Origin of the sequence: Variovorax paradoxus, from assembly GCF_024734665.1 — a bacterium.
In the GTDB taxonomy this organism is placed as follows: Bacteria; Pseudomonadota; Gammaproteobacteria; order Burkholderiales; family Burkholderiaceae_C; genus Variovorax.
On record NZ_CP102931.1, the window covers coordinates 6,328,729 to 6,386,399 of the forward strand.

At 66.5% G+C, this 57,671-nt stretch carries 44 protein-coding genes (2 of these 44 only partly in view); 32 read left to right on the top strand and 12 right to left on the bottom strand.

Going from position 1 to position 57,671, the window contains the following annotated elements; all coding sequences use genetic code 11:
• Positions 1-460: the 5' portion of a GNAT family N-acetyltransferase gene (locus tag NWF24_RS29650; RefSeq protein ID WP_258351649.1), read on the bottom strand. Its footprint begins 419 nt before the window's first position; 460 of the gene's 879 nt are visible here — the first part of the coding sequence; it begins with the start codon at positions 458-460; its stop codon lies beyond the left edge, outside the window.
• A gap of 223 nt (positions 461-683) precedes the next feature.
• On the opposite strand from NWF24_RS29650, the gene NWF24_RS29655 reads away from it, so the two are divergent.
• The 9 genes from NWF24_RS29655 (at position 684) to NWF24_RS29695 (ending at position 12,213) form a co-directional block, all read left to right on the top strand.
• Entirely contained in the window at positions 684-2,165 is a 1,482-nt protein-coding gene (locus tag NWF24_RS29655; RefSeq protein WP_258351650.1) for an aldehyde dehydrogenase family protein, read from the top strand.
• Between the two features lie 216 nt (positions 2,166-2,381).
• Positions 2,382-3,047, top strand: coding sequence for a haloacid dehalogenase type II (locus NWF24_RS29660; protein WP_097200503.1), 666 nt, complete (start codon positions 2,382-2,384; stop codon positions 3,045-3,047).
• A 28-nt stretch (positions 3,048-3,075) separates the two neighbouring features.
• A complete protein-coding gene (locus tag NWF24_RS29665; protein ID WP_258351651.1) occupies positions 3,076-4,368 on the top strand; it encodes an NAD(P)/FAD-dependent oxidoreductase in 1,293 nt (430 codons plus the stop codon).
• A 69-nt stretch (positions 4,369-4,437) separates the two neighbouring features.
• Complete coding sequence (locus tag NWF24_RS29670) at positions 4,438-6,060, top strand: ABC transporter substrate-binding protein (protein WP_258351652.1); 1,623 nt, start codon at positions 4,438-4,440, stop codon at positions 6,058-6,060.
• Positions 6,061-6,070: 10 nt separating this feature from the next.
• The gene (locus NWF24_RS29675; protein ID WP_097200506.1) at positions 6,071-7,027 is read left to right on the top strand and encodes an ABC transporter permease; all 957 of its coding nucleotides are present in this window, start codon (positions 6,071-6,073) and stop codon (positions 7,025-7,027) included.
• Between the two features lie 16 nt (positions 7,028-7,043).
• Entirely contained in the window at positions 7,044-7,961 is a 918-nt protein-coding gene (locus NWF24_RS29680; RefSeq protein WP_258351653.1) for an ABC transporter permease, read from the top strand.
• On the top strand, positions 7,961-9,607 hold the full coding sequence (locus NWF24_RS29685) for an ABC transporter ATP-binding protein (RefSeq protein ID WP_258351654.1): 1,647 nt from the start codon (positions 7,961-7,963) through the stop codon (positions 9,605-9,607). The genes NWF24_RS29680 and NWF24_RS29685 overlap by 1 nt, the downstream gene beginning before the upstream one ends.
• Positions 9,608-9,618: 11 nt before the next feature.
• Complete coding sequence (locus NWF24_RS29690) at positions 9,619-10,707, top strand: tartrate dehydrogenase (protein ID WP_258355380.1); 1,089 nt, start codon at positions 9,619-9,621, stop codon at positions 10,705-10,707.
• A gap of 21 nt (positions 10,708-10,728) precedes the next feature.
• Entirely contained in the window at positions 10,729-12,213 is a 1,485-nt protein-coding gene (locus NWF24_RS29695) for an NAD-dependent succinate-semialdehyde dehydrogenase (protein WP_258351655.1), read from the top strand.
• Positions 12,214-12,220: 7 nt separating this feature from the next.
• Here the strand turns inward: NWF24_RS29695 and NWF24_RS29700 are convergent, their stop codons facing one another.
• From NWF24_RS29700 to NWF24_RS29710, 3 genes are all read right to left on the bottom strand, one after another.
• Positions 12,221-14,473 carry a LamG-like jellyroll fold domain-containing protein gene (locus NWF24_RS29700; RefSeq protein ID WP_258351656.1) on the bottom strand — a complete coding sequence of 751 codons (2,253 nt, stop codon included), beginning with the start codon at positions 14,471-14,473 and terminating at the stop codon, positions 12,221-12,223.
• 176 nt (positions 14,474-14,649) lie between these two features.
• Complete coding sequence (locus NWF24_RS29705) at positions 14,650-15,909, bottom strand: NAD(P)/FAD-dependent oxidoreductase (protein ID WP_258351657.1); 1,260 nt, start codon at positions 15,907-15,909, stop codon at positions 14,650-14,652.
• A gap of 73 nt (positions 15,910-15,982) precedes the next feature.
• On the bottom strand, positions 15,983-17,125 hold the full coding sequence (locus NWF24_RS29710) for a saccharopine dehydrogenase family protein (protein WP_258351658.1): 1,143 nt from the start codon (positions 17,123-17,125) through the stop codon (positions 15,983-15,985).
• A gap of 419 nt (positions 17,126-17,544) precedes the next feature.
• On the opposite strand from NWF24_RS29710, the gene NWF24_RS29715 reads away from it, so the two are divergent.
• The 7 genes from NWF24_RS29715 to NWF24_RS29745 all read left to right on the top strand — a co-directional run bounded on the left by NWF24_RS29715 (position 17,545) and on the right by NWF24_RS29745 (position 24,932).
• Complete coding sequence (locus tag NWF24_RS29715; RefSeq protein WP_258351659.1) at positions 17,545-18,348, top strand: transporter substrate-binding domain-containing protein; 804 nt, start codon at positions 17,545-17,547, stop codon at positions 18,346-18,348.
• Positions 18,349-18,358: 10 nt separating this feature from the next.
• Positions 18,359-19,162 (top strand): amino acid ABC transporter permease, encoded by an 804-nt coding sequence (locus NWF24_RS29720; protein ID WP_258351660.1) that lies wholly within the window; start codon positions 18,359-18,361, stop codon positions 19,160-19,162.
• A 1-nt stretch (position 19,163) separates the two neighbouring features.
• A complete protein-coding gene (locus NWF24_RS29725; RefSeq protein WP_309148847.1) occupies positions 19,164-19,976 on the top strand; it encodes an amino acid ABC transporter ATP-binding protein in 813 nt (270 codons plus the stop codon).
• An 88-nt stretch (positions 19,977-20,064) separates the two neighbouring features.
• Positions 20,065-20,517, top strand: coding sequence for an Lrp/AsnC family transcriptional regulator (locus NWF24_RS29730; RefSeq protein ID WP_093053860.1), 453 nt, complete (start codon positions 20,065-20,067; stop codon positions 20,515-20,517).
• A gap of 16 nt (positions 20,518-20,533) precedes the next feature.
• Positions 20,534-21,226: an aspartate/glutamate racemase family protein gene (locus NWF24_RS29735; RefSeq protein ID WP_258351661.1), complete on the top strand. Its 693-nt coding sequence runs from the start codon at positions 20,534-20,536 to the stop codon at positions 21,224-21,226.
• Between the two features lie 364 nt (positions 21,227-21,590).
• Positions 21,591-23,345 (top strand): branched-chain amino acid transaminase, encoded by a 1,755-nt coding sequence (locus NWF24_RS29740; RefSeq protein WP_258351662.1) that lies wholly within the window; start codon positions 21,591-21,593, stop codon positions 23,343-23,345.
• Between the two features lie 21 nt (positions 23,346-23,366).
• A complete protein-coding gene (locus NWF24_RS29745) occupies positions 23,367-24,932 on the top strand; it encodes an acetolactate synthase large subunit (RefSeq protein ID WP_258355382.1) in 1,566 nt (521 codons plus the stop codon).
• Positions 24,933-24,940: 8 nt separating this feature from the next.
• On the opposite strand, the gene NWF24_RS29750 is transcribed toward NWF24_RS29745, so the two are convergent.
• From NWF24_RS29750 to NWF24_RS29760, 3 genes are read right to left on the bottom strand one after another with little or no spacing between them, the layout of a single operon-like run.
• Positions 24,941-26,407, bottom strand: a complete 1,467-nt coding sequence (locus tag NWF24_RS29750; protein ID WP_258351663.1) for an aminotransferase-like domain-containing protein — start codon at positions 26,405-26,407, stop codon at positions 24,941-24,943.
• A gap of 7 nt (positions 26,408-26,414) precedes the next feature.
• Positions 26,415-27,869, bottom strand: coding sequence for a dihydropyrimidinase (gene hydA, locus NWF24_RS29755; RefSeq protein ID WP_258351664.1), 1,455 nt, complete (start codon positions 27,867-27,869; stop codon positions 26,415-26,417).
• Between the two features lie 2 nt (positions 27,870-27,871).
• Positions 27,872-29,371 (bottom strand): NCS1 family nucleobase:cation symporter-1, encoded by a 1,500-nt coding sequence (locus NWF24_RS29760; RefSeq protein WP_258351665.1) that lies wholly within the window; start codon positions 29,369-29,371, stop codon positions 27,872-27,874.
• Between the two features lie 227 nt (positions 29,372-29,598).
• On the opposite strand from NWF24_RS29760, the gene NWF24_RS29765 reads away from it, so the two are divergent.
• Positions 29,599-30,369: a FadR/GntR family transcriptional regulator gene (locus NWF24_RS29765; protein ID WP_258351666.1), complete on the top strand. Its 771-nt coding sequence runs from the start codon at positions 29,599-29,601 to the stop codon at positions 30,367-30,369.
• A 75-nt stretch (positions 30,370-30,444) separates the two neighbouring features.
• Here the strand turns inward: NWF24_RS29765 and ssb are convergent, their stop codons facing one another.
• Positions 30,445-31,002, bottom strand: a complete 558-nt coding sequence (ssb, locus tag NWF24_RS29770) for a single-stranded DNA-binding protein (RefSeq protein ID WP_093076866.1) — start codon at positions 31,000-31,002, stop codon at positions 30,445-30,447.
• 108 nt (positions 31,003-31,110) lie between these two features.
• Between ssb and NWF24_RS29775 the strand changes: the two genes are divergently transcribed.
• Positions 31,111-32,481 (top strand): chloride channel protein, encoded by a 1,371-nt coding sequence (locus NWF24_RS29775; RefSeq protein WP_258351667.1) that lies wholly within the window; start codon positions 31,111-31,113, stop codon positions 32,479-32,481.
• 18 nt (positions 32,482-32,499) lie between these two features.
• Entirely contained in the window at positions 32,500-35,616 is a 3,117-nt protein-coding gene (uvrA, locus tag NWF24_RS29780; protein ID WP_258351668.1) for an excinuclease ABC subunit UvrA, read from the top strand.
• A gap of 19 nt (positions 35,617-35,635) precedes the next feature.
• On the opposite strand, the gene NWF24_RS29785 is transcribed toward uvrA, so the two are convergent.
• The 3 genes from NWF24_RS29785 to NWF24_RS29795 are packed head-to-tail and all read right to left on the bottom strand — an operon-like array spanning position 35,636 to position 39,641.
• On the bottom strand, positions 35,636-36,391 hold the full coding sequence (locus NWF24_RS29785; protein ID WP_093053825.1) for a GntR family transcriptional regulator: 756 nt from the start codon (positions 36,389-36,391) through the stop codon (positions 35,636-35,638).
• The gene (locus NWF24_RS29790; RefSeq protein WP_258351669.1) at positions 36,388-38,157 is read right to left on the bottom strand and encodes a glycerol-3-phosphate dehydrogenase/oxidase; all 1,770 of its coding nucleotides are present in this window, start codon (positions 38,155-38,157) and stop codon (positions 36,388-36,390) included. Before NWF24_RS29790 ends, NWF24_RS29785 begins: the two co-directional genes overlap by 4 nt.
• Positions 38,154-39,641 (bottom strand): FGGY family carbohydrate kinase, encoded by a 1,488-nt coding sequence (locus NWF24_RS29795; protein WP_258351670.1) that lies wholly within the window; start codon positions 39,639-39,641, stop codon positions 38,154-38,156. Before NWF24_RS29795 ends, NWF24_RS29790 begins: the two co-directional genes overlap by 4 nt.
• Before the next feature lie 181 nt (positions 39,642-39,822).
• On the opposite strand from NWF24_RS29795, the gene NWF24_RS29800 reads away from it, so the two are divergent.
• The 13 genes from NWF24_RS29800 to NWF24_RS29860 all read left to right on the top strand — a co-directional run bounded on the left by NWF24_RS29800 (position 39,823) and on the right by NWF24_RS29860 (position 57,398).
• Complete coding sequence (locus NWF24_RS29800) at positions 39,823-40,869, top strand: substrate-binding domain-containing protein (protein ID WP_093076861.1); 1,047 nt, start codon at positions 39,823-39,825, stop codon at positions 40,867-40,869.
• Between the two features lie 14 nt (positions 40,870-40,883).
• Positions 40,884-42,398: a sugar ABC transporter ATP-binding protein gene (locus NWF24_RS29805; protein WP_258351671.1), complete on the top strand. Its 1,515-nt coding sequence runs from the start codon at positions 40,884-40,886 to the stop codon at positions 42,396-42,398.
• Positions 42,395-43,429, top strand: coding sequence for an ABC transporter permease (locus NWF24_RS29810; protein WP_258351672.1), 1,035 nt, complete (start codon positions 42,395-42,397; stop codon positions 43,427-43,429). Before NWF24_RS29805 ends, NWF24_RS29810 begins: the two co-directional genes overlap by 4 nt.
• Positions 43,430-43,443: 14 nt before the next feature.
• Positions 43,444-44,424, top strand: coding sequence for an aldo/keto reductase (locus NWF24_RS29815; RefSeq protein ID WP_258355383.1), 981 nt, complete (start codon positions 43,444-43,446; stop codon positions 44,422-44,424).
• A gap of 46 nt (positions 44,425-44,470) precedes the next feature.
• Positions 44,471-45,322 carry a class I fructose-bisphosphate aldolase gene (locus NWF24_RS29820; RefSeq protein WP_258351673.1) on the top strand — a complete coding sequence of 284 codons (852 nt, stop codon included), beginning with the start codon at positions 44,471-44,473 and terminating at the stop codon, positions 45,320-45,322.
• A gap of 191 nt (positions 45,323-45,513) precedes the next feature.
• A complete protein-coding gene (locus tag NWF24_RS29825; protein WP_258351674.1) occupies positions 45,514-50,226 on the top strand; it encodes an Ig-like domain-containing protein in 4,713 nt (1,570 codons plus the stop codon).
• A gap of 239 nt (positions 50,227-50,465) precedes the next feature.
• Positions 50,466-51,848, top strand: a complete 1,383-nt coding sequence (locus NWF24_RS29830; RefSeq protein ID WP_258351675.1) for a serine hydrolase domain-containing protein — start codon at positions 50,466-50,468, stop codon at positions 51,846-51,848.
• Between the two features lie 446 nt (positions 51,849-52,294).
• Positions 52,295-52,534, top strand: coding sequence for a F0F1 ATP synthase subunit C (atpE, locus tag NWF24_RS29835; protein ID WP_012745530.1), 240 nt, complete (start codon positions 52,295-52,297; stop codon positions 52,532-52,534).
• 155 nt (positions 52,535-52,689) lie between these two features.
• Positions 52,690-53,895, top strand: coding sequence for an ABC transporter substrate-binding protein (locus NWF24_RS29840; protein ID WP_258351676.1), 1,206 nt, complete (start codon positions 52,690-52,692; stop codon positions 53,893-53,895).
• A 128-nt stretch (positions 53,896-54,023) separates the two neighbouring features.
• Positions 54,024-54,944: a branched-chain amino acid ABC transporter permease gene (locus NWF24_RS29845; protein WP_258351677.1), complete on the top strand. Its 921-nt coding sequence runs from the start codon at positions 54,024-54,026 to the stop codon at positions 54,942-54,944.
• Positions 54,941-55,918, top strand: a complete 978-nt coding sequence (locus NWF24_RS29850; protein WP_258351678.1) for a branched-chain amino acid ABC transporter permease — start codon at positions 54,941-54,943, stop codon at positions 55,916-55,918. The genes NWF24_RS29845 and NWF24_RS29850 overlap by 4 nt, the downstream gene beginning before the upstream one ends.
• Entirely contained in the window at positions 55,915-56,670 is a 756-nt protein-coding gene (locus tag NWF24_RS29855; RefSeq protein WP_258351679.1) for an ABC transporter ATP-binding protein, read from the top strand. The genes NWF24_RS29850 and NWF24_RS29855 overlap by 4 nt, the downstream gene beginning before the upstream one ends.
• Complete coding sequence (locus NWF24_RS29860) at positions 56,667-57,398, top strand: ABC transporter ATP-binding protein (RefSeq protein ID WP_258351680.1); 732 nt, start codon at positions 56,667-56,669, stop codon at positions 57,396-57,398. Before NWF24_RS29855 ends, NWF24_RS29860 begins: the two co-directional genes overlap by 4 nt.
• A 55-nt stretch (positions 57,399-57,453) precedes the next feature.
• On the opposite strand, the gene NWF24_RS29865 is transcribed toward NWF24_RS29860, so the two are convergent.
• A protein-coding gene (locus tag NWF24_RS29865; RefSeq protein WP_258351681.1) for a methyltransferase domain-containing protein crosses the window boundary here: on the bottom strand, positions 57,454-57,671 show its 3' portion. Its footprint extends 394 nt past the window's final position; 218 of the gene's 612 nt are visible here — the last part of the coding sequence; its start codon lies beyond the right edge, outside the window — the gene reads right to left on this strand; it ends in the stop codon at positions 57,454-57,456.

Genomic DNA, 57,671 nt, shown 5'->3' on the forward strand with positions numbered 1-57,671 from the left:
GCCGCAGTCGCCAGCCCGGCTGCAAGGCCACCAACGGCGCCGACTGCGCAATGCCCTGGTGCTGCCGCAACTCACCAGTGCGCACAAAGCCCAGCCGCTCGTAGAGGCCGCGACCTTCGGCGGTGGCGTGCAGCAGCACCGTGTGGTCTTCCAGGCCTTCGAGCAATGCGCTCATCAGGCGGTGCCCGATGCGCCGCCCCTGGCAGGCCGGCGTCACGACCACGAGGCCGAGGGTGGCGTGGCGTTCGCCCCAGCGCCAGCGCAGGGCGGAGGCGACGATTTCGCCGTCACGCTCGGCCACGATGCCCTCGGCGTGCGCGAACACCTGCTCCCAGTCTGCCAGCCGGTGCGGCCAGCGCAACAGGTCCGTCAGCGCCTGCGCGAACGGCAGGTCGGCAGGCGTCATCGGTCTCAGCACCACGCCGTCTCCGGTGGGTGCATTCGGGGTCTGATCGGGCATTGGAAAAGTCTCGGTAGCGAAGAGGATGTTCCTTCCATCTTGGACGACATCGGCGCACGGTGCCAGACCGAAATCGACGTTCATTGCAACTTGCAAGCTTCGGCTGTCGCGTGGCCGGGTTTTGCAATTCGCTGCGGTGCGGTGCCTGCGTACGCATACAAATGCTGTGCCAATCTGCCTAGGATCGATCGCCGCTCTTGCGGTGTTCTCGCAACCTACGCCCATGCAAGCCTTCGACCCGCGACAGATCCACGTGCCTTCGGGCCATTTCATCGGTGGGCGCCTCGTGCCCGACACCGGCCGCATCGTGGTGCACAGGCCCTCCGATGCGCAGGCGCATGCCGAGCTCCCGCTGGCCGACGCCGACACGGTGGATGCCGCCGTGCGCGACGCATGGAATGCCTGGCGCCACAGCGATTGGGCACGCCGTGCGCCGCGCGAACGCGCTCGCGTGATGCGCCGCTGGGCCGAGTTGATCGAGGCCGATGCGGCGAATCTCGGCCCGCTGGAAGCCGTGTGCTCCACGCGGCCGGTGCGCGACGCCATCGCGTGGGACGTTCCATTCACGGCCGAGGGCCTGCGCTTTTTCGCCGAGTACGCGGACAAGCTCGGCGGCGAGGTCGCGGCAACGCGCCACGACCACCTCGGCATGGTGGTGGCCGAGCCCTATGGCGTCATCGGCGCGATCACGCCGTGGAATTTTCCGCTGGTGATGGTGTCGTGGAAGGTGGGCGCGGCGCTCGCCGCCGGCAATGCGGTGGTGCTCAAGCCATCGGAGCTCACGCCATGGTCGGCGCTGCGGCTGGCTGAGCTGGCCATCGAGGCCGGCGTGCCGCCCGGGCTCTTCAACGTCGTGCAGGGCGACGGCCGCACGACTGGAGACGCGCTCTCGCGGCACCCGCTGATCTCGAAGATGACCTTCACCGGCTCCACCCGCACCGGCGCCGCCATCATGGCCGCCTGCGCCATGACCGGCCCCAAGCCGGTGACGCTGGAGCTCGGCGGCAAGAGCCCGCAACTGGTGTTCGACGATGCGCCCGACATCGACCGCCTGGCCGGCATGATCGCCGGCGCCATCACCGGTAACGCGGGGCAGGTGTGCGTGGCCGGGTCGCGGCTGATCGTACAGCGCGGCGTCGCCGAGGCGCTGGTGGAGCGCATCGCGGCGCGCTTCGCGGCGATGCGCCCGGGCGCGACCTGGGACGACACGGCCACGCTGCCGCCCATCATCTCGACGCCGCAGGCCGGCCGCATCCTGGAGATCGTCGATCGCGCGCGCGACGCCGGCGCCACCGTGCGCTACGGCGGCGGCCTGTTCGACGGCGGGCCAGGTGGCGCCTACTTCCAGCCAACGCTGATCGAGGGCGTGGACGGCGCCAACCCGGCAGTGCGCGAAGAGATCTTCGGCCCGGTGCTCACGGTGCAGACCTTTGCCGACGAAGAAGAAGGCCTGGCGCTTGCCGCGCACGAGCATTACGGCCTCGCGTCCGGCGTGCACACCGCTGACATCGGCCGCGCGTTGCGGGCGATGCGCGGCATCAGCGCCGGCACGGTCTGGATCAACCGCTACGGGCGCAGCGCCGACTTCGTGATCCCCACCGGGGGTTATCACCAATCGGGCATCGGCAAGGACCTGGGGCGCCAGGCGGTCGAGGCCAACCTGCGCTTCAAAAGCGTGCTCATCGACTTCGCTGCGACGCACTGAGGTGCGCCGCCGCACGCATGGAGGGCAGACCGCATGGCATGCCGCCGCGCCCCCTTCAAACCGCAGCTTTGTCGCGGCGGGCAACGTTTTTCCCTACAACTCCAGAGCGGCTGCGTGCTGCAATCAATTCGTAATGAGCTTGTCGCAATTGCCATCCAAAGCAAGCGACCCGACCCGGCCGGCGACCGGTTTGAATGAACCCAAGGATTCGAGACCATGACCTTCAAGCCCAAATACGTGACCTTCGATTGCTACGGAACGCTGACGCGTTTCCGCATGAAAGAGATGTCGCGTGATCTCTTCGCCGATCGCATTCCGGCCGAGCACATGGAGCAGTTCATCGCCGACTTCGCGGCCTACCGCTTCGATGAAGTGCTGGGCGCCTGGCAGCCCTACGAGGTGGTGCTGAAAAACGCAGTGCGCCGCCTGTGCCGCAAATGGAAGATCCAGTACTTCGACCTGGACGCGCAGAAGATCTATGACGCGGTGCCCACCTGGGGCCCGCACGCCGACGTGGCGGCCGGCCTGGCCAAGGTCGCGAAGGAAATCCCGCTGGTGATTCTGTCGAACGCATCGGACGACCAGATCCAGAAGAACGTCGCGATGCTCGGCGCGCCCTTCCATCGCGTGTACACCGCGCAGCAGGCCCAAGCCTACAAGCCGCGCCTGACGGCCTTCGAATACATGCTCGATTCGCTCGGCTGCAACCCGGAAGACGTGCTGCACGTGTCGTCCAGCCTGCGCTACGACCTGATGTCGGCGGACGACCTGGGCATCGTCAACAAGGTGTTCGTGAATCGTGGCCATGGGCCGGGCAACCCGGCGTATCGCTACACCGAGATCCAGGACATCGGCGGCCTGCCCGGCGTTGTCGGTCTCTGATCTTTTCTTCAAGCACCGCTCTCACGCCATGAAGCTCGACTCCTACTGGACCGATTCGGCGCCAGCCTTCGTCCCCGAGGCACATGCGTTGCCGGCGCAGGTCGATGTCGCGATCGTCGGTGGCGGCTTCACCGGCCTGTCGGCGGCACTGGCGCTGGCCCGGCGCGGCGCCAGCGTCGCAGTGCTCGAAGCCGGCACGCGGGTGGCGGCCGAAGCCTCGGGGCGCAACGGCGGGCACGTCAACAACGGGCTGGCCGTTGACTACGCCGATGTAGCGGCCAAGGTCGGCGTCGAGCGCGCGCGCGGCTGGTATCACGCGTATGACGCGGCGGTCGACACGGTAGCGCGACTGGTGCGCGAGGAAGCCATCGACTGCGACTTCATGCGCCACGGCAAGCTCAAGCTCGCCACGCGGGCGAACCAGATGGCCGCGCTCGAACACAGCGCCCGGCGCCTGGTCGACGACGGCGTGGACTGCGACGTCGAACTGCTCGACGCGGCACGCGTGCGCGCCGAGGTGCAGAGCGAGCGCTTTCACGGTGGCCTGCTCTACAAGCGCAGCGGCCAGATGCACATGGGCCGCTTCGCGCACGGACTGGCGATGGCCGCGCAGCGCAACGGCGCACAGATCCACACCGGCACCGAGGTCAGCCGCATCGAGCGCATCGGCCAGGGCCATGCGCACCGGCTGCACACCGGGCGCGGCATGGTCACGGCGCAGCAGGTGCTGCTGGCCACGGGCGCGACGCGCCATGGCGGCTACGGCAGCTTCGGCTGGCTGCGCCGGCGCATCGTGCCGATCGGCAGCTTCATCGTCGTCACCGAGCCGCTGGGCGCCGAGCGCGCGCAGGCATTGCTCGCGGCCCGCCGCACGTACACGACCATCGCGAACATCCACCACTACTTCAGGCTCACGGCCGACCACCGGCTGGTGTTCGGCGGGCGCGCGCGCTTCGCAGTCTCCAGCCCGCAGTCGGATGCGGCGAGTGGCGACATCCTGCGCGCGGGGCTGGCCGAAACCTTTCCGCAGCTCGGCGTGGTGCGGCTCGACTATTGCTGGGGCGGACTGGTCGACATGACGCAAGACCGCCTGCCGCACGCCGGCGAACGCGACGGCCTCTACTACGCCATGGGCTATAGCGGCCACGGCACGCAGATGTCAGTGCACATGGGCGAACGCATGGCCGCCGTGATGGGCGGCAATGCGGGCGCCAACCCCTGGCAGGGCCGCGAGTGGCCCGCCATTCCCGGCCACTTCGGCCCACCGTGGTTCCTGCCGGCGGTGGGCTTCTATTACCGGCTCAAGGACAGGCTGGCCTGAAGGCTTGCAGTCATCTCTTTCGTTCGTTTCCGATTTCTTCCACCCCACGGCCCCTCAGGAGCACCCACCATGAGCGACAGCAGCAACAAGAGCTTCGAAAACCTCGTCGGCCCAGACGAAAGCCTTCGCGTGATGGCATCGCTGCGACGCGGCGCCTCGCGGCGCGACATCCTGACGATGCTGATGGCCGGCGGCATGCAGGCCACGCTGGCCGGCAGCCTGGCGGGCATGGCGGTGTCGGCCCACGCGCAGACGCCGCGGCGCGGCGGGCGCATCCGGGTGGCGGGGGCCACCGCCGCCGCGACCGACACGCTCGATCCGGCCAAGCAGTCGAACCAGACCGACTACTCGCGCTGCAACATGATCTACAACAGCCTGACCTCGCTGGACGGCAGCCTCACGCCGCAGCCTGCGCTGGCCGAGTCGTTCACCACGAAGGACGCCAAGACCTGGGTGTTCACGCTGCGCAAGGGCGTGGTGTTCCACGACGGCAAGGCGCTCTCGCCCGCCGACGTTGTCTTCTCGGTGATGCGCCACAAGGACCCGGCCATCGCCTCCAAGGCCAAGGTGCTCGCCGACCAGATCGAGAGCGTCAAGGCCACGGGCGCGAACGAGGTAACGATAGTGCTGAGCGCGCCCAACGCCGACCTGCCGGTGATCCTGGGCACCTTCCACTTCCACATCGTCAAGGACGGCACCACCGACTTCAACGCCGGCATCGGCACCGGCCCCTACAAGCTCAAGGAGTTCAAGCCTGGCATCCGCTCGCTGGTGGTGCGCAACGAGGCCTACTGGAAACCCGGCAAGCCCTACCTCGACGAGATCGAGTTTGTCGGCATCGGCGACGAGAGCGCGCGCGTCAACGCGCTGCTGTCGGGCGGCATGGACCTGGTGGGCTCGGTCAACCCGCGCTCGGTGGAACGCGTGAAGGGCACGGCCGGCTTCGGCATCTTCGTCACGCAGTCGGGCCAGTATTCCGACCTGGTGATGCGCAAGGACGTGGGCCCCGGCGCCAACCCGGACTTCGTGCTCGGCATGAAGCACCTGTTCGACCGCGAGCAGATGAAGAAGACCATCGCGCTCGACTACGCAGTGGTCGCCAACGACCAGCCGATCGACCCGACCAACCGCTTCTACTTCGGCGGCCTGCCGCAGCGCCCCTTCGACCTGGACAAGGCGAAGTTCCACCTGCAGAAGGCCGGCGTCACGGGCAAGGTGCCGGTGGTGGCGTCTCCCGCGGCGCTCTACTCGGTAGAGATTGCCCTGATGCTGCAGCAGACCGCGCAGCGCGCCGGCCTGGAGCTCGACATCAAGCGCATGCCGGCCGACGGCTACTGGTCGAACCACTGGCTCAACAGCCAGGTGGGCTTCGGCAACGTCAACCCGCGCCCGAGCGCCGATGTGCTGCTCACGCAGTTCTTCCAGTCGGGTGCGGCCTGGAACGAGTCGCGCTGGAAGAGCGAGAAGTTCGACCAGCTGCTGCTGGCCTCGCGCGCCGAGACCGACCTGGCCAAGCGCAAGCAGATGTACGCCGACATGCAGACCATGATCCACCAGGACGCCGGCATCGGCATTCCGCTTTTCCTGGCGAGCATCGACGGCCACACCTCCAAGCTCAAGGGGCTGTCGCCGATTCCGCTCGGCGGCCTCATGGGCTACAACTTCGCCGAGAACGTATGGCTCGAAGCATGAGCCCGCTGACATGAACCGACAGATCCTCAAGCTGCTCGGCCAGCGCATTGCGCTGGCGCTGCTGTCGCTGCTGGCGGTGTCGGTGATCGTGTTCTCGATCACCGCGGTGCTGCCCGGCGACGCGGCCCAGGAGCAGCTCGGCCAGGACGCCACGCCGGAAGCATTGGCCGCGCTGCGCGCGCAGATGGGCCTGGACGTGCCCGCGCCCAAGCGCTATGCGCAGTGGCTGCTGGGCATCGCGAAGGGCGATCTCGGCCGCTCGGCCACCACGCAGATGCCGGTGTCGGAGCTGGTCGCCAGCCGCCTGCCCAACTCGCTGCTGCTGGCCGCTGTCACGGCGCTGTTCTCGGTGCCGATCGCGCTTGCGCTGGGCATCGCCTCGGCGGTGTGGCGCGGCTCCTGGTTCGATCGAGTGGCCTCGACCTCGGCTGTGGCGGTGGTGTCGGTGCCGGAGTTCCTGGTCGCGACGCTGGCGGTGCTGGTGTTCGCGGTCAAGCTGCGCTGGCTGCCGGCACTTTCCTTCGTCAGCGACATCGATTCGCTGGGCCAGATGCTGCAGGCCTTCGCGATGCCGGTGCTGGTGCTGTGCTGCGTGATCGTCGCGCAGATGATGCGCATGACGCGCGCCGCGGTCATCGACCAGCTCGAGGCGCCCTACATCGAGATGGTGCGCCTGAAGGGCGCCTCGCCGATGCGCATGGTGCTGGCGCATGCGCTGCCCAACGCGGTGGGGCCGATCGCCAATGCGGTGGCGCTCAGCCTGTCGTACCTGCTCGGCGGCGTGATCATCGTCGAGACCATCTTCAATTACCCGGGCATCGCCAAGCTGATGGTCGACGGTGTCTCGCAGCGAGACATGCCGCTGGTGCAGACCTGCGCCATGATCTTCTGCTGCGCCTACCTGATCCTGGTGACTGCCGCCGACATCTGCGGCATCGTCGCCAACCCGCGGCTGCGGCACCGCTGAAGAAGAGGCAGCAAGCATGGAACCGTCCACTTCCCCCTCCTCTTCTCCGGCCGTGAATGCCGCGGCCTCCGCTGCTGCCGTGCCGCCGCCCGAGCGGAAACGCAGCCGTCTGCACTGGCTTGCAGGCTTCGGCGTCTCCGGCCTGCTCGGCCTCGCGGTGCTGCTCTTCTGGATGCTCGCTGCGGTGTTCGGCCCCTGGCTGCTCTCGTACAGCACGGCATCCACGGGCACCTCGAACGTCTTCATGCCGATCGGCGCAGCGCATTGGCTCGGCACCGACTACCTCGGCCGCGACATGCTGGCGCGCGTGATCGAAGGAGCGCGCTACACGGTCGGCGTCGCGCTGCTCGCCACGCTCGTGGCCAGCGGCACCGGCACCGTGCTGGCGCTGCTGGCAGCCGCCAGCGGCCGCTGGATCGACGCAACGCTCAGCCGCTGCCTCGACACCCTGACGGCCATTCCGAGCAAGATGTTCGCGCTCATCATGGTGGCGGGTTTCGGCTCCTCGGTGCCGATGCTGGTGGTTACCGCGGCCATCATCTACGTGCCCGGCGCCTACCGCATCGCGCGCTCGCTGGCCGTGAACATCAACGCGCTCGACTACGTGACGGTGGCGCGCACGCGCGGCGAAGGCACGCTCTACATCATGCTGCGCGAGATCCTGCCCAACATCGTCGGCCCGATGCTGGCGGACCTGGGCCTGCGCTTCGTCTACACCGTGCTGCTGCTGGCGAGTCTGAGCTTCCTCGGCCTGGGCATCCAGCCGCCGGCCGCCGACTGGGGGTCGCTGGTGCGCGAGAACATCGGCGCGCTGGCCATGGGCGGTGCCTCGGTGATCGTGCCGGCGCTGGCCATCGCGAGCCTGACCATCGCGGTCAACCTCGTCATCGACAACCTGCCCGGCGGCGCCGCGCGAGAAAAAGGAACACGCTGATGGGAGCACCACTCACAGTCCGGGGCCTGAGCATCTGCGCCGGCGCGAGCACGCTGGTCGACAACCTGAGCTTCTCCGTGCAGCCCGGCGAAGTGCTGGCGCTGATCGGCGAGTCGGGCTCCGGCAAGACCACCACCGCGCTGGCGCTGATGGGCTATGCACGCCACGGCTGCCACATCTCGGCGGGCAGGGTGCAGATCGGTGGCACCGACGTGCTCGCGCTCGATGCCCGCGCACAGCGCGCGCTGCGCGGGCGCACCGTCGCCTACATCGCGCAGAGCGCCGCGGCCTCCTTCAACCCTTCGCGCACGATCATGGACCAGGTGGTCGAGCCGACCGCGATCCACGGCCTGTGCAAGCGGGCCGAGGCAGAGGCGAAGGCGGTTCAGCTGTTCCGCGAGCTCGCGCTGCCCGATCCGGAAAGCATCGGCGCGCGCTATCCGCACCAGGTGTCGGGCGGCCAGTTGCAGCGGCTGATGGCGGCGATGGCGCTGATCGGCGACCCCGACCTCGTGATCCTCGACGAGCCGACCACCGCGCTCGACGTGACCACGCAGATCGAAGTGCTGCGTGCCTTCCGCCGCGTGGTGCGCGAGCGCCGCGCCACCGCGGTGTACGTGAGCCACGACCTGGCGGTGGTGGCGCAGATGGCCGACCACATCCTGGTGCTGCGCAACGGACGCATGCGCGAGATGAACGCGACGGGGCAGATCCTCGCCGCGCCGGCCGACGAATACACGAAGAGCCTGCTGGCCGCCGCGCGGCCGGTGCCGCGTGCTTCAGCCGGGGCCACCGACGACGGCCGGGAGTTGCTGCTCGAGGTGCGCCAGCTCTCGGCCGGCTACGGCCCGGTGGATACGCAGGGACGCCCGGCCAAGCCGATCCTGCAGGACATCGACCTGAAGCTCTACCGCGGCCAGGCGATCGGCGTGATCGGCGAATCGGGCTCGGGCAAGACCACGCTGGCGCGCGCGGTGGCTGGCTTGCTGAAGCCCAGCCACGGCAGCGTGCTGTTCCACGGCCGCGAACTGAAGCCGACGCTGCAGCAGCGCGAGCGCGACGAGCTGCGCCGCATCCAGATCGTGTTCCAGATGGCCGACACGGCGCTGAACCCGTCGCAGACCATCGAGCGCATCCTGGCGCGGCCGCTGGAGTTCTACAAAGGCCTGCGCGGCGAACCGCTGCGCAAGCGCATTCGTGAATTGCTGGACCTGGTGAAGCTGCCCCAGACCGTGGCCGGGCGCCTGCCGGGCGGCCTGTCGGGCGGGCAGAAGCAGCGCGTGAACCTGGCGCGCGCGCTCGCGGCCGACCCCGACCTGATCCTGTGCGACGAGGTGACCTCCGCGCTCGACACCGTGGTCGGCGCGGCGGTGCTCGACCTGATGGCGGAGTTGCGGCGCGAACTGGGCGTGTCTTACCTCTTCATCAGCCACGACCTGCACACGGTGCGTGCGGTGTGTGACGAAATCGTCGTGATGCAGCACGGCCGCAAGCTCGCGCAGGTGGCGCGCGCCGACTACGACCGCGGCCCGCATCACCCCTACTACGAGCTGCTGGCACGCTCGGTCCCCGAGTTGCGCCAGGGCTGGCTCGACGACATGGACCGCGCGAATCACGTGGACCGCGCCACGGCGCTCACATCATGAGAAAGACCGAAATGACACCGACCTTCCGCATCGCGCTGATTGCCGGCGACGGCATCGGCAAGGAAGTGATGCCCGAGGGCCTGCGCGTGGTGCAGGCCGCCGCGGAGCGCTTCGGCTTCGAGCTCGACTGTCGCACCATCGACTGGGCCAGCGCCGACTACTACGCAGCGCACGGCCAGATGATGCCGGACGATTGGAAAGAGCAGCTCAAGGGCGTCGACGCACTGTTCTTCGGCGCCGTCGGCTGGCCCGCGACGGTGCCCGACCACGTGTCGCTCTGGGGATCGCTGCTGAAGTTCCGCCGCGAGTTCGACCAGTACATCAACCTGCGCCCGGTGCGCCTGTTCGAGGGCGTGCCCTGCCCGCTGGCCGGCCGCAAGCCCGGCGACATCGACTACCTCGTGGTGCGCGAGAACACCGAAGGCGAATACACCTCGCTCGGCGGCGTGATGTACGAGGGCACCGAGCGCGAGATCGTGATCCAGGAATCGGTCTTCTCGCGCCACGGCGCCGACCGCGTGCTGCGGTACGCCTACGAGACCGCGCGTGCGCGCAAGCGCAAGCACCTCACCGTGGCCACCAAGAGCAACGGCATCGCGATCAGCATGCCCTGGTGGGACGGACGCGCCGATGCGGTGGGCCTCGACTACCCCGACGTGACGGTCGACAAGCAGCACATCGACATCCTGTCGGCGCGCTTCGTGCTGCAGCCCACGCGCTTCGACGTGGTGGTGGCGAGCAACCTGTTCGGCGACATCCTCTCCGACCTCGGGCCCGCGACCACCGGCACCATCGGCCTTGCGCCGTCGGCCAACCTGAACCCCGAGCGCAAGTTTCCGTCGCTGTTCGAGCCGGTGCACGGCTCGGCGCCCGACATCTACGGCCAGAACATCGCCAACCCGATCGCGATGATCTGGTCTGGCGCGCTGATGCTCGACTTCCTCACGCAGGGGCAAGGCGCGGGCCGCGCGGCGCACGACGCGATCCTGGGCGCCATCGAGGCGGTGCTGCGCGAGGGTCCGCGCACGCGCGATCTCGGTGGTACGGCGAGCACCACCGAAGTGGGCATCGCGATTGCCGAGCTCGTTGCGGCCGCCTGAAACAAGAAAGACTTTTCGACCATGACGACACTCGAACTCGAACACAAAGACCTGATGCCCGGCCGGCATCTCATCGGCGCCGAATGGCGCGAGGCCGGCGACGCCCGCCGCCTCGACGTGACCAACCCCGCAACCGACGCCGTCTTCGCGAGCGTGCCCGACGGCACGGCCGCCGACGCACGCGCGGCCGTCGATGCCGCGCATGCGGCCTTCCCCGCATGGCGCGCAGTGCCTGCGAAGCAGCGCGCGCAGATCCTCAAGCGCTGGAACGACCTGATGCTGGCGCATCAGCAGGACCTGGGCCGCCTCGTCTCGCGCGAGCAAGGAAAGCCGCTGGCCGAGGGAGTTGGAGAGATCGCCTACGCGGCCAGCTACGTCGAGTGGTTTGCCGAAGAGGCCACGCGCGCCAATGGCGAAGTGATTCCCGCGCCGGTAACTGGCCGCCGCATGCTCGCGTTGAGAGAGCCGATCGGCGTGGTCGCAGCGATCACGCCCTGGAATTTTCCGGCAGCCATGATCGCGCGCAAGATCGCACCAGCCCTCGCAGCGGGCTGCACGGTGGTGTGCAAGCCGGCCGAAGACACGCCGCTGACCTCGCTGGCCCTCGTGAAGCTGGCGCAGGAAGCGGGCGTGCCTGCCGGCGTGCTCAACATCGTGACCGCATCGCGCGAACGCACACCCGAGGTGGTGGACGTGTGGCTGACCGACGCGCGCGTGCGCAAGATCAGCTTCACCGGCTCCACGCCCGTGGGCAAGCACCTGGCGCGGGCTTCGGCCGACACGCTGAAGAAGCTCTCTTTCGAGCTCGGCGGCAATGCGCCTTTCATCGTGTTCGACGACGCCGACATCGACGCCGCGGTGGAAGGCCTGATGGCCTCCAAGTTCCGCAATGGCGGCCAGACCTGCGTGTGCCCGAACCGCGTGTTCGTGCAGGCCCGGGTGCACGACGCCTTCGTCGACAAGCTGGCCGCGCGGGTCGGTGCGCTGCGCGTGGGGCCCGCCACCGAGTCAGACTCGCAGATCGGTCCGATGATCAACGCGCGCGCGGTCGACAAGATCGAGCGCCACGTGCGCGACGCCGTCTCCAGGGGCGCGCGCATCGTCGTCGGCGGCGAGCGGCTGCGCAATGCACGCTGCGATGGGCCCAACTACTACGCGCCCACCGTGCTGGTGAATGCCGACTCGACGATGGAATGCAGCTGCGAGGAAACCTTCGGCCCCGTGGTGCCCGTCATGCGCTTCGAGACCGAGGCCGAAGTGATCGCCGCAGCCAACGACACACCCTTCGGGCTCGCGGCGTACTTCTATTCGACCGACGTGCGCCGCATCTCGCGCGTGGCCGATGCGCTGGAGTCGGGCATCGTCGGTATCAACGAAGGCGCGCTGGCCGCCGAGGCCGCGCCCTTCGGCGGCGTGAAGGAATCAGGCTACGGCCGCGAAGGCTCGGTGCATGGCCTGGAGGACTACATGCACATCAAGTACGTCTGCCAGGGCGGGCTGGGCTAGAAACTTCCTACTGGGCCAGCGCCGCCACTTCCGCGCTGCCCAGTGCGCCGCCGTAGATGCGGAAGTCGTCCACGCGCCCCTGCAGATACGGATCGCTGGAGAACTGCGAGCGCCCCAGCCAGTTCTGCGTTGTCGAGCCGAGGTCGAAGGGCCCCAGGCTCATCTGCGCGTTGGAGCCGGCCTCGACGCCGTCCACGTACAAGGTGCCGAGCGCGCCGGACACGGTCACCGCAACGTGCACCCACTTGCCGGTCGGCAGCGCCGCCGATCCGTCGATCACCTGCTCGTTGTAGCCGTGGACGGTGGAGATCGCGAAACGCGGCGTGCCGCTGTTGCTGCGGGCGGTCAGCATCATGTAGCGGCGCTCGCCGGAGCCGAAGTCGAAGACCCGCGACCACGTCGCGAGGCTGTCGATGTACAGCCATGCGGTGATGCTGAAGTCGGCAAGGTCTTTCGACACCACGCCCGCAGGCAGGGCGACATAGCTGCCGGCCTTGCCGTCGAGCACAACTGCATTGCCTTCGCGTCCGGCAACCCAGGCCGCACCGCCTTGCAATGCGCTGGCGCCGAACCGGCCGGTCGCGTCGGCAGCTGTGGTGCCGCTCGCTTCATCGAACTTGAGCTGCATCAGCAGCTCGGCCTTGATCGCTGCCCTCTCTTCATTGGAGGCAGCGCTCTCACCCGACGCAGTCACCGCAACGATCACGTAGTACCAGACTTCTCCGGCAACGACGCTGCTGTCCGTGAACGTGAGCGTGTCAGTGATGTCCGGGGCGATGGTGCTGTACGGCCCGCCCGCGGTGCTCGCGCGCTTGACCGAATAGCTCTGCGCGTCGGGGCAGCCCCACCATGACAGCACCACCTGCGTGCCGCGCACCCGGGCCGTGAGCCCGCTCGGCTTTCCCTGTGCCGCGAGCGGATCGCGCGTGAAGGTCAGCGTGCCGAAGCCCAACTGGTCGCCGTTGCCACCGTCCCCCTCAGGGTACATCTGCGCGACCTGCAGGGCGGTGTAGGGCGTCGCGATGCCCAGGCGATTCGCGTAGTGGTTGTGCACGCTCTCCCAGACAGGTCGGCGGCTCCCCTGGCTTCCCGTCGACAGCACGGATTGCGTGCCCTGCCTGTTGATGTTGGTGACGTACGGCACCGTGTAGAAAGCGCCCGCACCATCGCGAAGATTGGACTTCGCCACGTACTCGGCACCGGCCAGGAAGCGGTTGTTCTCGTAGCCGTAGATGTCGTCGCCCTGGTTCCAGGCCATCTCGCAGAATGCGCCCGCAAGCCCGATGCCGAGCGTGCTGTGCCCCTGGTCGCGCCCGCTTTCCTGCCATTGGCCAAGGTAGCCGGGATGTACGTAATAGACCGCTTGCAGGCCCGCGCCGTTGCCCTGGCCTGTCTTGTAGTAGCTCATTGCCTCGTCGTAGATGTCCTGCCGGTCGCACAGCACGCCGATGGCCAGCATCGCGGCCAGGGTGCACTGGTCCCAGTTGGCCCAGTAGTTGGTGATGCCAGTGACGTTGGTGCCGTTATGGTCGGTGAGGAAGCTGTGGTTGAGCGGGTAGAAGATGTCCAGCATCATCTTCTGGAAGCGCGCGAAATCGGAGGCGGCCCAGCCCTCGTAGGTGCGCATGATCTCGGCCGCGTTGGCGAACTGGTAGCCGTAGATACCAGCGGCCAGGAAGCGGTCCGCATTGCCGGTGAGCGTGGTCATCGTGGATGACCATTCGTTCAGGAAGACCACGGCCAGATCGGCATAGCGCGTGTCCTGCGAGACCTTCCAGCGCAGCGCCAGTTGATAGGCGCGCGCGATGTCGATGTACATCTGCGCGAAGTTCTGGCCGTCGCCGCCGCGGATCACGGTGGCCAGCGGGCGCGGCTTCGCACCGAGCTGCGCGCGGCCGTTGCCCGTCAATGCGTTCCAGCCGTCGAGCCAGGGTTGCGCCTTGTCCTTGACCTTCTGGCGCATGCGTTCGAAGTCGGCTTCGGTGTGCAGCAGGCCGGGGTGCACGAACTTGCGCGCCTCCACGGATGGGGTCGTCGATTCAGGGACAACGACATCGGCAACGGCTGCTGCATCGGCCGACCCTGCCGCGACCGTTCCCTGCTGTGCGGCGCCAGAGGTGCCAGCGCCCGACGCGACCGAGAAGCTGCCTCCTCCACCGCCGCAAGCCGTTGTTCCCAGTGCCAGGGCGCTTGCCGTGCCCAGAAAAAACGTACGGCGGTCCAGAGAAAAGCCGCTCTTGTCGTCCAACGGATGTGCCATCTGCCAAATTTTTGTAAAAATTTAATTCAGCAACATGCATGCCAATCGTTTGCGCCGCACAACCGCGTGCCATTGGTAACACGGACGAATGCATTGGGCGCGGATTGCTTTGGCGAATCGCGCAATCCCATGACATTGATGTCACAGGCGGCTTGTGACAGCGCCAGAAATGTCGGCTATCGAAGAAAGCGACCGGGCGCGAACGGCAGCGGATCGATGTCGCAAGGCTCACCGTGCATCAGCGATGCCAGCAGGCGGGCTGTTCCCGGACCGGTGTTGAAGCCGATGTGCTGATGGCCGAACGCAAGCCACAGGCCGGGATGCCGCGGGCATTCACCGACGATCGGCCGGCTGTCCGGCAATGTGGGCCGGCTTCCCATCCAGGCCTCCGGTTCGAGACGGCTTTCCAGCGGAAACGCTTCGCGTGCCGCGCGTTCCGCAAGGTTGAGTTGAACGAAGTTCTTGGGCGCATCGCGCTGCGCGAGCTGCACGCCGGTGGAAAGGCGCAGGCCCTGCTCCATGGGCGACAGCACATAGGCGCCGCCGGTGTCGTACACGGGCCGTCCGAGCGAGGCGTTGCCCACCGCGCTGTAGTGCATGTGATAGCCGCGCTCGAACGCCATCGGCACAGAAATGCCGAGCGACTTCTTCGCGAACTCCCGGGTCCACGGCCCCAACGCGAGCACGACCTTCGACGCCTCATGCATCGCGCCGCCCTCCTCGCGGAGCTGCCAGGCATCGCCTGCGCCGGAGCGGCCGAGTCCGCTGATCGACGCCTGTTTGATCTGCCCTCCGCGTGAGACGAAAAGCCTGGCGTACGCCTCCACGACGCGGCCCGGGCTGTCCACCGAATCGGTGTCCTGGATCCACAGCGCGCGCGGAAAAAGAGGCTTCAGATGAGGCTCGATGTCCGAGAGCTCCTTCGCATCCAGCACGCGCGTGGCAACGCCGAAGCGATCGAAGGTCTCGCGCGAAAGACGGCTGCCGGCAAAGCCTTCTTCGCTGCGGTAGAGAAACAGCCACCCGTTGGTGCGCAGGCGATGCGCCGCCTCGGCCTCGACGAGCAGGCGCCGGTGTTCCGACGTCGAGAGCCGGATCAGCGCATCCAGCGCGGTGGTGGTTTCCTGGAACACGCTGGCGCGCGCACTGGCAAGAAAGCGCACGGCCCACGAAAGATTCTTCGCAAGGAACGCGGGGTCGTAGCGAAAGCTCGCCGCGGTGTTCTTCAAAAGCTTCGGCAGTACCGACCACAACCCGGGATGATTGAACGGCATCAGCGAGCTGCGTGCGATTACTCCAGCGTTGCCATACGAGGTCTCTCGGCCCGGGGCAGTGCGGTCGAAGAGCGTGACCTCATGCCCTCTGCGTTGAAGCTCCAGGGCGCACGACACGCCGACGATGCCGGCGCCCAGAATGGCAACAGTGTTCTTGTTCATTCCCTCGATTTTCGTCGGCGGCGAGGGCCAGGCCAGGTACGCGACATCCTCGGCCTGCAGATGGACGGATCGATCAGGCGTGCGCGGGTTCGCCCTTGGGCCTTGGCGCGGGAGCGAACGACGCCACGCCCAGGCCCTGGTAGTAGTGGCCGACCTTGGTCGCAAGGAACTGCCCGAGCGGCGCCTGCTCCTGCCCGACGAAACCGTGCGCGGGAAGCTGGCCCTGCCGCAGCAGTTCGAACACGCCGACGACGCCGGCGGCCGTGGTCAGTTCGATGGCGGTACGGTCCTTGCCACGCAGCGGCGCTCCGAACACGCGCCCGACGCGCGTCTCCTGCTCGAAGCGGCCATTGCGCATGCCCGAGGCCGATGCAAACAGGATCACCACGTCTTCGCGGCTGTGCGGCACTGCATGCTCGAGCACCTGGCGCAGCAGGTCGCGCCGCTCGATCAGGCGCAGGTCGTGCAGCAGGAAGTTCATCGCGTCGCGATGGCCGGGATAGCGGATGGTCTTGTAGTCGAGGTTGCGGACCTTGCCCTCGAGCGTCTCGCACAGCGTGCCCAGGCCGCCGGAGGTGTTGAAGGCCTCGAAGGCTTCGGCATCGAGCGTGAAGGTCTCGTGCCCTTCCATCGGCTGCACCGACACCAGCTGGCCGTTCACGATGGCGTCGCACGGATTGCAGTACTCGTTGATGACGCCGTCGATGCTCCAGGTGAAGTTGTAGCGCAGGCTGTTGGTGGCATTGCGCGTGAGTGCGCCCACCCGCAGGCGCAGGTCGTAGAGCTCGTCGAAGCGACTGGCGAGGTAGCCGCCGAGCATGCCGATCACGCCGGGCGCCAGGCCGCTCTGGGGCATGAGGACCGAGGTCGCCGTCTTCGAGATCTCGCGGATGGCCTTGGTCGCCGCCACGTCCTCGGTGAGGTCGAAGTAATGCACGCCGCATGCAGCGGCTTCGGTGGCCACGCGCTGCGCGAGGAAGAACGGCAGGCAGTTGATCACCACCGAGTGCGCGCGCAGCGCCGTGCGCAGGTCTTCGGTGCTTTCCACATCGAGCGCAATGCGCTGCACCAGCGGGTCGTTTTCGTCGCCGCGGCCCGGCCTCACGTCGGCCAGCGTCACGGGCAGGCGGTGGTATTCCGCAATCATGTCGGCCACGGTGCTGCCGACCTTGCCGGCACCCAGAACCAGAACTTTCTCGATCTTCACTTTGGTCATTTCATTTCTCCTGCGGGGCACCGTTGCCCTGTAAAAGAACTGTAAAAGTGAGTCCTGGCAGTTGATAGAGAGCAGATCGGCGAAAGGGCTGCGCGCTTCGTCGATACGACGACGCCGTTCGTCAGCTTGGACTGTCGGCACGGGAGCAATGACTTCCAGGCCTGAAGTCGCCGCGCGCAACGAAGCGCCTCATGCCCGGCCGGAACCGTCGAAACGACGCGGCAGACTGCATATCGCCGAAGACTCTGACGGTATGACGAGAGAAATCCGTCGTCCTGACGATGTGCCGCGTTGCTTGTGACAGTCCGCACTTCTAGACTCGGACTCGGGCTGGGAAGCGATACTTTCCTTTTCTTTTTATGGCGAGCTTCTTGCTTGGAGTGAACGTGCTTACCAAACGAATCCTTTTCCGTGCCCTCGTGGCTGTGACAACCGTCTGCGCGCTGGGCTCGGCCTTCGCGCAGGAATCAGCAGAAAGCTCGCTGGCCCGCGTGCAGCGCACCAAGGTATTGCGCGTCGGTGCGGTCGCAGGCGCCATTCCGTATTTCGCCAAGGACATCACCACCGGCAAGTGGGAAGGCTTCGGCCCCGACTTCGCGGAGAGCCTGGGGCAGAAGCTCGGCGCCAAGGTCGAGTACGTCGAGACCACCTGGGGCAACGCGGTGCTCGACCTGCAGTCCAACAAGATCGACGCCATGTTCGGCATGGCCCCCACGCCGGCCCGCAAGGAAGTGGTGGGCTTCTCCGACACGCTCTTCGACAACACCTACACAGTGGTGTGCAAGAAGGGCATTCCGCAGAAGACCTGGGAGCAGCTGAACTCGCCCGACATGAAGATCGTGGTGGACGTCGGCTCCAGCCACGACCAGCTGGCAACGCGCGTGCTGCCCAAGGCCGATGTCTCGCGCCTGGAAAACTCCGGCGCCGCCACGATGTCGCTGCAGGCCGGCCGCTCCGATTGCCAGGTGCTGGTGATCCTGCTGGCCCAGCCGCTGCTCGCCAAGCGCGGCTCCATCGGCACCATGTACATCCCGCAGCCGGTCTACACCGCGCCGGTGAGCATCGGCCTGCGCAAGGAAACCGACACCGGCATGCAGAAGGCCGTCAACGCCTGGCTGACCGATGTCCGCGCGAAGGGCGAAGTCCGCAGCATCATCCTGAAGAACATGGAGAAACTCGCGGGCGTGCCCGCCAGTGCCTTCCCGCCCGAAATCAAGTTCTGAGGACGCCCCGATGGACAGCGTGGAATCTTCGAGCGAGCCGAAGAGCCGCTCCCAGCTCGGCACGGCCCTGCTGATCGTCCTGGCCCTCGCGGGCGCCTGGGCCGCCCTGAAGCACTTCTCGGGCGGTGCCCTGGGAGGCGCAGCAGGCGGCTACGACTGGGACTTCGGCGTGCTCTGGAAATACCGCAGCCTGCTGGTGTCGGGCCTGCTCTACACCCTGCTCTTCACGGTGATCTGCGTAGTGCTGGGGCTGTTCGTCGGCCTGGTGACGGGCCTGGGCCGGCTGTCGAGCAACCCGCTCATCACCGCGCCGCTGCGCGCCTACATCGAAGTCTTCCGCTGCACACCGGTGCTGGTGCAGCTCGTGTGGTTCTACTACGCGCTGCCGGTGCTGACCGGGCTCGAGATGTCGGCGGTCGTGGCCGCCACGCTGTGCCTGTCGCTCTACGGCGGCGCCTTCTATTCGGAGATCGTGCGCGGCGGGATCATCTCGATCGACACCGGCCAGACCGAAGCCGCCAAGGCGCTGGGCATGACGCGGCTGCAGATGCTGCGGCGCGTGATCCTGCCGCAGGCGTTCAAGAAGATGGTGCCGCCGCTGATGAACCAGTCGATCATGCAGCTGAAGAACACCTCGCTGCTGTCGGTGCTGGCCGTTCCCGACCTGCTCTACCAGGGCCAGGTCATCGCGCACGACACCTACCGGCCGCTGGAGCTCTACACATTCATCGCAATCGCCTACTTCGCGGTTCTGCTGCCCATCACGATCTGGGCCAAGCGCATGGAATTCGGCTCCGGCCCGAAAGAGGTTTGACATGGCCAGTCCCCTGATCGAAATCACCAACCTGAAGAAGGCCTTCGGGCAGAACGTCGTGCTGAAGGACATCTCGCTGCAGATCGAACGCGGCCAGGTGGTCGCGATGATCGGGCCCTCGGGCTCGGGCAAGTCGACGCTGCTGCGGTGCATCAACCTGCTGTCGATCCCGAATGCCGGGCGCATCACGGTCGGCGAGCAGACCATCGAGTTCGACGGCGCGCGCACCACGCTGCCCAGCGAGCGCAGCCTCGCGCGCTTCCGGGCCTCGACCGGCATGGTGTTCCAGCACTTCAACCTCTTCCCTCACATGACCGCGCTGCGCAACGTGATGGAAGGACCGGTCACCGTGCTGAAGACGCCCAAGGCCCAGGCCGAGGCCGAGGCGCGCGCGCTGCTGACGAAGGTCGGCCTGCTCGACCGGGCCGACTACTACCCGGACAAGCTGTCGGGCGGACAGAAGCAGCGCGTTGCGATCGCGCGCGCGCTGGCCATGAAGCCCACGGTGATGCTGTTCGACGAAGCGACTTCCGCGCTCGACCCGGAACTGGTCGGCGAAGTGCTCAACGTCATCAAGGGTCTGGCCCGCGAGGGCATGACGATGATCCTCGTGACGCACGAGATCAGCTTTGCGCGCGAAGTGGCCGACCAGGTGATCTTCATGCGCGATGGCGTCGTCGCCGAATGCGGCCCGCCGGGCGTGGTGATCGACAACCCGCAGCAGGAATCGACGCGTGCCTTCCTCGGGCGCTTCAAGGCTTCGTCGGAAGCCGCCAGCAGCAGTAGCAACAACGTCGTCGCGACCGTAGCGTGAGCAGGCGATGGTCCCCGCCATCGAGATCTCAGCGTACGACGGCCGCGACGCGGCGGCACAATCCACTCATTTCCGCTGCAGGGCCGCCATGGACCTACGACTCGACGACCTGGACCGTCACCTGTTGACGCTGCTGCAAGCCAACGCCCGCGAGCCGGCCGCCAACCTCGCGCGCAAGCTCAAGGTTGCCAGGACCACCGTGGTCGCACGCATCGCTCGGCTGGAGCGCGATGGCATCGTCTCGGGGTACGGGGTGCGCCTCGGCCAGCGGCTCGAACAAGCTGCGGTGCGGGCCTTCTGCGGCCTCAGCGTCAATGCGAAAAGCGCCCCCGTGATCATCAAGGCGCTCGGGCGTTTGCCCGAAGTGGAAGAGGTGTGGGCCGTGAGCGGCCAGTTCGACTACATGGTCCTGCTCCGGTGCAGCAGCCCCGAACAGCTGGACACCCTTCTCGACCAGATGGGACAGATCGACGGCGTCAACCAGACGCAGACCTCGATCGTGCTGAGCCGCAAGATCGATCGCCGCAGCACGGTGGAGTGACGGCAGGCCCCCCACGATGACAACGATCCGCGACGCCGGTGCCTTCCTTGGCGTGCTGATGCTCGACACGCGCTTTCCGCGGCCACCGGGCGACATCGGCAACCCTGAAACCTTCAGCCGCCATGGCATTCCGGTGCGGTTCCATGTGGTCACGGGAGCTTCGCCCGAGCGCATCGTGAAGCAGGCCGACCCAGCGCTGCTGCAGCCCTTCGTCGATGCCGCGCGGGCGATGGTCGACGAGGGCGCGGGGATGATCACGACCAGCTGCGGCTTTCTGGCCGCCTACCAGGACACGCTGGCCGACGCCGTGCCCGTTCCCGTCGTCACGTCGAGCCTGCTGCAATGCAGGGACTTCGCGCGGCCGGGCATCCTGACCTTCGATGCGGCTTCATTGAGCCCCGCCATCCTGGCCATGGCCGGCGTGCCGCAAGCAACGCCCGTGCAGGGCGTGGAGCCGGGGTGCGAGTTTCACCGGCGCATCCTCAACAACGAAACGCAGCTCGACCTCGTCGAGGCCGGCCGGAATGTGGTCGACGCCGCATGCCGCCTTGTAGGCCTTGCGCCATCGGTCGAGGACATCGTGCTCGAGTGCACCAACATGCCGCCCTACCGCGAGGCGATTGCGCGCGCGACAGGGCGGTGCGTGCACGACATCGAAACCCTGCTGGCCGCGCGTTGGGCGGGGCGCGGGAAGCCCCACAGCAAGTAAAGGCGCGCCGCAAGCCGGCCGCCTCTTCCACCCCTGAATTCCTGACTGCGGGCACGCCATCGGCGGCAGCCCGGGCACCGCCGACGGCCGAATTGCGCCACCAATACAGCCCCCACTTTGGTGCCAATACAGTTATTTATAACGATTTGAACCGTAAATGGAATGCCTTCGACAAGGCACCGTACGATCCGCTCGGCTTCAATTGTTTTTATTCTTCAATTTCCTTTTCGAGCAAATACGGACAGTTAATCCTTTTTATTTAATTCGACAAATCATCAATCCCGACAGGGACTTTTTTGGCCCAACTGATGCCGAAGGCTTTTTATCGCCTCGGATTTCCTTTTCTTCATCTCCTGGAGATTTTATGGACAGCAATTCCGGTCGATCGGTATTTCCAGCACCACACCCCAGCATCGCATGGATGGACGGTGAATTTGTCAATTGGGAGCAATGCACTTTGCATGTTCGCACCCAGGCTGGATTTTTTGGTGCGAACATATTTGAAGGGCTTCGTGCTTATTGGGACGAGGCCACTCAAAAATCGTACATCTTCCGCCTGGACGATCATCTGAAACGGCTCGAGCAGTCGATGAAGATCATGCGAATGAAGTCGCGCTACGATACGCCAACGCTCCGGCAGGCGACAGTCGAGCTGCTGAGCCGCTGCGAATTCCAGGCGCATGCGCAAATCAACCTTTCGACGTATTTCAGATATTCCGGCCCTGGCGAGCCATTGGTTGCTACCGAAGACACGGGCGCACACATTACCGCAATTCCGCTGCCGCGCTCCCCGAAGATAGAAAAAGGAGTTGCCGCTGCAATTTCCACCTGGCGCCGAATTTCGGACGACTGCATACCGCCACGCGCCAAGGTAGCGGCCAATTACCAAAACAGCCGTCTTGCACAAAACGAAGCGCGCGATAACGGTTTTGATATCGCGATCATCCTGAACAACAGGGGCAAGGTGTCCGAAGGCCCGGCGGCATGCCTTTTCATCATCAGGGACGGCGTGCTGATCACGCCCCCGACATTCGCCGATATCCTGGAAAGCCTGACCCGCGATACGCTGATCGTGCTGGCCAGGGAAAAATTGGGGTTGCAGGTCGTGGAGCGCGAAATCGACCGCACCGAATTGCTGATTTCCGATGAAGTGCTGATGTGCGGCACCCTGTTCGAAATACTTCCCGTGACTTCCGTCGATCGCCTGCCCATCGGCGACGGCGAGGTGGGGCCAATCACCCGCCAGCTGCAGGCGCACTACCTGACGACGGTGACGGGCGGATACCCGGAATATTCGTCCTGGTGCACCGAGGTGGCCGCGCCGCCCGCGGTGCTTCCGCCCAAGGTCACGCTGACTCATCAGGAGGCCATCGAGTGGGTGGACAGCGCCGACAACGCCTACCCGTGGGCCAAGGCGAGCCTGGAAGACTTCAGCGGCTACCTGCGGGAGCCGAGCAAGTTCCCATGCAACTTCGCGCGTACGGCGTTCCGCACGAACACGCTGCATTTCGTCTTCGCGGGCTCCGACACCGATCCGCTCGAACTCGCTCGCGTGCGCCAGGGGCTGCGCGAATACCTGAAGACGGTCTCGGTGATGACCGGGATCGAGGAGTCCATGAACGTGCTGGTGATCCTGTTCAAGCCCGAAGCGCAGGAACAGGCGCTCGATCACTACCACCAGACTGCGTGGCACGTGATGCAGGACTGGGTCGACAACGATCCCGAACCGTGGCCACCCGAGATTCCCACCGACCCCGAGCAGCCGTTCTGGAGCCTGTGCTTCGCGGGCGTTCCGCTCTTCATCAACGTCAGTGCGCCGGCGCACCGGCACCGCAAGAGCCGCAATCTCGGTCGATCGCTGGCCATGGTCACGCAGCCGCGGGCGGGCTTCGACCTGCTCGCCGGCCCCACGCCGGAGGGCGACAAGGTGAGGCAGCGAATCCGCCGGCAGGTGGAGCTGTACGACGGGCAGCCGGCGCCGGACGTCGTCGGCACCTACCACCGGGGCGACCTCGAGTGGAAGCAGTACGTCTTCACGGACACCAACGACGAGAAGCTGACCCGCTGCCCGCTGCACATCGATGCCGCAGCGCCCACGCTGCAACGCCGCACGGGCTGAAGAAGAAAGATGGAGAACGAATTGAACGGCTCCGATGTCATTTGCGAAACCTTGATCGCCTCCGGCGTCGAGGTCTGTTTTGCCAACCCAGGAACATCCGAACTTCACCTGGTGGCCGGCATGGAGCGCCGGGCGGACCTGCGCTGCGTGCTGGGCCTGTTCGAAGGCGTGGTCACGGGCGCGGCCGACGGCTATGGGCGCATGACCGACAAGCCCGCCGCGACCCTGCTGCACCTGGGCCCGGGCCTGGGCAACGGGCTGGCGAACCTTCACAACGCCAGGCGCGCCAGGACCCCCATCGTCAACATCGTCGGCGACCATGCGACGCACCACCTGCCCTTCAATGCTCCACTGACCTCCGACATCGAGAGCCTCGCCAAGCCGATGTCGAACTGGTACGGACGCATCGGCTCCGTGCATGACATTGCCTCGACCGTTTCCGATGCGTGCCGGGCAGCCTGGTCGCTGCCCGGTGTCGCCACGCTGGTCGTGCCCGCGGAAGTCACCTGGGGCGATGCCGACCCGGTGCAGCCGCCGAGTCTCACAAGATTCGCAGACTCACCGCCGCCCCCTGATCGCGAGAAGGAGCAGCGGGCCGTGGCCCTGCTGCGCAGCGACCGGAAGACGGCGTTGTTTCTCGGTGGCCGCGCACTGCGGCAGGAAACCCTTGCGCTCGCTTCCGAGATCGCGCGCAAGACCGGCGCCAGCCTGCTGGCCCCCTTTGCGAATGCGCGCATGGCACGCGGGGCAGGAAGGCCCGCCGTGCCGCGCGTGGCCTACGCGACGGACCTGGCCGTGACCCAACTGGGGCAGTTCGATGCAGTCGTCATGATCGGCGCCGAGCGGCCGGTGGCATTCTTTGCGCATCCGGGCATGCCGAGCCGCCTGCTTCGCGAAGATTGCGAAGTGATCGAGCTGTGCGAACCGGGGGGCGATGTTGCGGCGGCAATCGAAGGCCTTGCGGAACACTTCTCTTCGGTCCGGCTGGTCCTGGACGAGCCGCCGCCCGCAAGGCGCCGCGACCAGCCACATCTTCCACCAGGCCCACTCACAAACGAAGCGCTCGCGGAGCTGATTGCCCGGCTGCTGCCGGACAACGCCATCGTCTGCGACGAGGCCCTGTCTTCCGTGACGCAGCTTTTTGCCAAGTCGTACGACGCGGCACCGCACGACTGGCTGCAGATTACCGGTGGCTCGATCGGCATCGGGATTCCGCTGGCAACGGGCGCTGCCATTGCCTGCCCCGACAGAAAAGTCATCACGCTTCAAGCCGACGGCAGCGGCATGTACACGCTGCAGGGGCTCTGGACGCAGGCGCACGAGAACCTCGATGCGATCACGATCGTTCTGGCCAACAGGAAGTACGCGCTGCTGATCGACGAGATGCGGCGCATGGGCGTGAAGCCCCCCGAACACCAGACGCGCGGCAGCTTCGACCTCACCGATCCCATTCTCGATTGGGTCTCGCTGGCAAAGGGCATGGGCGTGGAAGCCGCGCGGGCTTCCACGGCGGAAGAGTTCATCAAGGTCTTCGTCGGCGCGCTGAAGCGCAGGGGGCCTTTTCTGATCGAAGCGGTCCTCTCATGAGAACGCGCTCATAGCGCGGACAGGAACTGCCAGAACCTGTCCGTGTCGCAATAGGCCACGTTGAAGCGGAACCAGGCGCTGGCGGTGTCCGATGCGCTGAAGTACATGCCCGGGGCGAGCCAGATGCCCTGCCTGAGTGCGCGTGCCGTCACTTCCCTGGCCTCGGCAGGATCGATCGGCAGGCGCCCCCAGAGAAAGAGGCCTCCGCGCGGGCGATGGAACAGCTCCACGCCGGCAGCGCAGAGCTTTCGCTCGATCTGCGTGTGCACATCCGCCAGGCGATGGCGCAGCCGTTCGAGATGCTGGCGGTAGGCGCTGTCGACAAGAATCTGGTGAACGGCCTTTTCCGTGACCGCGGAAGAAGTGAGACCCGTGACCATCTTCAGGCGCACCAGCGCTTCCAGGGTGGCCGCATCGGCCGCGATGAAACCCACGCGCAGCAGCGGCGAAATGGTCTTTGAAAATCCGCCGATGTGGATGACCGGCCCGAGGCCCGCCATGGCGGCCAGCATCGGTGCATCTGGCGGAGCGAGCCCGCGGCTCACGTCGTTCTCGACGATGAGCATCTGCGTGCGCTGCGCAATCTGGAGCACCTTGTAGGCCATCGGCAAGGTGATCGACGTGCCCGTGGGGTTGTGCAGCGCGGAGCTCACGAAGAGGGCCTTGGGCTTGTGCTTCTGCACCAGGGCCTCCAGCACGTCGGTGTCCAGGCCCGCCGGCGTGCGCGGCACGAACAGCAGCTGCACGCGCGCCAGCTTCAGCCGTTCGAGCAGGTTGCAATAGCAAGGGTCTTCGACCACGACGACGTCATCCGGCTTGAGGAGAAAGCGGATGACGAGGTCGATGGCCTGCGTGGCGCCCTGCGTGATCAGCACCGAGTTGATGTCGGCAGGCACCCCGAAGCGCGCCAGCTCGAAGGCCACGCGCGACCGAAGGCTTGCGTCGCCGAATGGCTGGCCGTACCCGCCGACCTGGCTCTTCATGGTGCGGCTCAGCGATCGCAGGGCCCGGCCGAATTCGATGCCGTCGAGCCAGCCCGATGGAAGCCACCCGCAGCCGGCCTTGATGGACGCCGTCTGGTCGGAGAACACCTCCGACAGGAGCCATGCATCGTTGGGGCCGGACGGCGGCACGCGCGGCTGCGGTGCGGGCTCCATCGTGACCGGACTCGCCACGATGAATCCGGCGCCGGGGCGCGACGCGATCATGCCGAGCGACACCAGCCGCTGGTACGCCTGCGCAATGGTGAAGGTGCTGAGCTGCAGATGCATTGCCATCTGCCGCACGGACGGCAGCTTCTCGCCGGACAGAATCCTGCGCTGCCCGATCGCCTCGGCAATGCCGTCCACAAGCTGGCTGACCAGGGAGCTTGCGCGGCCTTTGCGGCGATCGATGGAGAGCTTCAACCCATGGTCGCTCAGCTCCACTGCGTCCCCACCGGCCATGGCTTGCGCGCAGCGCCGGGGTTCGAGCACAGCCTGCTCAAGGCTTCGCCGCCATTGGAGCGAACTGCTGCTTTGCACGTTTGTCGAGCGCCTGGAAATTGGCACCAAATGCAGGGCGCGGCAGATAGCGGCCCGCGCCCCGCTCTGCGCGCAGGTCGCCGTTGGCATACACCACGCGCCCCTGGCTGACCGTGTGCGTCGGAATGCCGCGCACGGTGCGTCCTTCGAAGATGTTGAAGTCGCCCCTGGAGTGCTGCGTTGCCGCCGAAAGGGTCTTGGAGGCCTGCGGGTCCCACAGCACGAGGTCGGCATCGGCCCCCTGGGCGATCAGGCCCTTGCGGGGATACAGGTTGAAGAGCCTGGCCGCATTGGTCGATGTGACGGCGACGAATTCGCTGGGCGTCAGCCGACCGGAGTTGACGCCGGCGTCCCAGATCACGGCCATGCGTTCCTCGATGCCGCCGCAGCCGTTCGGTATCTTGGCGAAGTCGTCCTTGCCGGCGGCCTTCTGGGCCGCGCAGAAGGTGCAGTGATCGGTCGCGGTGGTCTGCAGGCTGCCCGACTGGAGGCCGCGCCAGAGAAACTCCTGGTGCGCCTTCGAGCGGAATGGCGGGCTCATCACGTGCGCCGCGGCACTGGCGAAGTCGGTCGCGCGATAGACGCTCTCGTCGACCACCAGGTGTCCCGCAAGGACTTCGCCGTAGACCCGTTGCCCGGCCGCGCGGGCGCGCGCAATTGCATCGGCGGCCTCCATGCAGGACACGTGCACGACGTAGAGGGGAACGCCCAGCACGTCCGCGATAGCAATGGCCCGCTGGGCCGCCTCGGCCTCGACCGCGGGCGGGCGCGACAGCGGGTGGCCCTCGGGCCCGGTGACGCCCCTGGCGGCCAGCTCCTGCTGGAGAAAGTAGACCAGTTCGCCGTTCTCGGCGTGCACCGTGGGCATGGCGCCGAGTTCGAGTGCGCGGCGAAAGCTTTTCACCAGGATCTCGTCGTCGCACATGATGGCGTTCTTGTAGGCCATGAAGTGCTTGAAGCTGCTCACGCCTTCTTCATTCACCAGGGTGCCCATGTCGCGGTGCACGCTCTCGTCCCACCAGGTGATGGCGACGTGGAAGCCGTAGTCCGCGGCGGACTTGCGCGCCCATTCCCTCCAGGTGCCATAGGCTTCCATCAGGGACTGCTGCGCGTTGGGGATCACGAAGTCGAGGATGGTCGTGGTCCCGCCGGCCAGGCCCGCGGCCGTGCCGGTGAAGAAATCGTCCATCGTGACCGTGCCCATGAACGGCAGCTGCATGTGCGTGTGAGGGTCGATGCCGCCGGGCAGCACGTACTGCCCGGAAGCGTCCAGCTGCACCGCGCCGGCCGGCGCCTGACGTGCGGCATCGGCGCCGATGGCGGCAATCTGCCCGTCGACGCACAGCACGTCGGCCGTGAACTCCCGGTCGGCATTGACGACGATCCCGCCTCGGATCAAGAGCGCGTTCGTCATGCTCAAGCCTCCGAAGGCCTGGTCTGTTGCGGCACCGTCGTCTGCTTCTGCAGCCGCATCGACGCAACGTACACGACGGTCGAGATGGCGATGCCCGCAAACCATGCGTAGGTGTAGATCGTCTTGAAGACTTCGGGCACGTCCGGAAAGACACTCGGCAGCGCCGCATTGAGGAACCCGGGGAGGTTGGGCAGGACACCGGCGATGAACGCTGCGATTGCGGCAGGGTTCCACCCGTTCTTGTACCGGTACTCGCCATGGTCGCTGTACAGGTCGTTCACCTGCAGCTGCGTGCGGCGGACGATGTAGTAGTCGGCAATCAGGATGCCGGCGATCGGCCCGAGCAGCGCGGAGTAGCCGATCAGCCACGTGAAGATGTAGCCCTGCGTGGATTCGAGCAGCTTCCACGGCATCATCGCGACGGCGATACCGGCCGTGATGTAGCCCCCGGTGCGGTATGAAATGGCCCGCGGATTCAACGCCGAGAAATCGTAGGCCGGACCCACCAGGTTGGCCGCCAGGTTGACGCTGACGGTGTCGACCAGCAGCACGATCAGCGCGATGAGCACGGCCGCGCCCGTCATGCGGCTGGCCAGGTCGACCGGGTCCCAGATCGCCTTGCCGTAGATCACGACCGTGGCGGAGGTGACGACCACCGCAAGCGCCGCGAGCAGCCCCATGGGAACGGGCAGCCCGACCGCCTGCCCGACGATCTGGTCGCGCTGCGATTTCGCGAAGCGCGTGAAGTCGGGAATGTTCAGCGCAAGGGTGGCCCAGAAGCCCACCATGGCCGTCAGCGACGGCCAGAAGACCGCTGCGAACTGACCCGCCTTCTTGCCGCCTTCGACGAACTGCGAGGGCTGCTGCAGGATCGGGCCCAGGCCTCCGGCGCGGTTGAGCGCCCACGCCAGCAGCACGAAGCAGATGAGGATCTTCAGCGGCGCCGTGTACGTCTCGAGCTTGCGGATCGATTCGATGCCGTGAATGACGAAATAGAACTGCAGAGCCCAGAAGACGAGGAAGCTCGCCAGCTGGAAGAAGTTGATGCCCAGCCAGGCGATCTTCTCGCCTTCGAGCGGATGGCCGATCAGCACGCCGACCAGCGTGTAGATCATCATCCCGCCGAACCAGGTCTGGATGCCGTACCAGCCGCATGCCACGAGCGCGCGCAGCAGCGCCGGTATGCGGGCGCCCCGGGTGCCGAACGAGGCACGCGCGAGCACCGCGTAGGGAATGCCGTACTTCACGCCCGCATGCCCGATCAGCAGCATCGGGATCAGCACGATGAAGTTGCCCAGGAAGACCGTGCCGACGGCCTCGGACCAGGACATGCCGGACTCGATCAAACCGGCGGCAAGGGTGTAGGCGGGAATGCACATCACCATGCCCACCCAGAGCGCGGCGAAGTGATACCAGCGCCATGTGCGCTGCTCGGGCCGCGTGGGCGCCAGGTCGTCGTTCCAGAGTCTCGAGTGGGCTTGCAAAGGTTCGCTTGATTTCATGATTTTTCCTTTGAGAGAGTCACGTGGGGCTGGGAATTGAGCTTCTTCGATATGTCTACTATTTATCCGTATAAAACATATAAATAGGAGCATTACATAGCAAGTTCGATGCCCAAACAAGCCTGATCACCGGTCTATTGCGCGTGTTTTTGGTTCAATTGCATTCAATTGCATCGATTTATCATGGGCAATCGGCTCCGCTCGGGAGCTTTCCCAAGGAACAGGGCATGCCCATTGGTCAACGCGCAAGAAAACGCCCCAAGCTCTCAGACCTCGTCGTCGAAGACGTGAAGCGCTGGATCGTTACGGAGCGCAAGCAGCCGGGCGACCGGCTACCGAACGAGAAAGAGCTCGTCGAGCTTTTCGGCGTCTCGAAAAGCACGATGCGGGAGGGACTGAAGGCACTGGAAGTGCGCGGCCTGATCAAGACGCGCACGGGCCCGGCCGGCGGTGCCTATCTCCAGCAGGTCTCGCTCGATCACGCGTCAGAGCCGCTGAGAAACTTCCTGCACTTCCACCATCTGGACGGGCATCACATCTACCAGCTGCGCAAGATCCTGGAGCCCGAACTGGCGGTCAGCGTCGTCGGCCGGCTCGACGCGAAGCAACTGGATCTGATCGAGCAGACCATCCGCCTGTGCGAGCAGGAGCCTCGCAACGATATCGAGTTGCGTGCACAACGCGTCGCCGAGCTGGAGTTTCACAACCTGCTGGCGGACAAGTGTCCCAACGCCCTGCTCGCCTTCATGTGCCGTTTTCTCAACGACCTGCTGCGCGACCTCATGGTCTACAAGAATGCGTGGGAGCACCGCCACTTCGGCGAAGCCAACCTGGGCTTTCACAGCAAGCTGCTGCAGGCCTTCCGCGATGAGAACGCCGACGCCGTGCATCGCCTGATGACCGAGCACATGGTCGATGCCGAGACGCACATGCACGAGATGGAAGTGCATGTCGGCGTGCAGCAGTTGCTGATGCCCGCGGGTCGGCGCCACGCGTGACGGGCCTGCCCAAAGAGAAAGAGCCGCCCCCTTTCGGGAAGCGGCTCTTTGCTCGTGAACCTGCGAAGGTCCGGATCAGAACGGAATGTCGTCGTCCATGTCGTCGAAGCCCGACGACGACTTGGCCGGTGCCTGGCGCGGAGCCGGCGCCGCAGCGCGCGGAGCGGCTGCCGGCGCACGCGGGGCGTAACCGCCGCCGCCACCACCACCGCCATTGCCGCCTTGCGAATAACCACCGCCGCCACCCTGCGAGTAGCCGCCGTCGTCCTCGGGGCCGCCCGATGGGCCGCCCTGGCCTTGACGGCTGCCGAGCATCTGCATCTGGTCGGCGCGGATTTCGGTGGTGTACTTTTCGATGCCGTCCTTGTCGGTCCACTTGCGCGTGCGCAGGCTTCCTTCGACATACACCTGCGAGCCCTTGCGCAGGTACTGGCCGGCGATTTCGGCCAGGCGGCCGTTGAAGACGATGCGGTGCCACTCGGTGGCTTCGCGCATTTCGCCGCTTTGCTTGTCTTTCCAGCGATCGGTGGTGGCCACTGTGACGTTCGCGACCTGGTCGCCGCTCGGGAAGGTACGCATTTCGGGGTCGCGCCCCAGATTGCCGACGACGATGACTTTATTGACCGATGCCATATGCACTGCCCCTGATAAGTAGATGAAGGAGGAGGTTGAGAAGAACCCTCGATTGTGCCCCAAGGCGACCGGCCGCACTCCCGCCAGGTGCCAGAATGGGCCTCTCCGATGAACCGCGAACCAGACTTTTTCGAGCATCTGCGCGCCGAGCTGTCGAACGGCCGCGTCTGGCTCGACCGGGCGATCGTGCTGGGCTACGCCATCGCGGCCGGGCTGTTCGTGGTGGGCTTCACGCTGGCCAGCGACTGGGTCTTTGGCGAGTTCCACCGCTTCTACCGCGCCTGGCCCTGGGCAGTGCTGCTGACGACGCCGCTTCTCACGGCCGGCATCGTCTGGTTCACATTGCGCTTCTTCCCCGGCGCGGGCGGTTCGGGCATTCCTCAGATCAAGGCGGCCCTGAATCCGGCCCTGCCCGAGGAGCGGCGCTTCGTTTTTGCCTCGCTGCGGCTCACGGTCGCCAAGATCGGGCTGGGCGCGGCAGGCTTCGCGGCCGGCCTTTCGATCGGGCGCGAGGGGCCTTCGGTCCAGGTGGCGGCGGGGGTGATGCAGCATGCGCGCCGCTGGCTCTCGCCCAACACCACCATCGATGGCCGGGCGCTGCTGGTTGCCGGCGGTGCAGCGGGCATCGCGGCAGCCTTCAATGCGCCGCTGGCGGGCGTGGTCTTCGCCATCGAAGAGCTGTCGGGCCGGCTCGAGGCGCGCTCCAGCGGCCTGATCATCACGGCCATCGTGCTGGCGGGCCTGGTGGCTGTGTCGGCCTTCGGCAACACGAGCTACTTCGGCGTGATCCGCGTACCCCGGCTGGGCTGGGACATGCTCGGGCCCGGCCTGCTGGTCACCCTGCTGAGCGGCGCGGCCGGCGGGCTGTTCGCGCGACTGCTTATTGCCTCGCTCACGGGCGCGGCCGGGCGCTTCAGCCGCTGGCGGGCGCGCTTTCCGGTGCGGTTCGCGGCCTGCGGCGGGCTGGCCGTGGCCGCCATCGGACTGGCGACGGGCGGCGTCACCTTCGGCGCGGGCTCCGAGGCGGTCAAGCAGATGCTGCAGGGCCATGACGAGCTCACGCCGCTCTACACCGTGCTCAAGTTCATCGCCACCTGGCTCACGGCCTGGTGCGGCGTGCCGGGCGGCATCTTCGCGCCGTCGCTGTCGATCGGCGCGGGCATCGGCGACGCGGTGGCGCGGCTGGCCAGCAGCGACCAGGGGCCGGCGCTCATCGCCATGGGCATGGCCGGCTTCCTGGCGGCGGTGACGCAGGCGCCGCTCACCGCCTTCATCATCGTGATGGAGATGGTCGACGGCCACTCGATGGTGTTGAGCCTGATGGCCGCGGCCATGCTGGCCAGCCTGGTCTCGCGGATGATCAGCCGCCCGCTGTACGACACGCTGGCCGAGCACATGGTCGGCCGGGCAATAAGCAGTACGGGCAGCACCGAGCCGGTGCATCCGCCCAAGCCTCCAGAGCCCGGCCACTCGCCATGAAATGCGCGGCGGTCTATCATGTCCGGTTGCCCTCGGACGATCGCCCCCTTGAATTCAATATCCACTGAAGACACCGCAGCCGACGCCGAAAGCGCACGCGATGCGGAACGCGAACGCGCCACCTACCTCGGCGCGGTGCTCGCGCAGCAGCGCATCAGCATCCGCGGTGCGCGCACCCACAACCTGAAGAACGTCGATCTCGACATCCCGCGCAACAAGCTGGTGGTGATCACCGGCCTGTCGGGCTCGGGCAAGTCGAGCCTGGCCTTCGACACGCTGTATGCCGAAGGGCAGCGGCGCTACGTCGAGAGCCTGTCGGCCTATGCGCGGCAGTTCCTGCAGCTCATGGACAAGCCCGACGTCGACGTGATCGAGGGCCTGTCGCCCGCCATCAGCATCGAGCAGAAGGCCACAAGCCACAACCCGCGCTCCACCGTGGGCACGGTGACCGAGATCCACGACTACCTGCGCCTGCTGTACGCCCGCGCCGGCACGCCCTACTGCCCCGACCACCACCTGCCGCTGCAGGCGCAGACGGTCTCGCAGATGGTCGATGCCACGCTTGCGCTGCCGGGCGAACCGCGCCTGATGATCCTGGCGCCCGTGGCACGCGAGAAGAAAGGCGAGTTCCTCGAACTCTTCGCCGAGATGCAGGCGGCCGGCTATGTGCGCTTTCGCGTGGACGGGCAAACGTACGAATACAACGACCTGCCCAAGCTCAAGAAGACCGAGAAGCACGACATCGACGTGGTCATCGACCGCCTGCGCGCGCGCGCCGACATGCAGCAGCGGCTGGCCGAGAGCTTCGAGGCCGCGCTGCGCCTGGCCGAAGGCCGCGCCATCGCGCTGGAGCTGGGCGCTGAAGGCGCAGCCGACAAGGAGCACCTGTTCAACGCCAAGTTCGCCTGCCCGATCTGCCACTACTCGCTGTCGGAGCTGGAGCCGCGCCTCTTCTCGTTCAACTCGCCCGTGGGCGCCTGCCCCAGCTGCGACGGCCTCGGCCACCGCGAGGTGTTCGACCCGGCGCGCGTGGTGGCCTTTCCTTCGCTGTCGCTCGCCAGCGGCGCCATCAAGGGCTGGGACCGCCGCAACGGCTACTACTTCAGCATGATCGAGAGCGTCGCGAAGCACTACAAGTTCGACGTCGACGCGCCCTTCGAGTCATTGCCGGCCTCGGTGCAGCAGGTGCTGCTGCACGGTTCGGCCGCCGAGGAGATCAAGTTCAACTACACCATGGAATCGGGCAACTTCGCGGGCAAGAAGCTCACGAAGAAGCATCCCTTCGAGGGGATCATCCCGAACATGGCGCGGCGCTACCGCGAGACCGATTCGGTGATGGTGCGCGAAGACCTCGCGCGCTTTCGCAACCTGCAGCCCTGCCCCGACTGCGGTGGCTCGCGGCTGCGGCCCGAGGCGCGCAACGTGTTCCTGGTCGACGAATCGAACCGGCCCGCCGACGGCAGCGAACCACCGCGCATGGCGATCTTCGAGCTCAGCCGCCTCACGCTGCGCGATTCGCTCGCGTGGTTCCATACGCTCAAGCTGCGCGGCGCCAAGGCCGACATCGCCGACAAGGTGGTGCGCGAGATCGGCCTGCGCCTGAAATTCCTGAACGACGTGGGCCTGAACTACCTGAGCCTGGACCGCAGCGCCGAGACGCTCTCGGGCGGCGAGGCGCAGCGCATTCGCCTCGCGTCGCAGATCGGCTCGGGCCTCACGGGCGTGATGTACGTGCTCGACGAGCCCAGCATCGGCCTGCACCAGCGCGACAACGACCGGCTCATCGGCACGCTGAAGCATCTGCGCGACATCGGCAACAGCGTGATCGTGGTCGAGCACGACGAAGACATGATCCACGCCGCCGACCACGTGATCGACATGGGCCCCGGCGCCGGCGTGCACGGCGGGCGTGTGATGGCGCAGGGCACGTATGCCGAGGTTTCGTCCAACCCCGACTCGCTCACCGGCCAGTACCTGTCGGGCACGCGCAAGATCGAAGTGCCGAAGCACCGCACCGCGTGGCTGCCCGTCGTGAACAAGCCCGCGTTCAACGAAGGCAAGAAGGCCTCGCGCTTTCCGCCGAGCCCCGCGGCCGAACGCCGCGCCGCACGCGAGGCCGCCCACCTGGCCACGCAGACCGATCTGCAGGAAATTCGCGTCGTCGGCGCCACCGGCAACAACCTGAAGAACGTGAGCGTGGCCTTCCCTGTCGGCCTGCTGACCTGCGTGACGGGCGTCTCGGGCTCGGGCAAGTCGACGCTGGTGAACGACACGCTCTACACGGCAGTGGCGCGCACGCTGTACCGCGCGCACGAAGAACCGGCTGCGCACGAATCGGTCGAGGGCATCGAGTATTTCGACAAGGTCATCAACGTCGACCAGAGCCCCATCGGTCGCACGCCGCGCAGCAACCCGGCCACCTACACGGGACTGTTCACGCCCATCCGCGAGCTGATGGCCGAGACCAACACCGCGCGCGAGCGCGGCTACGGCCCGGGCCGCTTCAGCTTCAACGTGGCGGGCGGGCGCTGCGAGGCCTGCCAGGGCGACGGCGTGGTGAAGGTCGAGATGCACTTCCTGCCCGACGTGTACGTGCCCTGCGAGGTCTGCCACGGCCAGCGCTACAACCGCGAGACGCTCGAAGTGCTCTACAAGGGCAAGAACATCGCGCAGATCCTCGAGATGACGGTCGAGACCGCGCACGAATTCCTGAAGGCCGTGCCCACCATCGAACGCAAGCTGCGCACCCTGCTCGACGTGGGCCTGAGCTACATCAAGCTGGGCCAGTCGGCCACAACGCTGTCGGGCGGCGAGGCGCAGCGCGTGAAGCTCGCGCTGGAGCTCAGCAAGCGCGACACCGGCCGCACGCTGTACATCCTCGACGAACCGACCACCGGCCTGCATTTCGCCGACATCGAGCTGCTGCTGAAGGTGCTGCACCAATTGCGCGACGCGGGCAACACCATCGTCGTGATCGAGCACAACCTCGACGTCATCAAGACGGCCGACTGGCTCATCGACATGGGTCCTGAAGGCGGTGCCGGCGGCGGCATGGTGGTGGGCGAAGGCACGCCGGAAAGCATCGCGGCGAACGAGGCGAGCCACACGGGGCGCTACCTGAAGCGGCTGCTGTAGCCGCTTCTCGTCATCAACCTCAGGTCGTCGTCTGCACGTGCAGGCGGCTGGTCTTGCAACGGTGGAGCGCGCGGTAGTGCTCCAGCGGCCGGCCGTTGGCGCCGTAGGCGATCGATTCGATTCGCAGCAGCGGCTCGGGCTGCGGCAGGTTGAGCAGCTGGCAGGTCTCGGCGTCTGGCAGCACCGCATCGATCCAGCGTTCGGCGCGCACCAGGCGCAGGCCGTACTGGCGGCGCAGCACGTCGTAGAGCGAGCGGTCGTCCAGGCGCGTGCGGTGCAGGCCCGGCGCAAGGTCTGCGGGCACCACCGTTTCGACCAGCAGGCGCAGCTCGCCATCGACACTGCGCAGGCGCTTCAGCGCGACAACTTGCGTGTCGTCACTCAAGCCGAGCGACGCAGCTTCCTGCTCGGTGGGCGCGCGCAGCTCCTGCGTGAGGATCTGCGTGCGCACCGAGCGGCCTTTGCGCTCCATCTCGTCGGAGAAGCCGAGCACGGTCGAGACGAAGTCCTCGTCGCGTTCGCGTGCTGACACGAAGGCGCCGCGACCCTTGATTTTGTAGATAAGGTTGTTGCGCACCAGGTCGGCCAGCGCCTCGCGCACCACGATGCGCGAGATGCCGAACTGCTCGCCGAGCTCGGCTTCGGACGGCAGCTTGGCGCCGATGGGCAGCGCGCCCTGCAGGATCTGCAGGCGAAGCGCATCGCGGAACTGGGCCCACAGGGGCGACTCGGAGTCGCGGTCGAGCACGGTCGAAGTTTCGGTCGAAGAGTTCACGTTGAGGGCTGGCCCAAGGCCTGAGGAGTCATCAATGATGCATCGAAAGACGGCGGCGCATCGGCCACCACCGGCGAAAGCCGCACGCCGTGGCGCTCGCGCAGGGCGGCGGAGCACGCTTGCAGTTCGTGATGCGCCTGCGCTGCGTCCCAGCCGAGCGCCTCGGCTGCGATGCCAGCCATCTCGGCCAGCGCGGCATCGGTGACGAGCCCGCGAATCGCCAGCAGCGTGCGGCGGATCACGAGGTCGTCGAGATGGACCACGCCGGTTTCGAGGCAGAGGTACGAAAGCTCGGCAACCGAGTAGTCGGGCGCGTGCTGCAGCGGCACGTCGCCCGAGACACCGAGGCGCTGCGCCAGCGGCAGCGCCTTCGATCCGTAGCGGCGCAGCAGCACCTGTGCGCGCGTGCGGCCCAGGCCGGAGGTGGCAACCATGCGATCGACGAAGCGCTCCGTCGCCTGTGCATCGGCAGGCAGCTCCGCACCGCCGCCGATGGGCAGCAGTTCGGTCGATGCGGTGCGCGGGCGGCCCAGCTGCTGCAGCACTTCGTTGGTGGCTTCTTCCGCGAGCGCACGGAAGGTCGTCCACTTGCCGCCGACGAGGCCGACGATGGGAATGTCGCGCGTCGCGTTCGGTGGGTCGAGCACCACCGAGTGGTCGCGCGAGATCTGGCCGGGCTTGTCGGCATCGGAGCGTGCGAGCGGCCGTACGCCGACATACGTGTACACCACGTCGCCGCGGCCGAAGGACAGGTTCGGGAACACCTCGGCCAGCACGTCGAGCAGGTAGTCGACCTCTTCGGGCTCCGTGCCGATCTGGTCGGGGTCGTCCACCGGAATGTCGGTGGAGCCCACCAGCACGCGGTCGAGAAAGGGATAGACGATGCACACGCGCCCGTCCACCGCCTCGAAATAAGCCATGCGGCCTTCGAGCGCATCGCGCAGCGCGGGATGGTCGAGCACGAGGTGCGAGCCCTTGGTGCCCATCACGCGCGAGCCTGCGCCGCCGAGCACAGCGGTGCTCCGGTCGAGCCACGCACCGCTGGCATTCACCACGGTGTCGGCCGTCACGCGCACCAGCGCGCCGGTGATCTCGTCGCGCAGCGTGAGGATGTTGCCCGCGCAACCCATCACGCGGCAGTAGTTGGCGGCGGCCGAGCGCGGCTGGTCGCGGCAGGCGTCGCCGATGAGTTCGAGGATCAGCCATTCGGGGTGGCTGATCCATGCATCGAAGAAGGTGGCAGTCCAGCGCACCGCAGCGCGGAACAGGCTTCGGTCGTTCTGCGGCACGCGGCTGATGCGGTGATTGGGCATCACGCGCTGGCGACGGCCCAGCAGGTCGTACAGGCGCAGGCCCGCCGCCACGGCCAGCAGGCCGCGCGTGCGCTGCGGCGGTGTGCGGCCGAAGAACTTGAGCGCGCTGCTCATCAGCCCGCCGAAGAAGCTCGACAACGGCACCACCGTCTTCAGCGGCTGCACCAGGTGCGGCGCATTGCGCAGCAGCAGGTTGCGCTCGCGCGTGGCTTCGGCCACCAGCGAGAAGCTGCCGTTCTCCAGGTAGCGCAGGCCGCCGTGGATCATGCGCGAGGGCGCGCTGCTGGCGCCCGCGCTGAAGTCTCCCTTGTCGACGATGAGGCAGTCGACGCGCTGCAGGCACAGGTCGCGGAACACGCCCACGCCGTTGATGCCGGCACCGACGATGACTGTCGAGAAGTGGCGGTCAGCCAAAGAAGCCGGACGCACGAAGGGCAGTTGCCAGGCGCTCATTTCGCAGCTCCCGACAGATGGGAAAACACAGGAGACATGGTGTCGATCAGTTCGTTGAAGCCGGCGTTGAAATCGGCATGAGCGCGCGCCTCGATGGCATCGGGTTCGACCGTGTCACAGGGCGCGAGCAATGCGCTGCCCTGCGCGGTGTGGTCGATGCCTTGCGACATGGCGGCGTAGATGGCGGCACCACGCGCGCCGGTTTCGTCGTCGGCGCAGCGTTCGACCGGATGAGCCAGGAAGCCGGCGAGCAAACGCACGAGGCGCGTGTCGCTCGCACCGCCGCCGAGCACGGTCGATGCGGACACGGGCAGGCCGCAGGCTGCAAGGCGCGCTGTGTGCCGCGCGTGCAGCGCGGCGACCGAATCGACCACCGCGCGCGCCATGTCGCCGCGCGTGTGGTGGCTCTTGAGCCCGACGAAGCCCGCCGTCACGCCGCCACCGCCGTTGACGAAGGGCAGGAAGCGCAGGCCGCCCGCCCCCAGCGGCACCGACATCGCCAAATCGACGACAGCGCGCGAATCGGCCAGCCCGAGCACCCCGGCCAGCCATGCGATGTTGGCCATCGACGACGGGCTGTTCTCCATGTAGAGCCGCTTGTCCTCGCGGCCGAAGTTCACGACGGCGGCAACGTCGGGCTTGGGCTCAATCACCGGGCCGATCACCGCGTTCACGCACCAGGTGCCGAAGACCGACACCGCACGGGCGCGTCCTTCCGCGCAGATCGCGGTCATCGAGGCGAGCAGGTCGATGGCGCCCATCGCCACGGGGATGCCGGCGGGCAGGCCACACAGAGCGGCTTCAGAAGGCCGCAGCTTGCCGACGACCTCGCCGCTCGGCAACAGCGGCCCGAAAACGTGCGGGCCGAGGTCCGCGATGCCTGAGGCATCGAAGGCCGCCTGCGACCACGTGCCCGTTGCGATCGACACCAGCCCGGCAGTGCTCGCATCGCTGGCATCGGTCGCGATCTCGCCTGTCAGCAGAAAGCCGAGATAGTCCTTCGCGAACAGCAGCCGGCGCACCGCGCCGCGCTGCACGGCATCGGTGCCCAGCAGTTCGGCCGCGATCACGGTGGGCTGGCCCGGCCACGGCCTGCAGCCCACATCCGCAAACAGCGTCTCGCCATGGCCCAGCGAGAGCGAACGCGCACGCGCATCGGCGCGCTGGTCGGTCGAGGCCACGGCCCGTCCGCCCACGAGTTCATTGCGCGCATCGAGCGCATAGAGCCCCGCGCCGTGGCCCGTGCAGCCGATGGCGCGGACCTCGGCCACGCGGGCGCCGAGCTGGTGGGCGACATCGCGCAGCACATGGGTCAGGGCCGCGCGAATGGCTGTCGCGCTCACTTCGCATCCCCCTCCAGGCAGCCGGTCGTGCGGCAGTGGCATTCGGGACAAGGCGATGGAGCGGCCGCTCCCGGCTTCGAGGGCCAGGGCTTTCAGGCTGCTCGACCCCATGTCGATGCCGATCAGTATGTTTGGCTTCATGTCATAACAGCTTCGGCGGAATAAAAGCGCGTTGCCAGTAGCGTTTCCCCTAGTTATCCTGTCAAACGGGCAGCGCGTACATTCTATCCTGTCATAACAACTGTCGTGACACAGAGGATCAAAGCGCTGCCCTGAAAAGCAGCATCGCAAGCTGAGCCCACCCAACGTGAGGAGACAAAAAATGAGGCGTAATTTCCTGAAGTCCGCCGCGGCAGCCGGCATCGGCCTGGCCGGCGCCAGCGCATTCGCGCAGCAGCAGGCCGCGGCACCCGCCGCGGGCGGCGGACTGCGCGGCAACCCCAGCGACGTTTACGTGATGAACGTGATGGTGTCGGGGGTCGAGTACTGGTTTCCCGTCTACGAAATGATGAAGCAGCTCGGCCGCACGCTGGGCGTTCGCACCCGCTACACCGGCACGCCGGAGTACGACGTGAACAAGCAGCTCGCATCGTTCGAGCAGGAACTGGCGCGCAAGCCCGCCGGCATCCTGCTGCACCCGATGAACCCCGACCCGTTCATCGAGCCCATCAACCGCGCGGCGGCGATGGGCATCCCGGTCGTCACCTTCGCGGCCGACTCGCCGAACTCCAAGCGCACCTCTTTCATCACGTCCGACAACGACCGCGAAGGCACGCAGGCCGCCGACGCCATCGCCGCATCGCTGGGCGGCAAGGGCGAATACGCCGTGCTGGAGAACCCGGGCCAGGACAACCACGACCGCCGCATCGCCGCCTTCGTGAACCGCATGAAGGCCAAGCACCCGGGCATGAAGCTGGTCGGCCGCGCCGCCAGCAACCAGGACCCGAACAAGGCCTACCAGGCAGTGCTGAGCCTGGCGCAGGCCAACCCGAACCTGGGTGCGCTCTTCATGCCCGAGGCCAACTCGGCACTCGGCGCGGCGCAGGCCAAGGTCGAGACCAAGAAGAACATCAAGGTGATGTGCTGCGACGTGAACGCCAAGATCCTCGACATGATCAAGTCGGGCGACGTGTTCGGCGCCATCAACCCGAACCAGGGCATGCAGGGCTACATGGGCATGATGATGCTGTTCCTTGCGAAGAACCCGACGCTCATCGACCCGATGAACGACGCCAAGCGCAACGGCACCAACCCGATGGCCGTGCCCTTCCTGGACAACGGGCTCGCAGTGGTCAGCAAGGCCAACGCCGACGACTTCTACTGGGACAAGTACCTCGCCCGCCGCGGCACCAAGGGCATCGGCGAGTGAGTGAGCACAACGCAATGAGCGCATTGCTCGAACTGAAGGGCATCAGCAAGCGCTTCGGCGCTTCGCGCGCGCTCTCGGGCGTGGACTTCTCGCTGCACCGCGGCGAGATCCACGCCCTGTGCGGCGAGAACGGCGCGGGCAAGTCCACGCTGATGAACATCATCGATGGCATCCACCAGCCGGACGAGGGCACGATCTCGCTCGACGGCCAGCAGGTGGTCATCGACGGCCCGGCGCACGCCATGCGCCTGGGCATCGGCCTGGTGCACCAGGAGATCGCCCTGTGTGGCGACGCCACCGTGGCCGAGAACATCTTCATGCCGGAGATCAACGCCGGCAAGCACGCGTGGATGAACTACGCGAGCCTCAACGAGCGCGCCGTCAAGGTGCTGCAGCGGCTGGGGCAGGACATCGATCCTTCCGCGCTGGTGAAGGACCTGAGCATTTCAACGCAGCAGCTCATCGAGATCGCCAAGGCGCTCACACTGAACTGCAAGGTGCTGATCCTCGACGAGCCGACGGCCGCGCTCACCGACAACGAATCGGCCGCGCTCTTCAGGGTGCTGCACGACCTCAAGGCGCAGGGCATCGGCATCATCTACATCAGCCACCGCATGGCCGAGATCTTTGCGCACGGCGACCGCGTCACCGTGCTGCGCGACGGACGCGACGTGCACAGCGGCCCTCTCTCCGAACTGGACGCCGACGACCTGGTGCGCCGCATGGTCGGGCGCGACCTGGGCAACTACTACCCGCCGAAGCAGGAAGACAGCAGCTCGAACGAGCATGTGCTCGAAGTGACCGACATCGCCGACGGCGAACGCGTGCACGGCGTGTCCTTCACGCTGAAGCGCGGCGAGATCCTCGGCATCGCGGGCCTGATGGGCGCCGGCCGCAGCGAGCTCGCCGAAACCGTGTGCGGCCTGCGCCCCGCACGGCAAGGCACCGTGCGCCTGCGCGGCAAGCAGCTCACGATCCGCAAGTACAGCGACGCATTGCGCGAAGGCATCGCCTACCTCAGCGAAGACCGCAAGGCGGCCGGTGTGTACCTCGACCTGCCCATTGCGCAGAACATCGCATCGATGGCGCTGAAGCGCGTGAGCTCGCGCTTCGGCCTGCTTCAACGCTCGGCCGAACACAGGCTGGCCGTAGAGCTCGGCACCAAGCTCAAGCTGAAATCCGACGGGGTCGACATCGACGTGGCGAGCCTGTCGGGCGGCAACCAGCAGAAGGTGGCCATCGCCAAGCTGCTGGCCACCAACCCCTCGGTGCTGCTGATGGACGAGCCCACGCGCGGCGTGGACGTGGGCGCCAAGTCGGAGATCCATCACATCCTGCGCGAGCTGGCCAACCAGGGCGTGGGCGTGATCGTGATCTCTTCGGAGCTGCCCGAGATCATCGGGCTGTGCGACCGCGCGCTGGTAATACGCGACGGCCGGCTGGCCGGTGAAGTACGAGACAACGAAATGACGGAAGAGGCGCTGCTGCGGCTGGCCTCTGGACTTTGCGAAGAGGAAACGACAGCATGAACTACCCGGCACAACTCGATGCGGGGGCCGCCCCCGGCCTCCAGCCGCGACCACAGACTGGAGGAGGAGGCCCCGTGAAACCCGCCAGCAAACTCGGCAGCATGCGAGAGATGGGCCTGTTGCTCATCATCGCGGCGCTGTGCGTGGGCATGAGCTTCGCGTCGCCCTACTTCCTCACGTGGGACAACGTGCGCGCGATGCTGCTGTCGTTCTCCATCGAGGGCATCGTGGTGGTGGGCATGACGATCCTGCTGATCGTCGGCGGCATCGACCTGTCGGTGGGCTCGGTCGTGTGCTTCGCGATGGTGGTCACGGGCAAGCTCTTCCTCATGGGCTTCGACCCGTGGACGGCGGGGCTGGTGGCCATCGGCGCGAGCGCGTTGATCGGCGCGATGATCGGCGGCTGCGTCACGCGCATCGGCCTGAACCACTTCATCGCCTCGCTGGCCTTCATGGTGATCGTGCGCGGCCTGTGCCTGGCACTCACGCAGGGCACGCCGCAGTCGCTGTTCTCGCTGCCGGCCGAATTCAAGTTCATCGGCCAGGGCACGCTGTTCGGTATTCCGGCCGTGATCCTGATCTTCCTGGCGATCGTGGTGGCAAGCGACTTCGTGCTGCGCCGCTCCACCCTGCTGCGCCGCGTGTTCTACACGGGCAGCAACGAGAAGGCCGCGCTGTATTCAGGCATTCGCGTGGGCAACGTGAAGTTCTGGGTCACGGTGCTGTGCTCCGCTTCCGCGGGTCTTGCCGGCGTGATCTACACGGCCCGCTTCGGCGCCGCCACGCCGACCTTCGGCATGGGCATGGAGCTCAACGTGATCGCCGCCGCGGTGATCGGCGGCGCCAGTCTCAAGGGCGGATCGGGCACGGTGCTCGGCGCGGTGCTGGGCCTGGCGCTGCTGTCGGTGGTGACCAGCTCGCTGATCCTGCTCGACGTGTCGCCTTACTGGCAGGACGTGATCAAGGGCCTCATCCTGCTCGCAGCCGTGACCATCGACCACATCCTGAACACGAGAAAGACCAAGCGATGAACAACGCATCGACCATGAAGAAGACCACGCTCGGCCCCTCGGGCATCGAATGCTCGGCCATCGGCCTGGGCACCTGGGCCATGGGCGGCTGGATGTGGGGCGGCGGGGACAACGCCGCCGCCGTGCTGGCCATACAGGCTTCGCTCGACGCGGGCGTGAACCTGATCGACACCGCGCCGGCCTACGGCCTCGGGCGCTCCGAGAGCATCGTCGGCACCGCACTGAAGGGCCGCCGCCACGAAGCCGTGATCGCCACCAAATGCGGGCTGGTGTGGCACACGCAAAAGGGAACGCACTTCTTTGAAGAAGACGGCCACCCGGTGTATCGCTACCTCGGACGCGAGTCGATCGTCCATGAATGCGAAGAGAGCCTGAAGCGCCTGCAGACCGACTACATCGACCTCTACATCACGCACTGGCAAGACAGCACCACGCCGGTCGAAGAGACCATGAGCACGCTGCTCGAACTGAAGAAGCAGGGAAAGATCCGCGCCATCGGCGTGAGCAACGTGAGCCCCGAGACGCTCGCCGAGTACCTGCGCTACGGCCCGGTCGATGCAGCGCAGGAGCGCTACAGCCTGATCGACCGCGAGATCGAGCAGACGCTGGTGCCGTTGTGCACCGAGCACAACGTGGCGGTGCTGGGCTATTCGTCGCTGGCGCTTGGTCTGCTCGCCGGCCCGATCGACCCCGAGCGCAAGTTCAACGGCGACGACCAGCGCGCGAGCAACCCGCGCTTCAGCGCCGGGAACCGCGGAAAGCTCAAGGCCTTCTTCGAAGAGCTGGAGCCGCTGCGCAAGCAGCTCGAATGCTCGTTCGGCCAACTGATGATCGCGTGGACGCTGGCACGCGGCAGCGTCTCGGTGGCGCTGTGCGGCGCGCGCGTCAGCAAACAGGCCATCGAGAACGCAGGCGCCGGCTCGGTGCACCTGCGCGACGACGCACTGCAGCTCATCGACACGGCGGCCAGCAGGCATCTGCTCGCGCTGGCCTGACCTGTCTTTTCTGTCATACAACCAAACAAGCAAGGATTTCTTTCGTATGTCGAAGGACAAGACCGCACGCCTGAACCGGCTGCTGAACAACGGGCGCTGCCTGGACATTGCGCTCGACCACGGCGTGTGCAACGAGCCCTCGTTCCTCAACGGGCTCGAGGACATGCCGCAGGTGATCGACAAGCTGGTCGCTGCCGGCCCCGACGCGATCCAGCTCAACTACGGCCAGGCCGACCTGCTGCAGGACCGCCCCGGCCGTGACAAGCCCGCGCTGGTGCAGCGCATCGACATGGGCAACCCCTACAACGCCACCGCGCACCGCGTGATGTGGGCCGTGCTGCAGAACGAGCATGACCCGGTGCTGCCGGCCGTGCAGCGCGATGCGGCCTGCGTGGTCGTCAACCTGTTCATGCTGCCGAACGAACCCGACCTGTTTCGCCAGTGCGTGCAGAACATCGCACGCGTGCGCGCCGACTGCGACCGCTACGGCATGCCGCTGATGATCGAGCCGCTGGTGATGCGCCCGCACAGCGAGCAAGGCGGCTACATGGTCGACGGCGACGCCGAGAAGATCGTCACGCTGGTGCGCCTGGCGCGCGAGATGGGCGCCGACATCGTCAAGGCCGACCCGACCAGCGACCCGGCCGACTTCCACCGCGTGGTGCAGGCCGCGCGCTGCCCCGTGCTCGTGCGCGGCGGCGGGCGCGAAGACCTGCAGCAGGTGTTCGCGCGCTCGCGCGTGCTGATGGACGAAGGCGCCGTCGGCATGGTGTACGGGCGCAATGTGTACCAGCACGCCAATCCGTCGGCGGTGGTCGATGCGCTGATGGCCATGATCCACCGCGGCGCGAGCGCCAAGGAGGCGTGGGACATCTATGAATCGGGCGGCGTGAGATGAGCTGACGCCACCCGACCAAGGAGAGAGCGAGAGAGGGAAGAAGAGGAAGCAAAGGCTGTACGGCGGGCGACGCATGCGTCGCCCGCCGGGGTGCGTCCTGCGCGCGCGCTTTTGCCAGAAGAAAAAAAGACGGAGCGAGTTGGCCGAGAAAAAGGGTTCCCCTGCGGACTTCAAACAACCTGGAGGCGACAATGAAAATCCGGTATTACTTGATGGCATTCCTGCTGCCGTTCGTCACGCTGCTGACGCACGCGGCTATCACCGGGGTCAGTCCGATGACGACCCTGAGCAACATGGCGGCGGCGGTGTCCGAAGCCGTTGCCGACCCGCTCCCCCTGCAGGGGCCGGGCCTTGGCAACCTCACCTACACGTCGGCCGAGCTGTTCAAGCCGGTGTCGATGATCACGAGCCTCGCGCATCCGCTCGATCCGGCGCACAGCAGCGCCTACGAATCGCGCGAAGTGCCCGCCACCTACCCGGGCCGCAAGGACTACGGCATGAACGCGGGCATCATGGTCAACGGCTACTTCCTCACCTCCTTCGCGCCGGACAGCGGCCTGGGCCCGGGCGGCTTCCTGCTGTACGACGTGTCGAACCCGCGCCAGATCAAGCTCGTCAAGAAGATCTACGAACCCGAGGCCCGCACCAAGGAGTTCCGCGAAACGCACTCCTTCGGCACCGCGAAGATCGGCGGCAAGACGTACGTGGTGCTGCCCAGCATCAACGGCGTCGAGTTCTGGGACTTCACCGACATCAATGACATCAAGCAGGTGAAGAAGCTGGCGCTGCCCGGCGTCAACGGCGGCGACTACGAGGACGTGGCCTGGCAGCTCTGGTGGCAGGCGCCCTACCTGTACGTGGCGTCGGCGGGCCGGGGCATCTTCATCGTCAATGCCGCGGACCCCGCGAACGCCGTGATCGCGAACCGCGGCGCCGGCAAGCCCAACCCGGTGCCCACCGGCGAACTCGGCGGCTTTCGCATCGGCCCGATCTTCACGATGGGCAACCACATGGTGCTGACCGCGATGGAAGGCAGCGGCGGTTTCGCGAGCCTGGACATCTCCGATCCGCTCAACCCCAAGGTGCTCGATTCCATCGTGGGCAGTACGCCGTTCTACTATGCGACCTGCTTCGACGGCAGGAACCTGCATGCCTCCGCGCGCAACAGCGGCGCCAAAATGTACAGCTACGACCTGAGCGACCGCTCGCACTTCGTGGCCGAGGACAACCGGCTCGTCATCGACGAACAGCTGTACTGCGCCACGCAGGACAACTACGTCATCCAGGGCGCGCAGACGCGCATCCACAAGGTCGACGTGAGCAATCCGCTCAATCACGTGGAGGTGGGCCGCGGCAGCATCCTGCGCGAGGACGACCCGAACTTCACTCATTCGGACAACGGCCAGGTCGCGATGTTCGGCAATCTCGTCTTCGTGGGCAACGACCACGGCTCGGGCAGCGGCTTCGTCGTGCACTCGGTGGACCCCGACACCACCAAGCCCGAGGTCAAGCAGGTCTCGCCCGCCAACGGAGCGAAGCAGCAGGCGCTGACATCGCGCATCGGCCTGGGCATGACGGACAACATCCGGCCCGAGAGCGTGAACTCCAACACCTTCATCGTGCGCCCGGTGGGCGGCAACACGCTGGCCGGCACCTACAGCGTGCAGCTGGGCATCATCAACTTCCACCCCGAGCAGCCACTCTCGCCCGGCACCAGCTATGAAGTGTTCCTGCCGGCCAACGGCGTGAAGGACTATGCGGGCAACGCCATCGGCACTGACTACAAGTCGACCTTCAACACCGGCAATGCGACCGACATCAACCTGATGCACTACTGGACGCTGGCGGGCAACCTCTCCGACCAGATCGGCGCCAACAACGGCACTCCGGCCAGCGGCGACGCGTTCGAGAGCATCGGCATGAACTTCGCGAACCGCACCGCCGGCGTGCCGCTGAAGAACGACAGCGTGGCCACCGTGCTCGGCGGCACCGCGTCGCTGAGCTTCTACATGAAGACCACGCAGGCGGGCGGACCGAACTCGTGGACTGCGCCCGGCATCTTCGGGCGCGACCAGTCCGGCGGCGCGGACGATGTGTTCTGGGGTTGGCTCGACAACGGTGGACGCATCAAGCTGTCGATCGGCAACGATGCGGGCACCACCTCCACCGCGGTGGTGAACGACGGCAGCTGGCACCACGTTGTGATGACGCGCGACGCGGCCTCGGGTGCGCAGGCCGTGTACGTCGATGGCGTGAAGACCACATCCACAGGCCCCACGGGCAACAAGGGCCTGTCGAACAAGTTCAACCTGCTGGGCCAGATCCAGGGCAATGCGGCGCTCTTCAAGGGCACGCTGGCGGAGGTGCGCGTCTACGGTCGCGTGCTCTCCGACAGCGAAGTGAGCACGCTGCGCGGCCAGGCCATCATCGGCGACCCCGGCATCGGCGGCGGACCGAAGATCGTCAACGGCCAGCTGGTGTTCAACCCGGCCACGCTGGGCAGCGGCGGCGCGCAGTTCCGCTGGAACTTCGGCGACGGCACTCCGCAGACGGCCTACTCGAGCCAGCCGAACTACACCTACACCTACACGCGCCCCGGCCACTTCACGGTGACGCTGACGGTGAAGGACAGCAGCGGCCGCGAGACCTTCTACACCTACAACCTCACCGTGATCGTTCCGACCACGGCACGGGCGCCCACGCACACCACCAACATCGCGGGCGACGCGAACTCGGTGTATTCGGTCAACCCCGACAGCGGCACGGTCGCCGCCATCAACGCACAGACCCTGGCCAAGCTCTGGGAGACCCGCGTGGGCGAGGAGCCGAAGACGCTGGCCGTCGGCCCCGACGGACGCATCTGGGTCACGGTGCAGGGCGAGGACAAGCTGGTCGCGCTCAACACGGCAGACGGCGCCATCTCCGCCACCGTGGCGCTCGCCTACGGCAGCGGCCCCTACGGCGTGGCCTTCACGCCAGACGGCGCGAAGGGCCTGCTGACGCTGGAGAGCAAGTCGGTGCTGATGAGCTTCGACCCGAGCAATGGCGCCACCACCGGCGCGGTCGCGCTCGATGGCGCGCTGCGCGGCATTGCCGTCAACTCCGACTCGCAGGTGGCCTACGTCACTCGCTTCAAGTCGAAGATGACGGGTGGCCAGTTGCACAGGGTGAACCTGCAGAGCATGAGCGCCATGACCACCATCGCGCTGCCGGTGGACACCACCACGGTGGACACCGAGAGCCGTGCGCGCGGCGTGGCCAACTACCTGAGCCAGGTCGTGATCTCGCCGGACGGCAAGCGGGCGGTGCTGCCTTCGAAGAAGGACAACATCGTGCGCGGCAAGTTCAGGGACGGCAACAACCTGGTGCACGACCAGACGGTGCGCTCCATCCTGTCGCAGGTCGACCTGCAGGCGGCGGCGGAGAAGTTCGACGAGCAGATCGACTTCGACGACCGTGCACCGGCGCGCGCCGCGCTGTTCTCCGCCTCGGGCGACTACCTGTTCGTTGCGCAGATGGAGGGCAACCGCGTGGCCATCGTCGATCCGTACAGCCGCGCGGTGCGCGGCGAGATCAACGCCAGCAGCGCGCCGCACGGCCTTTACCTGGACTCGGCGCGCAAGCGGCTGTTCGTCAACAACTTCCTGGCGCGCTCGGTGTCGGTGCACGACGTGGCCTCGGTGCTGAGTTCGGAGACCAACGCCCCGACCTTCCTGCAGAACGTGTCGACGGTGGCGCAGGAGCCGATGGCGGCCGCGGCGCTGCGCGGCAAGCAGGTGTTCTACAACGCGTCGGACAGGCGCATGAGCAAGGACAACTACATCTCCTGCGCGAGCTGCCATGCGGACGGCGGCGACGACGGCATGGTGTGGGACTTCACCCAGCGCGGCGAGGGCCTGCGCCGCACCATCAGCCTGCAGGGCCGGCGCGGCATAGGCCACGGCAAGCTGCACTGGACGGCCAACTTCGACGAGGTGCAGGACTTCGAGAACGACATCCGCAACGAGTTCGGTGGCACCGGCTTCCTGACGAATGCGGACTTCGCGGCCACCTCCGACCCGCTGGGCGCGCCCAAGGCCGGCAAGAACGCGCAACTCGACGACCTGGCAGCCTACCTGGGCTCGCTGAGCAAGTTCATGCGCAGCCCGGCACGCAACGCGGACGGCAGCCTGAGTGTGGATGCGACGCGCGGCCAGACGCTGTTCAGCTCGGCGCAGTGCGTGACCTGCCACAGCGGCGGCACCTTCCGCGACGGCCTGCGGCACGACGTGGGCACGATCCAGGCATCGTCGGGCAAGGGCATGAACCAGCCGCTGGCGGGCGTGGGCTTCGACACGCCGACGCTGTCGGGCACGTGGAACACCACGGCGTTCTTCCACAACGGCCAGGCGGCCACGCTGCAGGACGTGCTCACCAGCGGCCACGGCAACGCCAACAGCCTGCCGGGGGCCGACCAGGTGGCGATCCGCGAGTACGTGCGCTCGCTCGACACTGCGCCGGCCGTCGTCGCGCGCATCCGCTCCGACCTGAACCCCACGATGTGCGTGAACATCAAGGGCGCGGCGACCACCAGCGGCACGACCGCCGTGCAATGGCCGTGCGGCAACGCCGGCAACGAGAAGTTCACGGTGAACAGCCTCACGGGCGGCTACGTGCAGTTCGTGGCAGAGCACAGCGGCCTGTGCCTGGCGCAGAACGGCACCGCGACGACGAACGCACCGGTGGTGCAGCTGGCCTGCACTGCCGGCAACACAACGCAGTGGAGCCTGGTGGGCGGAACGGTTCGCAACCGCGCATCGGGTTCATGCCTCGACGTGCCCAACGGTTCGACGACGCAAGACACCGCGCTCATCACGTGGACCTGCAACGGCGGCAACAACCAGAACTGGACGCAGCTTCCCTGAAGCACGAGCGCGGCCGCAAGGCCGTGCTTTTCTCGAAGCCGACCGTTTCGACGGTCGGCTTTTTTGTGCTCTGTTGGACTGATGCAGCCGTGCATCGATAGAAGACATTCATCGCAAGCGCGTGGTCGGTCAAGAGCAGCCGTCTACAAGCCGGGCGAAATTGCCCTCGCGCAGACGTTCAGGTAGAAAGTGCGGACCCTTGCCAGTCGCTGCAAAGCTCTGGATCGCCACCTCTGCCATTGAAGCTGGATGCCCACACCATCGCGCAAAGCAGTGCTTTCATGACGCAATACGGTCCATCGCGCCGCGCGGTACTGCTTGGTTTAGCCGCATGCTCGGCACTGCGGCCGACGTCAAGCAGCGCCCGTTCGCTCTGTGACGAGCCTGCCAGTGACAACGGCCCCACCTTCTCGCCGACGGGGCCTCGTGCAGAAGCATTCGGTATCAGAGAAGGTTTCCCTGTCGCTGATCCCTTGCTGCGTGGTCAGCCAGGCGAACCTCTGGACATGAAGTACCGCGTCGGTGCCTTCAGTCACTTCGATGACCAGTACCGCACTCGCCGGGTTGCTCGCGCAGCGGCCCCATGGTGCTTTGCCTATGCGATCACCGATGTTCGCTATCGCTACAAGGGTGCCGACCAAACCATCGAGGACTATCTGGCGCGGCACCCTGTCACCGGTCTGCTGATAGCCAAGGATCAAACGATCCTGCAGGAGCGCTATCAGTACGGTCGGTCGGACCGCGATCGCCTGTTCTCGGGTTCGATGGCAAAGAGCATCACTGGCCTGCTGGTTGGCCTTGCCGTCGCGGACGGGTCGATCAGGTCGGCAGACGACGCAGTACAGGGCTATGTTCCGGAGCTCCAAGGCACGGAGTACGGCAAGACTGCTCTGCGTGACCTCCTGCACATGTCCTCTGGCGTGAAGTTCGGCGAAGAGGCCAACGGCGACCGAGATCTTGATCGATTGTGGGGCGGGATGGTTCTCGGCCACCGCTCCTGGATCGACAGGCTGCTCGGCCGTGGCGCTCCGCAGCGCAGCACCATCGACACGATCTCTGCCTTCACCCAGCGCATTGCCCCGGCCGGGACTGAATTCCACTACTCCAGCATGGAGCCTGCGGTGCTCGGCCTCGTCGTGGAGCGTGCGACCGGTCGAACCCTGTCCGACTACCTGCACGAGAAAGTCTGGTCTCAGATAGGCACCGAGGCCGACGGCGCCTGGCTCGTGAACGCGCAAGGCAGCGAAGTCGCCTGGACGTTCTTCGGCGCGGCTCTGCGGGACTATGCACGTCTGGGACGATTGCTCGCGCATGACGGAAAGTGGGAAGGCAGACAGATCATTCCGGCCCAATGGATGATCGAGGCAACGACAGCGCGCCCGTCAGATCGCTACCTTTCGCCCGGAGTATCTGGCCCTCAAGCCCTTGGCTATGGCTACTTGATGTGGCTGCTTCCCGGTTCGGGACGCCAATTTGTTCTTCTTGGCGGGTACGGCCACCGCATCTTCATCGACCCAACGGCCAAGCTGATCATGGTGCAGACCGGTGTCGATAGCTCGATCGATCAGAGCGACGAGCCTGGTCGTCTTTGGGCGGCGGTAGTGAGCAAGTTCGGTCGCTGAAGTGATTCGTCGAACGTTCGGCGAGGCTGCGACGTTCGGAAATGGACGGCTGGCCGCTTACCATTCATCGTGCACCGCCTGCGCTCAAGGCAACACGCAAAGACTGAATCGTGGAGCCGGCTGTTTCAATCCGACGCTGCAGCATGCCTGCAGCGCAAGTGATTCCGCGCTAGCGGCTTCAGAAGATTCGGGAAACGAAGAGACGTGCGCGGACGCGCGAGTGATTCCAGCCATGAATGGCCTCCAAGTGATTGCGGTTTGCTGAAACCGCCGCACGCGAGGCCAATCCCGATCACGCCTGTTTTTGACATGACGGGCGCGGTATAGCCACGCCCAAAACATCGCACCTGCTACATGACCTCCCACGTCATGGACCGTGCGCACCCGCTCTGGGAAAGTACCTCCATCGAATCAATCGATCAATCAACCAACCAGGAGAAAACACCATGACCGGCTTCAACATCCTTCCCCTCGCAGTCGCCTTGCTGATCGGCGTCGCGGCCCTCGGCTCCTGCCTCGGCATCGGGCTGGTCGGCCAGAAGTTCCTGGAGAGCACCGCGCGCCAGCCCGAGCTGGTCGACACGCTGCAGACCAAGTTCTTCCTGGTGGCTGGCGTGACCGACGGAGCCTTCATCATCGCCACGGGTATCGGCCTCTGGTTCGCCACCGCCAACCCCTTCGGCTGAGCAGGAACGAGGCGGCGCACTGGCACCATTCGTGCTAGCACTGTTGACACCGAATTGTTTACAGTTAAAGTATTTAGCTATCAACGGTTTGATGTCGTCGGTGCCGCATGGGGCGGTGCCGGTGCGTTGTTTCATCCTTCCCTGCCGGAGAACCCATGAGCCACCTGCCCCCGAAGTCGCCCGCGCTGCCGCGCACCCTGCTTTCGCTGCTGCTGTGCGGCGCAGCCCTCGGTACCGCTGTGTCGGCCGCTGCCGCCCCCGTCAAGGTGGGCCTGGCCCTCGACATCTCGGGGCCCTTCGCGGCATTGGGCGCCGAGGCGCGCGACGGCTTCGCGCTGGGCATCAAGCAGCTGGGCGGCAAGCTCGGCGGACAGGACGTCGAATTCGTGCAGGCCGACATGGCCGGCAGCCCCGACCAGGCCAAGCAGCTGGTCGACCGCATGATCCAGCGCGACAAGATCGATATCTTCAGCGGCCCCATCGGCTCCAACGTGGCGCTGGCCGTGGGCCCCACACTCTTCAACGCCAAGGTGCCGTACCTGTCGGCCAACGCCGGCCCGAGCCAGTTCGCGGGCGCGCAGTGCAATGCCTACTTCTTCGGCACCGCCTACCAGAACGACCAGTTCCACGAGGCCGCCGGCAAGTTCGCGCAAGACCGCGCCTTCAAGAAGATCGTGCTCATCGCCCCCAACTACCCCGCCGGCAAAGATGCCCTGGGCGGCTTCAAGCGCCAGTTCAAGGGCCAGGTGGCCGACGAGCTCTACACCAAGCTCGGCCAGATCGACTACGCCGCCGAGCTCGCGCAGTTGCGCGCGGCCAAGCCCGACTCCATTTACTTCTTCCTGCCCGGCGCGATGGGCATCAACTTCATCAAGCAGTTCGTGGGCGCGGGCCTGTCGAAGGACATCACGCTCGTGACCAGCGGCTTCTCAGCCGACGAAGACGTGATCGGCGCCGTGGGCGACCCGATGCTCGGCCTGTTCAACACCTCGCACTGGGCGCACGACCTCGACAACGCCGCCAACAAGGCCTTCGTGACCGCGTTCCGCAAGGAATACAACGGCCGCTACCCGTCGGTGTACGCCGCGCAGGCCTATGACGCGATCCTCGCGATGGACGCCGCCGTGAAGCAGTCCGGCGGCAACGCGCAGAACCGCGAAGCCGTGGTAGCCGCGCTGAAGAAGGCCAACTACGCATCGACGCGCGGCAGCTTCAAGTACGCGAACAACCACTTCCCCATCGAGAACTTCTACCTGCGCGTGATCGGCAAGGACGCACAGGGCAAGGTCACGAACAAGCTGATCAACACCGTGCTGACCAACTACGGTGACAGCTACGCAGACAAGTGCTCCCTGAAATAGGCTCGCCCCCAGGCTTCGCGCACTTCGTGTCGCTTCTCCTTCCCCCTACCGGGGGCAACACCTGAGGCCCGGCAAAGCCGGTTCCTCGGTGTTCCTCGAATGAAAACGCGAGCAATCCTTGTGATCCTATGAGTGGAATTCTTGTTCTCGAGCAGCTGCTCAACGGCCTCGGCTACGGGCTGATGCTGTTCCTGCTGGCTGCGGGGCTCACGCTGGTGTTCGGCATCATGGACGTGCTGAACCTCGCGCACGGCTCTCTCTTCATGGCCGGCGCATACGTGGCGGCCGAGGCGCACACGCGCACCGGCTCGTTCGCGGCGGCCATCGTCATCGCGGTGGCAGTCACCGTCGTGGTCGCGCTGCTGCTCGAAGTGCTGCTGATGCGCCGCCTCTACACACGCGACCATCTCGCGCAGGTGCTGGCCACCTTCGGCGTGATCCTGGTCGCCGACGACATCGTCACGATGGCTTGGGGCCCCTCGCCAGTGATGGCGCCGACGCCGGCCGCGCTCTCGGGGCCGGTCAACCTGATGGATGGCCTGCCCTACCCGGCCTATCGCCTCGTGATCCTCGTCGGTGGCCTGCTGGTGGCGCTGGCGTTGTACCTTCTCGTGAACCACACGCGCATCGGCATGCGGGTGCGCGCGGGCGCCTCCGACCGGCCGATGGCCGAGCTGATGGGCGTGCGCGTGGGCCGCATCTTCAACGGCGTGTTCCTGCTCGGTGCGGCACTGGCCGCGCTGGCGGGCGCGCTGATGGGCCCGATCGTCGCCGTGCAGGTCGGCATGGGCGAGGCCATTTTGATTCCAGCGCTCGTGGTGCTGGTGATCGGCGGCATCGGTTCGGTGCGCGGCGCCTTCGTGGCCGCACTGCTCGTGGGCGTGGTCGACACCGTGGGGCGTGCCTTCGTGCCGATGCTGCTGCGTGCCACGCTGCCGCCGGCCACGGCAGCCGACCTGGGGCCGCTGTTCGCCGAAGTCGCGATGTACGCGCTGATGGTGGTGGTCCTCATCTTCCGGCCCTCGGGCCTTTTCTCGGCACGCGCATGAAGTCCTCACGCTACATCGGCCTCGGGCTGCTCTTCGTGCTGCTCGCGGCGTTTCCGCTGGTCGCGCCCGTCTTCGGGCTCGAGTTCTACATCGGCTTCGTGCGGCGCGTGCTCATCGTGGCGCTGGCTGCGGCAAGCCTCAACTTCATCCTCGGCTTCGGCGGCATGGTGGCGCTGGGGCATGCGGGCTTCATCGGCGTGGGGGCGTACACGGTGGTGGCGCTCAGCGACGCGGGCGTGATGTCGGCATGGCTCATGTGGCCGGCCGCGGCGCTGGTTGCCGGACTTGTCGCGGCGCTGATCGGCACGGTGGCGCTGCGCACGCGCGGCGTGTACTTCATCATGACCACGCTGGCCTTCGCGCAGATGCTGTACTTCGTGGTGGTGTCGCTGCGCCGCTATGGCGGCGACGACGGCTACACGCTGATGTCGCGGCCCACGCTGCTGCCGGGACTGGACCTGGGCAATGAAGCCAACTTCTACTGGGTGGTGCTCGCGATCGTCGCGCTCGCGCTCTGGTGGCTGCACCGCGCGACGCAATCGCGCTTCGGCCATGCGCTGATGGGCATTCGCGACAACGAGACGCGCATGCGGGCGCTGGGCTATCCGGTGTTCCGGCTGCAGCTGGTAGCGTTCGCCATCGCGGGCGCCATCGCGGGGCTGGCCGGTGCATTGCTCGCAGGCGGCAACGGCTTCGTGAGCCCGGCGACGATGCACTGGACGCAGTCGGCCACGCTGCTGGTGATGGTCGTCATCGGCGGGCTGGGGCGCAGCTGGGGCGGGCCTGTGGGCGCTGTTGTCTGGCTGGTGCTCGAAGAAGTGCTCAAGCAGCACACCGAGCATTGGCACATGCCGCTGGGGTTGTTGTTGATTGCTGTGGCGCTGTGGGCGCCTAAAGGGCTTGCTGCCCTGTACAAGCGCCGCTTGCCCCTCACCCCAACCCTCTCCCCAGAGGGGCGAGGGAGCAAATCATGAGCCTTTTCAGAATCGAAGGGTTGGTCAAGCGCTTCGGCGGACTGCTTGCCACCGACCACGTGAACCTCACGGTGGAACGCGGCGAAGTGCATGCGCTCATCGGGCCTAACGGCGCGGGCAAGACCACGCTGGTGAACCTCATCACCGGGCTGCTGAAGGCCGATGCCGGGCGCATCCTGCTCGACGAAACCGACATCACGAAGCTGAAAGACCACCAGCGCGTGGCCGCCGGCATGTCGCGCTGCTTCCAGGTGACGCGCGTGTTCCCCAAAGAAACCGTGCACGACAACCTCATGCTCGCAGCGCAGGCCCATGCGGGCACCAGCCTGCGTTTCATGGCGCCGCGCGCGAAGGAACGCGATCTCGTCGATCGCGCAGTGGCGCTTGCGGACCGCGTCGGCCTCGGCAGCGAACGCGAGCGCATCGCGGGCACGTTGCCGCACGGCGCGCAGCGCGCGCTCGACGTGGCGCTGGCGCTCGCGGCCGAACCCAAGCTGCTGCTGCTCGACGAGCCGATGGCTGGCATGGGCCCGGACGAATCGGCGCGCATGGTGGAGCTGATCGAATCGCTGCGCGCATCGATGGCCATCCTGCTGATCGAGCACGACATGGACGCGGTGTTCCGCCTGGCCAACCGGCTCACCGTGCTGGTGCAGGGCAGGGTGCTGATGAGCGGCACGGCCGACGAAGTGCGGGGCCACCCCGACGTACAAGCCGTCTACCTCGGCACGGAAGCAGAAGGCCATTCATGAGTGCGGCATCCACATTGCTCGAAGCGAAATCCATCGAAGCCGGCTACGGCGCGAGCCAGGTGCTGTTCGGCATCGACCTCGACATCCGCCCCGGCGAAGTGCTCGCGCTGCTCGGGCGCAACGGCATGGGCAAGAGCACGCTGCTGAAGGTGCTGACGGGCACGCTCTCGCCGATGCGCGGCAGCGTGCACTTCGGCGGCGCGGCCATCGGCGGCCCGAACAAATCGATGCGGCCCGACGCCATCGCGCGGCGCGGCGTGGCCATCGTGCCCGAGGGGCGGCATGTGTTCCCGAACCTCAGCGTGGATGAGCACCTGCGCGCCTTTGCAAGGCCGCGTCCGGGCAGCGCGCCGCGCTGGACGCTCGATGCGCTCTACGGCCTGTTCCCTCGCTTGTCGGAGCGCAAGGCCAACGCGGGCAACCAGCTCTCGGGCGGCGAGCAGCAGATGCTGGCCATCGCCCGGGCGCTGTCGACACACCCGCGCCTCTTGATCCTCGACGAAGCCACCGAAGGCCTGGCCCCGGTGATCCGCGAGGAGATCTGGCACTGCATTGCCACGCTCAAGGCCGAGGGTGAGGCGATCCTGGTGGTCGACAAGTACGTGCAGCGTTTGCTGCCGCTGGCCAACCGCCACGTGATCCTCGAACGCGGGCGCGTGGTGTGGCAAGGCGACTCGGCCGCGCTGGACGCCGACCGGTCGCTGTGGACGCGCTACCTGGGCGTGTAGGGCCTGCGTTCGCTCCCTGGTTCGCGCGGCTTCACGGCGTTCACGGCGCAGCTTCTCATTGCGGACGAAGCGCCAGGAAGTAGACCCACGCTTCCTCGTTGCGGCCGATGCGCTCCATTTCCCAGTGCGTGCGCAAGCCGGCCTCTTCAAGCTGCGCGGCGAACAGGTTTTTCGCCCAGTACACGGTGTGACAGTCGCCATTCGTCTCGCCTTCGCCGACGCGCATGGAGACCAGGAAGGCACCGCCGGGCTCGAGTGCGTCGAAGACCTTGC

Bases quoted from the DNA above. Each gene is read 5' to 3' on its own strand.
- NWF24_RS29730 (WP_093053860.1), top strand. From the start codon at position 20,065: ATGGACCTACGACTCGACGACCTGGACCGTCACCTGTTGACGCTGCTG.
- atpE (WP_012745530.1), top strand. From the start codon at position 52,295: ATGACCGGCTTCAACATCCTTCCCCTCGCAGTCGCCTTGCTGATCGGC.
- NWF24_RS29725 (WP_309148847.1), top strand. From the start codon at position 19,164: ATGGCCAGTCCCCTGATCGAAATCACCAACCTGAAGAAGGCCTTCGGG.
- NWF24_RS29800 (WP_093076861.1), top strand. From the start codon at position 39,823: ATGAGGCGTAATTTCCTGAAGTCCGCCGCGGCAGCCGGCATCGGCCTG.
- NWF24_RS29680 (WP_258351653.1), top strand. From the start codon at position 7,044: ATGGAACCGTCCACTTCCCCCTCCTCTTCTCCGGCCGTGAATGCCGCG.
- NWF24_RS29700 (WP_258351656.1), bottom strand. From the start codon at position 14,473: ATGGCACATCCGTTGGACGACAAGAGCGGCTTTTCTCTGGACCGCCGT.
- NWF24_RS29710 (WP_258351658.1), bottom strand. From the start codon at position 17,125: ATGACCAAAGTGAAGATCGAGAAAGTTCTGGTTCTGGGTGCCGGCAAG.
- NWF24_RS29740 (WP_258351662.1), top strand. From the start codon at position 21,591: ATGGACAGCAATTCCGGTCGATCGGTATTTCCAGCACCACACCCCAGC.
- NWF24_RS29790 (WP_258351669.1), bottom strand. From the start codon at position 38,157: ATGAGCGCCTGGCAACTGCCCTTCGTGCGTCCGGCTTCTTTGGCTGAC.
- NWF24_RS29805 (WP_258351671.1), top strand. From the start codon at position 40,884: ATGAGCGCATTGCTCGAACTGAAGGGCATCAGCAAGCGCTTCGGCGCT.
- hydA (WP_258351664.1), bottom strand. From the start codon at position 27,869: ATGACGAACGCGCTCTTGATCCGAGGCGGGATCGTCGTCAATGCCGAC.
- NWF24_RS29825 (WP_258351674.1), top strand. From the start codon at position 45,514: ATGAAAATCCGGTATTACTTGATGGCATTCCTGCTGCCGTTCGTCACG.
- NWF24_RS29815 (WP_258355383.1), top strand. From the start codon at position 43,444: ATGAAGAAGACCACGCTCGGCCCCTCGGGCATCGAATGCTCGGCCATC.
- NWF24_RS29760 (WP_258351665.1), bottom strand. From the start codon at position 29,371: ATGAAATCAAGCGAACCTTTGCAAGCCCACTCGAGACTCTGGAACGAC.
- NWF24_RS29795 (WP_258351670.1), bottom strand. From the start codon at position 39,641: ATGAAGCCAAACATACTGATCGGCATCGACATGGGGTCGAGCAGCCTG.
- NWF24_RS29850 (WP_258351678.1), top strand. From the start codon at position 54,941: ATGAAGTCCTCACGCTACATCGGCCTCGGGCTGCTCTTCGTGCTGCTC.
- NWF24_RS29695 (WP_258351655.1), top strand. From the start codon at position 10,729: ATGACGACACTCGAACTCGAACACAAAGACCTGATGCCCGGCCGGCAT.
- NWF24_RS29690 (WP_258355380.1), top strand. From the start codon at position 9,619: ATGACACCGACCTTCCGCATCGCGCTGATTGCCGGCGACGGCATCGGC.
- NWF24_RS29775 (WP_258351667.1), top strand. From the start codon at position 31,111: ATGAACCGCGAACCAGACTTTTTCGAGCATCTGCGCGCCGAGCTGTCG.
- NWF24_RS29720 (WP_258351660.1), top strand. From the start codon at position 18,359: ATGGACAGCGTGGAATCTTCGAGCGAGCCGAAGAGCCGCTCCCAGCTC.
- ssb (WP_093076866.1), bottom strand. From the start codon at position 31,002: ATGGCATCGGTCAATAAAGTCATCGTCGTCGGCAATCTGGGGCGCGAC.
- NWF24_RS29655 (WP_258351650.1), top strand. From the start codon at position 684: ATGCAAGCCTTCGACCCGCGACAGATCCACGTGCCTTCGGGCCATTTC.
- NWF24_RS29665 (WP_258351651.1), top strand. From the start codon at position 3,076: ATGAAGCTCGACTCCTACTGGACCGATTCGGCGCCAGCCTTCGTCCCC.
- NWF24_RS29820 (WP_258351673.1), top strand. From the start codon at position 44,471: ATGTCGAAGGACAAGACCGCACGCCTGAACCGGCTGCTGAACAACGGG.
- NWF24_RS29810 (WP_258351672.1), top strand. From the start codon at position 42,395: ATGAACTACCCGGCACAACTCGATGCGGGGGCCGCCCCCGGCCTCCAG.
- NWF24_RS29675 (WP_097200506.1), top strand. From the start codon at position 6,071: ATGAACCGACAGATCCTCAAGCTGCTCGGCCAGCGCATTGCGCTGGCG.
- NWF24_RS29765 (WP_258351666.1), top strand. From the start codon at position 29,599: ATGCCCATTGGTCAACGCGCAAGAAAACGCCCCAAGCTCTCAGACCTC.
- NWF24_RS29660 (WP_097200503.1), top strand. From the start codon at position 2,382: ATGACCTTCAAGCCCAAATACGTGACCTTCGATTGCTACGGAACGCTG.
- uvrA (WP_258351668.1), top strand. From the start codon at position 32,500: ATGTCCGGTTGCCCTCGGACGATCGCCCCCTTGAATTCAATATCCACT.
- NWF24_RS29855 (WP_258351679.1), top strand. From the start codon at position 55,915: ATGAGCCTTTTCAGAATCGAAGGGTTGGTCAAGCGCTTCGGCGGACTG.
- NWF24_RS29840 (WP_258351676.1), top strand. From the start codon at position 52,690: ATGAGCCACCTGCCCCCGAAGTCGCCCGCGCTGCCGCGCACCCTGCTT.
- NWF24_RS29735 (WP_258351661.1), top strand. From the start codon at position 20,534: ATGACAACGATCCGCGACGCCGGTGCCTTCCTTGGCGTGCTGATGCTC.
- NWF24_RS29860 (WP_258351680.1), top strand. From the start codon at position 56,667: ATGAGTGCGGCATCCACATTGCTCGAAGCGAAATCCATCGAAGCCGGC.
- NWF24_RS29705 (WP_258351657.1), bottom strand. From the start codon at position 15,909: ATGAACAAGAACACTGTTGCCATTCTGGGCGCCGGCATCGTCGGCGTG.
- NWF24_RS29685 (WP_258351654.1), top strand. From the start codon at position 7,961: ATGGGAGCACCACTCACAGTCCGGGGCCTGAGCATCTGCGCCGGCGCG.
- NWF24_RS29845 (WP_258351677.1), top strand. From the start codon at position 54,024: ATGAGTGGAATTCTTGTTCTCGAGCAGCTGCTCAACGGCCTCGGCTAC.
- NWF24_RS29670 (WP_258351652.1), top strand. From the start codon at position 4,438: ATGAGCGACAGCAGCAACAAGAGCTTCGAAAACCTCGTCGGCCCAGAC.